The following is a 57,671-nucleotide window of genomic DNA, read 5'->3' as shown; positions in this document are numbered from 1 at the left end:
CAAACTTCTACGATATTCTTCTTCATAGTCGTAGAGAGGAGTTGGGTAGTCGCCGTCAAAGTAAGCGACACAGAGACCACCGTTTGGCGCATCTGTTTCAATCCCGATAGAGTTAATCAAGCCATCAATAGAAAGATAGGTCAGGCTATCCGCACCAATGATTTGGCAGGTTTCTTCAACGGTATGATTGGCAGCAATCAGCTCCTGCCGCGTCTGGATATCAATCCCGTAAAAACATGGATAAGCTAGCGCTGGACTGCCAATAGCAACGTGAACCTCAGACGCCCCTGCTTCTTTCAAGAGCTGAACGATACGGCGAGAGGTTGTCCCCCTAACAATGGAATCATCAATCATCACCACACGTTTGCCTTTGACAACGCCTGAAACAGCGGACAATTTCATCCGTACCCCTTGCTCCCGCAATTCTTGGGTTGGTTGGATAAAGGTACGTTGCGTGTATTGGTTTTTGATCAGCCCCATTTCGTTTGGCAGACCAGATTCTTCTGCAAAGCCCATGGCTGCGCTCAGTGAGGAATTTGGCACACCAACCACGATATCCGCCTCATGTTTGAATTCACGCGCCAATTGAGCCCCCATTCTCTTGCGGGCTGTATGGACGTTGACACCATGGATATTGGAGTCAGGACGCGCAAAATAGATATACTCCATAGAGCAAATCGCCAACTGGGTATCATTCGTATAACTATCGTACTGGATGCCACTGTCATCAATGATGACAATCTCCCCTGGCTTCACATCACGAATCCACTCAGCACCAATCACTTCAAAAGCACAAGTTTCAGAAGAAACCACAACTGCTCCATTGCTCATTTTCCCAATAGAAAGCGGACGGAATCCATTTGGGTCAAGCGCCGCAATCAACTTGTCTTCAAAAAGTAGAATATAAGCAAACCCACCTTTGACAAGACTGAGTGCCTCCTTGATTTTACCCATGAGACTAGGATTGTGACTACGGCGAATCAGGTGAGCCAAGATTTCAGAATCAGATGTTGAGCTGAAAATAGCGCCTCTTTGTTCCAATTCTTTCTTAAGAGATTCGGCATTAGTTAGGTTCCCATTATGAGCAAGTCCAAACTGCATATCATGAAAACGAAAAATGAAAGGCTGGATATTATCCGCAGAAGCTTCTCCTGCAGTCGCATAACGAACGTGCCCAATCGCACTCGTTCCAGTCAGTTTATCCAAATTAGCTGGATTTCTGAACACTTCTGATAGAAGTCCCATATCACGATGGCGCTTTAGTTGTCCTTGGTCATTGGAGAGGATTCCTGCCCCCTCCTGACCGCGGTGCTGAAGACTATGGAGCCCAAAATAGGTCAATTTAGCCGCATCCGGATGTCCCCAAATACCGAAAACACCACATTCTTCATTAAGTGACTTTACTTCGTATGTCATTTTTTTACCTAAATTCTTTTATCCTGAAAAGGGAGAAAACCTGGCCTTTCAGACCAAGTAGACTCCTTTTTGATTACTTTCTATTACAAGCCAGTGTTATCTTGACCCGCTTGGAAATAACGAACAGCACTTTCAAATAATTTCTGGTCTTTCTGGCCTGGAATATTTTGGAAAAGACCGTCTTCATAACGTTCTGAGTGACCCATTTTACCAATGATTTGGCCGTTTTTACTTGTAATCCCTTCGATAGCGTAGAGGGAGCCATTTGGATTATACTTACTATCCATGCTTGGCTGACCATCAAAGTCTACGTACTGGCTCCAAATCTGACCATTGTCACGCAGTTCAGCAAACTCTTCAGCTGTCACGACAAATTTCCCTTCACCATGTGAAACCGGAATGGCATGAATATCTCCTACTTGCACACCAGCCAGCCAAGGCGAGTTAGTATTGGCAATACGGGTTTCAACCATCTTAGCCACGTGCTGATTAGCATCATTGTAAAAGAGAGTTGGGCTACTATCCTCTACTTCTTCAAAGTTTCCATATGGAAGAAGACCAGATTTGACTAAAGCCTGGAATCCATTACAGATACCAATGATAAGACCGCCACGAGCGATGAAAGCATCAATGGCTTTCTTGACCTTCTCGTTGAGAAGAATGTTGATGATAAATTTAGCTGACCCATCTGGCTCGTCTGCAGCAGAGAAACCACCTGCAAAGAAGATGATATTCGCCTTGTCAATATTGTCAACCATTGTGTCAACGGACTTGACAATAGTCGCTTCGTCTAAAGTAACAAATGGAACTAGATTGACCTTGGCTCCAGCTGCTTCAAAGGCTTTAGCTGAGTCGTATTCTGAGTTGGTCCCAGGAAAGACTGGGATGTAAACCAGTGGCTCAGCTACTGTATCCTTGGCTTTTATCACTGTATCAGAGACTAGTGCAGGGACATCCTCTAAAACTTTAGATTGTTCAAATTCAGTTGGGTAAACTGCTTCTAATTTTCCTTCAAAAGCATTGAGCAGATTTAAACCATTTATGTCAATATCGTTTACGGTCAATGTAAACAATTGGGTTGTTTGTCCAATCTTAGCTACATTTGGAATATCCTCTTTAGATGTAAAGACAAAGCCACCTAGCTGACCAGTTAAACAAGTTGACAGATCTGTTAAGTTCACTTTTGCTCCTATACGATTCCCCAGACTCATAAGAGCTAAGCTTTCAAGTACTCCACCATATTTAACTGCTGATGCCGCACTGATTTTATGTTCTTTTTGAAGACTTGCAAACTGTGTAAAGTTTGCCTTTACAGTATCGAAATCAATTTCTTGAGATAGGGCTGGTCCTGGAATATAGTAAATCCACTCTCCCACTGCCTTAAACTCTGGAGATAGGACTTTTCTGCTGTCTGCAGTTGTTACACCAAATGCAACTAGAGTTGGAGGCACTGTCAATTCTTCGAAGGTACCTGACATAGAGTCCTTACCACCAATAGACGGGAGTCCTAGCTGAATCTGTGCTTCAATAGAACCTAGAAGGGCAGATACAGGCTGACCAAAACGTTCAGCTTTCTTATCCATTCTCTCAAAGTACTCTTGGTATGAGAAACGAGCCTTAGACCATTCTCCACCAGCGGCAACCAATCGAGCAGTTGCTTCGATCACTGCATATGCTGCCCCATGGTAAGGTGACCACTCAGCCAAATACGGATGGAAGCCCTGAGCTATCACAGATGCAGTATTCGTAAAACCAGACTGAACAGGTAATTTTTGAACAGAAGCTTCTGTTGGAGTTATTTGATAACGGCCTCCCAGTGGATGATTTACGGTTGAACGTCCTACAGAACTGTCAAAAATCGTTTGTAAACCTTTTTGGCTAGCATGATTCAGATCAGATAGAAGAGCTAACAGGTCTGTTTCAAGACTTTCAGCTGATGTTGTCCTTTCTTCAGGTAGCTTGACATTCTTGTCAACCACCTTGGCATCAACTACAACACGAACGCCATTTGTATCAAGGAAAGAACGCTCCAAGTCGACAATTGTTTCACCATTCCAGTGCATAACCAGATTTGGTTTTTCAGTCACTGTCGCAACGACAACAGCGTCAATATTTTCTTTGTTACATTCCGAAATAAAGGTATCTACATCCTCAGGACGAACAACAACAGCCATTCGTTCCTGAGACTCAGAGATAGCAATTTCTGTACCATTAAGTCCTTGGTATTTAAGAGGTACCTTGTCAAGGTCAATTTCCAATCCGTCTGCCAATTCACCAATGGCCACACAGACACCACCAGCTCCAAAGTCATTAGATTTTTTAATAAGTCGAGTCACATTTCCATTACGGAAAAGGCGTTGAATCTTGCGTTCTTCAATGGCATTCCCTTTTTGAACTTCAGCACCAGCAGTCTCTACAGATTCGACAGTTTGTACTTTTGAAGAGCCTGTTGCTCCACCAACTCCGTCACGCCCTGTCTTTCCACCTAATAAGATAACCACATCACCTGCAACTGGCTTTTCACGAACAACATTTTCTTTAGGAGCCGCTCCGACAACCGCTCCAAGCTCCATCCTCTTAGCTACAAAACCTGGGTGGAAGTACTCACGAACATAAGTCGTTGCCAAACCAATTTGATTCCCGTAAGAAGAATAGCCATGAGCTGCGGTTTTAGAAATGATCTGCTGAGGAAGCTTGCCAGCTCGCGTTTCAGCAATCGGCTGGGTAATATCGCCCGCACCAGAAATCCGCATTGCTTGATAAACATAAGAACGACCAGAGAGTGGATCACGAATAGCTCCACCAATACAAGTCGCAGCGCCACCAAAAGGCTCAATTTCTGTTGGATGGTTGTGGGTTTCATTTTTAAACATCAGCAACCAAGGCTCTTTAACTCCATCCACATCCACTTCAATCTCAACTGAACAAGCATTAATTTCGTCAGACACTTCCATATCATCTAGACGCCCATTGGCTCTTTCGTAACGACCAAAAATAGTCGCCATATCCATGAGAGTCTGCGGTTTTTCCCCACGTCCCAACTCATTGCGCATAGCCAAGTATTTATCATAAGTAGCCTGCAATTGTTTTTCAAACTTAGAAGCTGAAAAATCAATCGTTTTTAACTCAGTCTCAAAGGTTGTATGGCGACAATGATCAGACCAATAAGTATCTAGGACCTTTAGCTCTGTCTCTGTTGGCACGCGCCCAATGGATTTGAAATAATCTTGAATAAATAAGAGGTCATCGACTTCCATAGCTAAGCCTTGTTCAGACTTGTAGAGCAAAAAATCTTCTGCCGTATAGTTTTCAAAGAAATCTAGATTTGGAATTTCCTTGTCAGAACTTGAAAATTCCTGAGGACGGAGGCCTGAGAGAATATCTTTAAAGCGGGAATCCACTGGATTTAAAAGATAATGCTTAATCGCCTCCAGTTCATTGCCATCAATATTTTTGTTGACCAAATAAAGTTGAGCTGTATTCACAATTATATTGCTATCACTGCCCAAGAGCAATAAAGCCTCCTGAGCGCTAGCTGAGCGTTGGTCAAACTGACCTGGCAGAGCTTCGATAGCAAAAAACGCTGTTTCTGCAAGTGCAACCTCTACTTCCTCTTCAGTCAGCAATCTATCTGTTACTTGCTCAGAAAAAATATGTTTTTCAGCCCGAGTATACAAGTCTTCTGCCAGATGAAAAACATCGTAAACCTGAATTATACGAAGATCTGATAATGTTTTTAACTGGAGATTATATATCAGCTCTTTCATTAAACTCTGTGACTTGATACCAAAGTTATTTTTCTTCTCTACAAAAATACGCTTGTCCATGACTTTTTACACCCGTCCTTACTTAATCGCCTGCAACTTCTCCCAAACAACTTGGTAAACATCCGTCAATTCACCAAGACCGCGCCGGAAAACATCCTTGTCCATGTGGTGTCCTTCTGCATCCCAGAGACGGCAGTTATCAGGTGAAAATTCATCTGCTAGAATAATTTTTCCTTCTTTGTCAAAGCCGAATTCTAACTTGAAATCAATCAATTTCAGTCCGATTTGGTGGAACCAATCTGACAAAAGCTTATTGATCCGACGAGTCTCCTCTTTCAAAAAGGCAATTTCTTCGTCGTTAGCAATCTTCAAGAATTTTACATGCTCATCATTGATGAAAGGATCGTCCAAATCATCATTTTTGTAATAAAATTCCACAATCGGGGTCTCAAGTGCAATCCCTTCTTCTACTCCAAAACGCTTAGAGAAAGATCCTGCTGTATAGTTCCGAAGCACTACTTCTAATGGAATGATCTTTACTTTTTTGTTGAGTTGATCTGTATCTGAAATCTTTTCAATAAAATGCGTGGCTACACCCGCAGCATTCAGTTTTTCAAAAATAAATGATGAAATCTGATTATTGAGTACTCCCTTACCAACAATCTGTTCTTTCTTAACCCCATTAAAAGCGGTAGCTTGATCCTTATAATGTGCTACAATCACATCCTCATCATCTGTAGCAAGAATATCTTTGGCTTTTCCCGAATATATCAATTTATTTGACATTTTAATGTTCGCCTTTCGTAATTTTTATGCCTTCATTTTATCATATGAACTAGATATTTACAAGCTGTATCCGTATTTTTCAACCTGACTTCTTTTGATTATTTTATTTAAACTACTTTCCTTATCAAAATATAGAAAAAAGTAGGTCAAGGCCTACTTTATTTTTTTCTCAATATATGCTACTACATCTGCAACACTGCATAGACGATCAATATCTTCATCTAAAATATCAATTCCAAATTCGTCTTCTAAAGTCAGAATAAACTCCATCATATCAACAGAATCTGCCCCAAGATTATCCTTAAAGCTTAATTCCGGAGTTACCTCAAAACTTTTACCTTGGCGTTCTTGAATAATAGATACGATCTTTTGGTAGATTGTTTCCTGCGTCATTGTGTTTCCTCCTTTGAGAATTCTGTAACTGATTTACCAACCACATCTGTGTGTAGCATTGTTCGAATTTGACGAATCGTACTGCAAACTGTTTTTGCATCACTTGAGCCGTGAGTCTTAACAACTGGCGCTTTTAGACCAAATAATACGGCTCCTCCAGCATCAGAATAATCTAGTCTAGACTTTAGTTCCTTCAGACTATCTTTTAGAAGTAAGGCACCCAACTTGGCCTTGAGACCACCACCTAAAATACTCTTCTTAAGCTCCCCCATAATACTGAGCGCTGTTCCTTCAATAGACTTTAAGACTGCGTTTCCTGTGAATCCATCTGTCACTACAACATCAGCTACACCATTCATCAACTCACGCGCTTCCACATTCCCAATAAAATTAAGAGAAGAATCTGCAGCGAGTAGTTCATAGGTCTCCTTGCGTAAAGGATCACCCTTGCTACTTTCTGTCCCGTTGTTCAAAAGACCTACACGTGGTCTCTTAATCTCTCTCACACTCTCAGCATAAAAAGATCCTAACTTGGCGTACTGATACAAATGATGAGAGGTATTTTCTGCATTTGCTCCTAAATCCAGCATATCAAATCCCTGACCATCAACGGTTGGTAGAGTTGACAACAGACCTGGTCGATCAATGTTTTTAATACGGCCTACAATAAAGAAGCCTGCTGCTAAAAGTGCACCTGTATTCCCGGCAGAAAGAACAGCATCTGCTTCTCCTGCTTTAACTGCCTTAGCAGCTAAGACCATACTGGAATTCTTCTTTTGACGAATGGCCTTGGTTGGCTCATCATCAGAATTAATCTTTTCATCTGTGTGGACAATGCTAACTCGCTCACTTGCAGTCAGATACTGCTTGATTTTAGCCTCATCTCCATATAAAATCAGCTCGATATCTGAAAACTCTTGAAGAGCTTGATTGGCTCCCTCTACCAAGGCTTGGGGGGCAAAGTCGCCTCCCATAGCATCAATGGCAATTTTTTTCATATTGACTCCTTATTTTCTTTATCTTTTAAAATACTTCCCCAGTCTCCTAGAGAATCAATGAATTTCTTTGATTTCAAATGAATTCCAACATAATCGTCGTAAATTTGATCTATAAATTCGCGCAGTTGTTGCTTAATTTCTGCTTTTAGTGAAATAGTTTCCAGAGTGCTATATTCCACTGCCTGAAATTGATCAAGTAAAAATGGGATATTAGGATGAAGATGACAACGACGATCGTCTTCATGGTAGTGGTCTGGACAGAGGACACCATTGAATTTAAAGGAAAAATCAAAAGGTAATCCAGTTCGGTGACAAAAGATACATTCGTGGAAATTTAGAGAAACACCAAAACGTGACAAAATCTGAACTTCAAAAATATTTGTCAAAATCTCATGGTCTAAACCGTCTTCCATTAGCTCCAAGGTTTTTGTCAGAAAAGCAAAAAGAGCAGCATCTGGTTGACTGTCCGGAATACTAGCGTCTGCCAAGGCAGCTACATAGGTAGCATAGGCCATGATGAATAAATCACTATTAATCCGAGTAAAAGGCTGGACATCCTGGTAATCCTGAATATAACTCAGACCATCATCATTCACCTTCATAAGCAGATTTGCCAAGGTAAGGGGCTGAATAACAGGACTCAGCTTAGAGTTGGTGGCATGTTTCACGAAAAACATACGCTTGCCAGCCTGTTCTGTAAAGATTTTTACTAATTTGTCGTCTTCACGAAAGTTTCGATTATAGAGGACCAGCGCCTTACTCGTGATGGACTGCATCATATTCTTCCATGTACTCCTTGAGTCGCTTCATAGCCTCTTGAATGACCTCCATACTAGCTGCATAAGAAAGCCGAATATAGCCTTCCCCATACTGGCCAAAAGCTGCACCTGGAATAAAAGCAACTGCTTTTTTCTCAGCAAAATCTTTTAGAAAAGCGAACGAATCCTGCGTAAACCCATCCGGAATCTTAGCAAAGATATAAAAAGCACCGTCTGGTTTTATAATTTTAAAGCCTAAGTCCCTCATCTTTTCTAAGATATAATCTCGCCTTATGATGTATTCCTTCTTCATAGGAAGAGCGTCGTCTTTTCCAGCCGATAAGGCTTCTACCCCTGCAAATTGTGCCATAGTATTTGCAGCAGTTACCAAATATTGGTGGCTCTTGATGATCTGAGCGGTAAACTCAGCAGGCGCAAGGATAAAGCCTAATCGCCAACCAGTCATAGCATGAGATTTGGAGAGACCGTTGATAACAATGGCTTGCTTAGGTAGGTACTGACCAATGGAAACATGAGCCTCTTCTCTGTAAGTCAACTCCGAATAAACTTCATCACAGACAACAAAGACTGGATATTTACTCAACACTGCTGCCAATTCCTGGATTTGCTCCCTAGAATAGGTCACACCAGTTGGATTGGCTGGATAGTTCAGGATGACAGCCTTGACTTTTTCACCTTGCTCCAAAATAGCCTTTTCTAGCATTTCAGGAGTCAAGACAAAATCATTTTCTGTTGTATCAATCTCGACAATTTTAGCTCCTGCAAGATTAACAATCGGCTCATATCCTGGATAAGCAGGTGCAGGAAGTAAAACAACATCATCTTCTTCTAAGATAGCTGTCAAGGTTGCAGACAAAGCTTCTGTTGCACCAATAGTCACCAACACTTCGCTTTCTGGTTTATAGTCTAAATTATATTTTTCTTTAACAAACTCGCTGGCTGCCTGTCTTAGCTCGAGCAAGCCACTCATACCGGTATAATGACTCTGATCGGCATCAATGGCAGCCTTAGCAGCTTCTTTTACATGGTTCGGAGTTGTAAAATCTGGCTCACCTAAAGTTAGGCGTAAAACCCCGGGAATACTTGATATGGACTGATCAAACTGACGAATCATCGATACTTCAATTTTATCTAAATTCTTATTAAAACGTTTCGTTAAATCCATACATTGCCTCCATATCTTTATCTTTTCAAATATTATACTACAAATAAAAGACCGTCGCAAAAACTGACTGTAATCACACAAAAGGAAAAAGATTGCAGCTCAAGCCCAATCTTGTATCCTTTCTTTATTGTTCTTCGCTTTCATCATCAAAATAGCGAATCAAGTTCTTTTCTGTCAAAATATCTGAGTAAGTATAAGATTCTACATAAGTACTTGCAGAGTCTCCAGCTGGAACATTGTCATTTGTATATTCTACTATAAATAAAGAAGGATAAACCTCAATCAAACGTCCTTTTTTATCCTTTTGACGCTTCCGTCCATTTTCCAGAGTCATCTCGACAATCTGCCCCTCATGTGCCTTGATGTCTTCTTTAATTTTTTTCATTTTTGCTACATCTGTAAATGCATCACTCATTTTATACTTCCTCCCTTTTAGAAATACTTGAGAACTTGTTGTATTCTTTTTGGAAAATCAATTCTACCGTACCACGCGCACCGCTACGGTTTTTCTCGATAATGACTTCCACCTTGTTATTTGGAATACCTTCTTCTTCCTCGCCAGCACGATCATAATAATCATCCCGATAGAGAAAGGCTACGATATCCGCATCCTGCTCGATAGATCCAGATTCCCGGATATCAGACAGCACTGGCCGTTTATCTTGTCGTTGCTCTACTCCACGAGAGAGCTGACTCAAGGCGATTACCGGTACTTTTAACTCTTTTGCTAAAATCTTCAGCTGACGAGAAATTTCTGATACCTCTTGCTGACGATTTTCGCGTCCGGTTCCTGTGATCAACTGCAGGTAGTCAATCAAAATTAGGCCTAAATTGCCTGTTTCTTGAGCCAACTTTCTTGCCCGCGAGCGAATTTCTGTAATCCGAATCCCTGGTGTATCATCAATATAAATGCTGGCTTGTGCCAGATTTGCTTGAGCGATGGTTACTTTCTGCCATTCTTCATCGCTTAGTTGTCCTGTACGGATAGAATGCGAATTAATAACTCCTTCAGAAGCCAACATCCGGTCTACCAAGCTCTCTGCCCCCATTTCCAAAGAGAAAATAGCGACAGTCTTATCTAGTTTCGTCCCAATATTCTGAGCAATGTTAAGGGCAAAAGCAGTTTTTCCGACCGCAGGACGTGCTGCCAAAATGATCAATTCTTCCTCATGTAGACCTGTGGTCATCTTATCCAACTCAGGATAGCCAGTCGCAATCCCTGTGATATGAGAAGTTTGTTGAGAACGAACCTCCAAGTTTTCAAAGTTGATATTCAAGATATCTTTGATGTTTTTAAAACCACTACGGTTAGCATTCTCACTGACATCAATGAGCGCCTTCTCCGCACCAGCAATAATTTCATCTGCCGGGCTTGCTCCATCGTAAGCTTGATTGATAGATTCTGTCAACCGAGCAATTAAGCGACGCAAAATAGCTTTTTCAGCTACGATTTTAGCATAATATTCTGCATTGGCAGAGGTCGGAACTGAGTTAACCACTTCAACCAAATAGCTGAGTCCACCAATGTTTTGTAAATCATCCTGGCTATCCAGAATATTTCGAACGGTAGTGGCATCAATTGCATCACCACGATCAGCCAAATCAATCATGGCCTTAAAAATCAAGCGATTGGCATACTTAAAGAAGTCAGCTGGCTCGATATATTCACGAACGAAAACGAGCTTGCTCTCATCAAGAAAAATAGCTCCCAGAACAGACTGCTCAGCTAAAATATCTTGAGGCTGTGCTCGTAATTCATCAATCTCTGCCATAAAGAACTCCTCTCTCCTCTACTTACTTATCCTTCCTTGACACGCAGATTGATGACACCTGTGATGTCTTGGTAAATCTTCACTGGAACATCGATCAGACCTACTGAACGAATCGGTGAATCCACTTTGATATTGCGTTTATCCAACTTAATACCAAATTGTTTTTCTAACTCTTCTGCAATTTTTTTGCTGGTAATAGAGCCAAACGTCCGACCATCTGGACCAACTTTTTCAGTAAATTCAACCAAAGTTGCTTCTTCTGCTAATTTGGCCTGAATCGCTTGAGCTTCAGCAACTAATTCCGCATGGGCTTTTTCTTCAGATTTCTGTTTCCCTCGTAACTCACCAATAGCCTGAGCAGTTGCTTCTTTCGCTAAATTTTTCTTAATCAAAAAGTTTTGAGCATATCCTGTAGGAACTTCCTTTACTTCCCCTTTTTTGCCCTTACCTTTTACATCTGCTAAAAAGATTACTTTCATTCTACTATCTCCTCTTCTTTTTTGATCACTTCATCAATGATTTCTTGGTTTAATTTTCGGGTAACCTCTGCAACCGTAAGGTCTTTAATCTGAGCAGCTGCTAGATTAAAGTGGCCGCCACCACCCATATTTTCCATAATACGTTGGACATTAACCTTACTACGACTTCTAGCTGAAATCGAAACATAACCTTGCGTATTTTTACTTACCACAAAGGTTGCTTCGATCCCCGACATAGCAAGCATAGTGTCCGCTGCCTTACTGATTGCGACCGTCTGATAACTCTTATCTTCTGGCCCACTAGCTACGATAACGTTTGGTAATATCTTATTACCTCGTAGGATCAGCTCGTTAACTGCCCGATATTCATCAAAATCTGTTGCAGAAATATCTTGAATTGTCACACTATCACTGCCCCGTGTCCGTAAATAACTAGCCACATCAAATGTCCGACTAGTAACGCGAGAGGTGAAATTCTTAGTATCCAACATCATTCCAGCCATCAAAACACTGGCCTGCATCTTACTTAATCGATTTTTCTTAGAATTTTGGAACTGAAGCAATTCCGTCACAAGCTCACTAGCACTGCTGGCTCCACTTTCAATATAAGTAATGACAGCATTTTCTGGGAAGTCATCATCCCGTCGATGATGATCAATTACAATAGTCTGATAAAACTGTTTATAAAAATCCTTAGATAGAGTCAAGCTAAGCTTAGAATGGTCAACCATAATGAGTAAAGAGTTTCCTGTGACCATCGTCATAGCTTCTGCAACAGTTACCAAATTAGTCTGTCCTTCGTCTTGGAGTTTATTGACAGCTCTCTCAATATCTGCAGCCATTTGATACTGATCATAGACAACATATGTCTTATCAATTAAGTTACTTGCAAAAAGTTGCATTCCAACTGCCGAACCCAAAGCATCCATATCCAAATTCTTATGACCCACAACAAAAATTTGATCAACACTACGGATTTTATCCGAAATAGCGGTCATCATGGCCCGAGTACGTGTACGTGTGCGCTTCACTGCAGCAGCAGAGCCACCTCCAAAGAAGATTGGATTCTTGCCATCAGCATTTTCTTTTACGACAGCCTGATCTCCTCCACGAACCTCAGCTAGGTTTAGATTTAACAAAGCCGTTTTACCGATTTGATCGTGGTCTCCATCTCCATAAGCGAAGCCCATACTGAGAGTCAGAGGTATTTCACGATTCTTAGCTTCAATCCTAAATTGATCAATAACTGAAAATTTATCCTGCATTAATTGATCTAGTACTGTAAAATCTGTAAACAGATAAAAACGGTCCATACCTACACGACGATAAAACATCCGATGGCGATCAGAGAATTCTGCAATGTAATTGGCAACAAAACTATTAATCTGGCTGATATCGGAATCTGATACAACATCTTCTAAATCATCATAGTTATCAACAGATATGATACCAATAACAGGTCGTGTAGTTGCTAATTCTGCAGTTGCATCATACTCATTAGAAGCATCAAAAAAGTAGAAAACATTAGAGGAACGATCCAGATAAATCGAATATTTCTTGTCACCAATTGTCATGTAGCGACCAGAACCTTCTAAACCTGTCTCCATCATCTGCTGTAGCATTTGTGTATCAAAATCCCCATCTTCTGTTGTACAAAGCAACTCAGCATAGGGATTGAACCACTCAACTTCACCAGTTTCTTCTTTAATTTTAATGACTCCAACAGGCATTTTATCTAGTAAAGATGCCAAACTATTTTCTGCATGGTGATTAACATACTGAATTTGTTCAAATTCTGCTGTTTCAAAAAACTTTTGTTGATAAATTAGAAGGGAAACCAAAAAGGCCACTACCAAGAAGGTAGCAAGCAAAACAAGCGTTCCTTCACCAAACGCTCTCAGTAAAACTGCTAAGATTCCAAAAGAAATAACGCCCAGCATTACAAAGTGAATTGGGGCAAAATGAAATTTTTTCATCACAAACCTCTTATCCGCCATTTTACCATAAATTCAAGAAAAAAGCGAGTTTCTACTGGTTCTAAGCTTATTTGTGATGTTTAAACTTTTTGTAAACTTAGTAATTATTTCTCGATGGATTGCATCATCCTCTAGTTAATTGTTTGTTGTCATAGTTGTAAAAAAAAATTTACAGCAAAGTAAACATATTGGTGAATCCACTCAAAAATGCTAGTTATTCAGTCATGTTTAATAATTAAAAGTTCTTTTTCACAAGCTTTTAAACTCAATCCATATCAGGTGAATGTTATTTACACTATGTTTACAATATTGTAAATATAGTGTAAAAACCACGTTGTTTTATCAAACGTGGTTTTGTTTTTCTTTATTTTTTGAAATACTGCGTGCTTTTCCTTCCAAATAAACCATCAAAATAGAAATATCTGCTGGATTGACACCAGAAATACGACTCGCCTGACCAATTGTTTCTGGATTGATTTTCTTAAACTTCTGTCTTGCTTCTGTCGCAATCGAATCAATATCATCCCAGTCAATATTAGCTGGAATGCGCTTCTCTTCCATGCGCTTCATCTTTTCAACCTGATCAAGAGCTTTGGAAATATAGCCTTCATACTTAATCTCTGTTTCAATTAGCTCGATAATCTTTTCATCAAGCTCCTCTGCTGCCGGACCAATGAATTGAACCACATCTTGATAAGACACTTCTGGACGCCGCATAAATTCTTTGGCAGTTACTGCATCCGTCAGAGGCTTAAAGCCAAGCTCTTCTACTTTAGCGTTTGTTTCCTTGACAGGTTTTAGTTTGATAGATTCCAAACGCTTCATTTCATTGTCAAATTGATTCTTTTTAATCTCGAAACGAGCCCAGCGCTCATCATCTACCAGACCAATTTCCCGTCCCATCTCTGTCAAACGCATATCAGCATTGTCATGACGGAGAATCAAACGGTATTCAGCTCGGCTGGTTAAAAGTCGATAGGGTTCTACGGTCCCCTTGGTCACCAAATCATCAATCATGACTCCAATGTAACCATCACTGCGCTTCAAGATCAACTCTGGCTTACCTTGGATTTTCAAGGCCGCATTAATCCCAGCGATAATCCCTTGACCTGCAGCTTCTTCATAACCGGAAGTTCCATTGGTCTGCCCTGCTGTAAAGAGCCCTGAAATTTTCTTGGTTTCTAAGGTTGCCCGCAACTGATGAGGCATAATCATATCGTACTCAATGGCATAGCCTGTCCGCATCATCTCAGCATTTTCTAGACCTTTGATAGAGTGAACCAAGTCCTTCTGTACATCTTCTGGCAAACTAGTTGACAACCCCTGCACATAAACTTCTTCCGTATCACGACCCTCAGGTTCTAAGAAAAGCTGGTGGCGTTCCTTATCCGCAAAACGGACAATCTTATCCTCGATTGACGGGCAATAGCGAGGGCCCACACCCTTAACGATACCTGAAAACATAGGAGCACGATGCAGGTTATTTTGGATAATTTCATGACTTTCTGCATTGGTATAAGTCAACCAGCAAGGCACTTGATCTTTCACATAGTCCTCATCACGAGACGTATAGGAGAAATGATTGGCCTTTTCATCACCTGGCTGAATCTCGGTCACATCATAATTGATAGATGACGCCTTAACACGCGGTGGCGTTCCAGTTTTAAAACGACCAATTTCAAAACCTAGATCACGCAGATTATCTGCCAAAGGAATTGCTGCTAAGCTATGGTTTGGACCAGATGAATACTTGAGATCACCAATAATAATTTCTCCCCGCAAAGCTGTTCCAGTCGTAACAATGACGGCTTTAGCTGCATACTCCTGATGAGTTGCCGTTTTAACCCCAATGACCTTACCATCTTCTACCAAGATTTCATTAATCATGGTTTGCCGCAAGGTCAGATTTTCTTGATTTTCAACAGTCTTCCGCATTTCTTTGGAATAAAGCTCTTTATCTGCCTGCGCCCGAAGAGCCCGAACAGCGGGTCCTTTACCAGTATTGAGCATTTTCATCTGGATATAGCTCTTGTCAATATTCTTGGCCATTTCTCCACCCAATGCATCTACTTCACGGACAACAATCCCTTTAGCAGACCCTCCAATAGAGGGATTACAGGGCATGAAAGCCAGCATCTCAATATTGATGGTTGCCAAAAGAACCTTACAACCCATTCGACTAGCAGCTAAAGAAGCCTCAACTCCAGCGTGCCCCGCTCCAACCACGATAATATCATAACTTTCAGTAAAATTGTGTGACATTTCTTTTTCCTTCGTTTTTTTCACCAAAAAAGGCCAAGTCTCCAGAAGTGCAGGACAAAAAAGCCTGCAACATCCATGAGCTTTGACCATCATAGGTATTGCTTATCTTATTGTAGCAAATTAAGCTGAATTGTCAATCTAAATGTACTGCAAGACTTGACCATTCTTATAAGCTCTGTCAATTAAGCCTCCACCTAAGCACTCATCCCCATCATAGAAGACGACTGCTTGACCTGGTGTAACTGCCCTTTGAGGCTGATCAAAGTTGACAACCGCCTTGTCACCCTTTACAGTAACTGTCACCTTAGAATCTGGCTGACGGTAGCGAAACTTAGCTGTACATTCCATTGTAAATTCTTCTGGCATTTCTTTTGTGAAATGAACCTGACTAGCGTCAAGGCTGGTTGACATTAAGTTGTCATGATAAAAACCTTGACCTACATAAAGAATATTTTGGCTGAGATCTTTTCCGACCACAAACCAAGGTTCATTATCACCACCATGCTGACCACCAATTCCAAGACCACCCCGCTGGCCAATGGTATAATACATCAACCCAGCATGCTGGCCCATATCTCGACCTTCCAAGGTCATCATGCGACCTGGCTGAGCGGGTAAATATTGACTCAGAAATTCTTTAAAATTCTTCTCACCAATGAAGCAAATACCTGTCGAATCTTTTTTCTTGGCCGTAGCTAAACCAGCTCTTTCAGCAATTGCTCGAACTTCTGGCTTTTCTAAATGGCCCAGAGGAAACATGGTCTTTTGCAGTTGTTCCTGTGACAGTTGACTCAAAAAGTAAGTCTGATCCTTATTGTTATCCTTGCCACGTAACATATGTACTAAACCATCTTGGTCTCTCTTCACCTGAGCATAGTGACCCGTTGCAACGTAATCAGCGCCCAGTGTCAAGGCATAGTCAAGGAAGGCTTTAAACTTAATTTCCTTGTTACACATGACATCTGGATTTGGAGTCCTACCAGCTCGGTATTCCGCCAAGAAGTATTCAAAAACACGTTCCCAGTACTCTTTCTCAAAGTTGACAGAGTAGTAAGGAATGCCAATCTGGGCTGCAACAGCTGCTACATCCTTGTAGTCTTCTGTGGCTGTGCAGACACCAAATTCATCTGTGTCGTCCCAGTTTTTCATGAAGATGCCAATTACATCGTAACCTTGCTCTTTCAAGAGCAAGGCAGTTACTGATGAATCAACACCTCCGCTCATACCAACAACGACACGAATCTTAGAGTTATCACTCATTGTGTTCTCCCATCTTTTCGTTATTTCACGATTGAAGGTCGTGCTGTGCTTTCAACGATTGAAGGTCGCTTGAGCAAGCTCTATTATAGCACGAAATTTTTATAAGAACAAACAAATAGAAAATGCTCCCTTTTACTAGTCCAGTTAACTTTTTGTCAAGAATGTTTACAATAGTGTAAAGAAAAAACTCTCAAAATTGAGAGTTTTCTTTTAATACCAGCCATTTGCTAGCCAAAAGTTTTTAGCAGCAGACCATGAACCATATCGACTTGTTACATATTCATTTGCCACTTTCTCTTGATTTTCAGGCGAGAGATCTCCATTCAAGTATGTAATGGTTAATTGATATCGACCATAATATTGACCATTTTGAGCAGTGTAACTACCACTTGATTCCTTTTGAGCGATAAATTCTTTAGCTTCTGCATCTTCTGCACTTAAACCTGAAGAAGCATTTGCTGTGTTTGTACTCGTATTATTAGTCTCAGGCGTTGTTGTAGTTGGTGTAGTTTCTGTCTTGTTTTCCTTCTGTTCTCCTACTTCTAGGACTTGTCCAACATGGATAAGATTTACATCAGAAATTTTATTCAGTTCAGCTAGCTTTTCAACACTTGTATTATTAGCTGTCGCAATAGCAGAAAGTGTATCTCCTGACTTCACGGTATAACTATCAGCGTTTGCTATTACTGGTAGGAATAAAGCTAAAGCTGCTAAGCTTACTACACCTGTCTTTACTGTATTTGTTTTATTTTTTAAAAATGTCTGTACTTGCATTTTATTCTCCTTTTCTTGTAACTAGCAAAACGAGATACAAAATATTCATGATTTTTTCTTGGTCTCATATCTATCATTTTGCTATACTCCTATCATACAGATTCTATGTTACCTCTATTTTTAAAGTATATGATAAATGTTACAAAATTGTTTAAATTAGAAAAAGAAAGCTTATAAAAGGCTTAAAATAAGAAATTTTATTTTGTTTTTCAAATGATTTTCCTAATTTATAGGATTTGTTATTTTATAATTTTTTATTTAAAAATGAAGCAGATACCCCCTAACTTTGTTATAATGAAGATAGAACTTTACACGAGGAGAAATCATGACATCATTAAGATTTCAATCTGTTTTTGATATTATTGGCCCTGTAATGATTGGACCATCTAGTAGCCATACAGCAGGAGCCGTTCGTATTGGAAAAATAGTCTATTCTATATTTAACGATGAACCTACTGAAGTGGAATTTCAGCTTTTTAATTCTTTTGCTAAAACATATCGAGGACACGGAACTGATTTAGCTCTTGTAGCAGGAATCTTAGGAATGGATACGGATGATCCAGAGATTCCCAATAGTCTAGAAATAGCCCATAAACGAGGTATCAAAGTTGTCTGGTCTATTCAAAAAGATAGTAATGCTCCACATCCCAATACAACAAAAATTACAATAAAAAACGATCATAAAACAATCAGTGTTACTGGAGTATCTATTGGTGGGGGCAATATTCAAGTAACGGAGCTGAATGGTTTTTCAGTTTCACTCAGTATGAATACACCTACTATCATCATTGTTCATCAAGATGTCCCTGGTATGATTGCTCACGTTACAGATGCCCTCTCACGTTACAATATCAACATTGCTCAAATGAATGTCACACGTGAAAAAGCTGGCGAGAAAGCCATAATGATTATTGAGGTTGACAGCCGTAGCTGTGAAGAAGCTGTCGAAGAAATTCGAAATATTCCTCATCTACATAATGTAAATTTCTTTAAGTAGGAGAAAATATGTTTTATTCCATCAAAGAATTAGTAGAGCAAGCTGACTTGGATTACCAAGGAAATGTTGCAGAACTAATGATTGCTACTGAGTATGAATTGACTGGTCGTGAAAGAGATGAAGTTTTGAGACTGATGGGTCGCAATCTGGAAGTCATGAAAGCCTCTGTCCTTCTTGGACTTGATGAGAGCAAGTCTCGTAGCGGATTGACTGGCGGAGACGCAGCAAAACTTGACCACTATATCCGGTCTGGAAAAACATTGTCCGACCACACTGTACTGACTGCAGCAAAAAATGCTATTGCTGTCAATGAGCATAATGCTAAAATGGGCTTGGTTTGTGCAACACCAACTGCCGGTAGTGCTGGCTGTCTACCTGCTGTCCTTACATCTGCTACTGAAAAATTAGGACTCTCAGAAGAAGAACAGCTGAACTTTCTGTTAGCTGCAGGTGCTTTCGGCCTAGTCATTGCCAATAACGCCTCAATTTCAGGCGCTGAAGGTGGCTGTCAAGCTGAGGTTGGCTCTGCTTCTGCTATGAGTGCAGCTGCTTTAGTTCTGGCTGCTGGAGGTTCACCTTTTCAAGCCAGTCAAGCTATTTGTTTTGTCATCAAAAACATGCTGGGGTTAATTTGTGACCCTGTGGCTGGCCTAGTAGAAGTGCCATGTGTCAAGCGAAATGCTATGGGAGCCAGTTACGCTTTTATTGCAGCTGATATGGCTCTTGCTGGAATCGAATCTAAAATTCCTGTTGACGAAGTCATTGACGCCATGTATCAAGTTGGGTCAAGTCTGCCAACTGCATTCCGAGAAACGGCCGAAGGTGGCTTAGCTACAACACCTACAGGTCGCAGACTTTCAAAAGAGATATTTGGAGAATAAAATAGATTGACAAATGTGTCAACCTATTGATATTTATAATATAAAAAACGGCTCAAAGCCGTTTTTAATTTTATATTAATAATTCCAAGCTGATAAACCTTGAGCATTATAGGCATTGTATGCAGATTGGATTTGATCTTCAACAGTTGCTGTAGAACCCCATCCTGGCATTGTTTGGAACAGGCCACTAGCACCTGAAGCATTATAGGCGTTTACTTGACCATTTGATTCACGAGCAATAATTGCTTCCCAAGTTGAAGCAGAAACTCCTGTCAACTCAGCCATACGAGCCGCTGCATAAGTACCTGTCTCACCTGCTGTATTACCATTAGCAAGAACAGGTGTAGAATTATAGGTAGAATAGTTAGCTGATGCTGCAGGAACTGTAATAGTTGCTACTGGTGCAGGTGCCGCTTGATTATCCTGTGTCGCTGGTCCTGGTGCTGCAGCAACAGCTGGAGCCTTTTTATTAGCTTTTGTATCACCAAGTTCTAGCACTTGATTTTCAAAAATTAAATCTGGATTTTCAAGCTTGTTTAATTTAATTAAGCTTTCAACAGTTGTGGATTTTTCTTTTGCAATTTTTGACAAAGTGTCGCCAGCTTTTACTGTATATGTGTCTGCCTTAGCTACAACTCCTGTCAAAAATAGGGTAGCTGCTGTAGCAACAAATGCGAAGGCACCTTTCATTGGTTGTAATTTCATTATAATTCTGGTTCTCCTTTTCACTGATAGTACCATCATACACTTTAAATATTACAGGTCATTTAAAATAGGATTACAAAAATTACAAATGTATTTTATTTAAACACCAACATTGCCTTGTCCATCGTATTTCTACATATTATTTTAAAATAATATGTGAAATTAACACAAAAATCAGACTTGACATTAATTTTTTAGCAGATATAATATAGCTCCTAAAATTATCAAGACAAGAATCGCATAGGAATCTTTATTTTGCCACTTTAACTGTCTATAACGACTTCTCTGATTTCCTCCTTGATAACCACGCGCCTCCATTGCAATAGCTAAAGCATCCGCTCTTTTAAAGCTAGAAGCAAATAAAGGAATCAAAATCGGTATAATGGATTTCACTTTTTGTACAATGTTTCCCTCACCAAAATCCACTCCTCGAGCTCGCTGAGCGTTCATAATTCGAACAGTATCATCCATTAGAGTTGGTACAAATCGCAAACTCATTGATAACATCAATCCTACCTCATGCACTGGGAATTTAAAAACAGTCAGAGGTTTTAAGAGAGCTTCTACCGCATCCGCCAAACTTAAAGGCATTGTAGTCAAACTGAGCAATGTTGAGAAAAAAATGATCAAAACGAATCGACTAAAAATAATGCCTGCTTGTGCTAAGCCTATATCTGTAATGCGAATAAAGGAAAATTGGACAAGAGTATTTCCCGTTGTAGTAAATAAGAGCTGAAAAACAGTCGTAAAGGCAACCAAGAAAAGCATAGATTGGAGACCTTTTACAAAAAATCCAATAGGGACTCTAGAAAGAAAAACTAAAAAAAATGTAAAAACAAAAAGCAAAAGGTTTGTTGCTAAATTATTTGCCCAAAAAATAATTAAAACAAACAAGAACATAGATAATAGTTTACTTCTAGGATCCAGACGGTGGATCAGAGAATTACCTGGAATATACCGCCCTAAAATCATCTTATCCATGCAGTATCTCCTTAAATTCAGTGATTGTAATTGGCAAATTAGGTAAATTTAATCCTTTTTCCACCAGACCTTGAGCAAATTTTGTAATCTTAGGGACTCCCAGTTGGATTTTTTCCATAAATTCCACATCTTGAAAGATATACTTGGGAGAACCACTTTTCACTAAATGTCCTTTCTCCAGCACATACGCAGTATCAGCAAAATTTGCCACGTCATCCATTAAATGAGTTACCAGCACAATAGTCATACCATCCTCATGTAAGCCTTGGAAGATTTCCATTAGTTCCTTACGACCTGCTGGGTCTAACCCAGCTGTCGGCTCATCAAGAACTAAAACTTCTGGTTCCATTGCTAGAATTCCAGCAATAGCTACTCGTCTCATTTGTCCTCCTGAAAGCTCAAAAGGACTACGTGAGAATAAGTCCTCAGAAATTCCCACCAAAAGAAGTTTTTCACGCGCCAAACGTTCCGCTTCTTCTTTAGAAATTCCGAAATTTTGAGGACCAAAAGCCACATCATCTAAGACTGTTTCTGCAAACACCTGGCTTTCTGCAAATTGAAACACCAAACCGACTTTTTTTCTTACTTGCTTTATATCTTTATTAACAGAAGTAGCTGTGATTTCTATATCATTAACAGTGACACTTCCTACAGAAGGTGTCAATAAACCATTTAAAAGCTGTAAAATAGTAGATTTTCCACTACCAGTATGACCGATTAAAGCAGTGTAAGAGCCATCTTTAATTTCCAAATCCACATCAAAAAGGGCAGGCCCTTCAAACGGTGTGCCTGCTTGATAAGTATAGCTAACATTCTTTAAAGTAATTCCCATAAAGATTCCTGCAATTCTTTTTCTGTTAGATAATCAGCTGGCAAATCAAAATCTTCATTCAAGGTTGCCTTGACTTGATTTGAAAAGGGTTCATCAAGTCCTAATTCCTGTAAATCTGATCTTGAAAACAGCTCTCTAGCTGTACTGCTTGATTCTACTTTTCCTTTTTTCATGACCAAAACACGGTCACTAAGTGCAACTTCATCCAAGTCATGTGTAATCGAAATGACCGTCATTTGATTCTCATCTTTGATGCGTTTCACTGTTTGAATCAAGTCTAAACGTCCTTCTGGATCCAACATACTAGTCGCTTCATCCAAAATAATAATATCCGGACGGAGAGCCACTATTCCTGCGATAGCCACCCTCTGCTTTTGCCCTCCAGAAAGACGAGCTGGTTCACGATTTTTAAAGTCTTGCATCCCTACGATCTCAAGCGCTTCATTTACTCGCTCAACCATAGTCTCATGGTCCATTCCCTGATTTTCCAAACCAAAAGCCACATCGTCTTCTACAGTTGCTCCAACAAATTGATTGTCTGGATTTTGAAAAACCATTCCAATATGACGACGTTTTTCCCAAACATTTTCTGGAGTCAGTTGATCACCTAAGATAAAAATTTCTCCACTTTCAGCTTCTAAAAGGCCATCAATCAAACGAATCGTGGTCGATTTACCACTCCCATTATGACCAACAATGGACAACCATTCACCATGTTTCACGTGAAACGTTACATCATTTAAAATGTATTCTTCAGTATCGTTGTCGTATTTATATTTGAGGTTGTGTACTTCGATAATATTTTTCATCATTTATTTAAAGGTATCTTTAAAGAGATAGGCACTCCCTTTGAAATAGTCATAACCAGAATATATTGTAAAGATTAAAGCGATATACAGACAGATTTGTCCCAAAAGCGTCCAATGGATCAGCAAGAAGATAATTGCAAACATCTGTGTAAATGTTTTAATCTTACCGGGCATCGCTGCAGCTAAGACCGTTCCTCCCGTTTCTACCAACAAAAGACGCAATCCGGTCACAGCTAATTCTCGACAAATTATCACAGCTACCACCCAGGCAGGAGCCATTTTCATTTCAATCAGCATGATAAACGCTGACATAACTAAAAGTTTGTCTGCCATCGGATCAGCAAACTTCCCAAAATTGGTGACAACTTTCCATTTACGAGCTAAATATCCATCCAAATAATCAGTAATGCTGGCCACCGCAAAGATAATCGCAGCAATGACATGAATAGTCTTAGATGAACCAACGGTCAGTAATAAGATAAAAATTGGGATTAACGCCACTCTCAAGAGCGTTAAAGCATTTGGAATATTTTCTTTTTTCATAAGCATTCTCAATTATTGATTGTTAAAGTAATCGTTCCCGATTGGGTATTGATTGCAGAAGTATTAATGATCTGGTCGTTTACAGAGACCGTTACACCCTCTACAACACCTAAAGTGATAACTGTAGATGAACCAGGAGACACAGTAGTTGTTACACTTGGATTTTCTGGAGATAAAACAGCCCCATTGTCTAAATCTGTTCCCGACACACTGACCCAACTAGTTGCAGTTGTGACGGATAATTTGATAGTTACAGGATCTTTTGCCCCAGAATAAGTCGCTGTCAGATTTTGCCCGCTACCAGAAACTTTTAAAGCATTGCTGCTAGACGATGTGGTTGAAGAAGAACTCGTCAGATTAGAGCTAGTTGAAGTGGCCTCTGAAGACCCTTCGCTTTTAACCACACTGTAACTAGAAGAAGCTGAATTCTCCGTTTCCGTTTCCATCTGATTAACATATTGCCAGACATAATAAGTTACAAAGGCAATGATTGCCAACGATATGACAGAAAAATAGAAAAGTGGCAAATAAGATGTTTTTTGTCTATTGCTTCTTCTTCTCCCCATATTTTCTTCATCAACATCTACTTCATCATAAGTAACCATACTACCTGATTCGTAGGCGTCTAAAATGATTTTTTCGTCTAAGTCTACTGCCCAAGCATACTTACGGAGAAAAGATTTGGCATAAAAACTACTAGGTAGTTTATCAAAATCATCTGCTTCTAAAGCCTCTAATAAATCTAACTGAATATCTGTTTTTTGTTGTAAATCTTCTAGGCTTAGTCCCTGATTAATTCGAGCTAACCTTAATACCTCACCTATCGTTTTTTTTCTCATACGTTCAAATTCCTCTAAAAAATACTAGAAAAAGCTGTGCCCAAGCCAGATGTCACAAGCTTTAAAGTTTATCATATTTATAAAATCTAGATTTCATAGCCAATAACATGAATCAGCCTTACAAAGATAATACTAGGGACTAGATCTTTGTTTCATTTTTTATGTTTTATATCCTCTTTTCTGAAAACATCTTCTATCATTTTTTTACAGACTATTGTACCAAATTTTTCTCTTCTTTTGTTAGGATTATTTTGGAAAAATTGTAAAATCTATCATGTCACAGTGATCAATAAACTCATGACCAACTTCTAAAATATCTTCTAAGTGAATATCCTGTAAAATTTTTGGCAAGTCAAAAAGATTTTCTCCATCTATAAGGGTTTCATACTGCGTTGCCATATATTCTAACGAATTTAGACCATGCATCAAATCACCATACATTTCACTTTTAACAATATCTAAATGCTCTTCTGTTACATCCATATCTTGAGCGAATTCTTTAATTGCTGTACGGATTTGATGAGATAGGGCTACTGGCTCCTGGGTATCCATCGTCAGCATAACAAAGTGGAAGCGTTCTTCTACTTCAACTTCTAGAGTCAAGGAAGCATCAATTTTCCCATTTTCATACATTTTTTGATAACGTTTAGAAGTCCAACCAAACATCATATCAAATAATAATTTTAAAATAAGTTTATAGCGAAATAATTTTCTCTTTGAAATTTTGTCATTTCCTCGCATAGCAACAGCTAATTTAGGTCGGCTAACTTCCATCCTCATACTAGCAGTTGGAACTACAGGAGATAATTTTAATGTTCGCCTCTTAATGGCTGACTTCTCATCATCTATTTCATACGAATTTTGTTTTTCACTAATAGTAGCTACTGTTTTTTCCAGATCAAAATTTCCAACTAAAAATAAACTCATATTAGACGGATGGTAAAAAGTTTCAAAGTTTTCATCCAAATCTTCCACTGTGATTTCGGCAATCGATTCGCGATTTCCAGCTATATCTTGTGCAAGAGCTGTTCCTGGGTAGAGATTTGCTAAAGCGCTAAAAAACAAACGATAATCTGGATTATCCTGGTACATTTCTATTTCTTGCTGGATAATTCCTTGTTCTCTCTGGACAGATTCTTCTGTAAAATAAGCTTCCCCAATCAAGTCCTGTAGCAATTCCAAACATTCTTCTACATTCTCAGTTGTCGAAAAAAGATAACTTGTCTTTGTAAAACTAGTAAAGGCGTTACTTTCTGCTCCTAAGTCTACAAATTCCTGTAATAAGTCATTGCCATTTTCATCTTCAAATAATTTATGTTCTAAAAAATGAGCAATTCCAGCTGGATAATGGATAGCTTGCTTGGTACCTCTCGGAACAAAATAAGTATCTACCGAACCAAAATTCACCGTCATAATACCATATGTCTCATGAAAATTTGTTTTAGGAAGTAAAAAAAGTCGCAATCTATTTGGTAAAATTACCCGATAAAGACTTTCTCCAATAGCTGTATATTCTATTTTTTTCAGCGCTAAATTCTGCATTATTTCCCTTCCATAAAGTACATCGCTTGAAGTTTCAAGGTATTCGCTGCTAAAACAATATCTTCCTTCTTAACATTTTCCATAACTTCTAACCACTCATCGACTCTTAAAAATTTCTTGCCTAAAACAGCCGACAAATAAGTTGTTTCCAGTAAAGCATTTTGACGATCTTGAGATAAGAGAGCACTGTTTTTAAGCATATTTTTCGTCTGTTGAAGCTCTTCTTCAGAAAATTTTCCTCTTTTTAGATCAGCTACTTGTCGATTAATTAAAGTCATAGCTTTATTACGATTTTTTCTATCAATACCAGCATATACTCGTAACATTCCTGAAAAAATGTCCATAGTGCTAGAAACAGTATAGGCCAGACTAGCTTTCTCACGAACTTCTACAAATAATTTAGAGTGTGCATAACCACCCAGAAGACCATTCATTACAATCAAAGGGATATGACTAGTATCTCCATATTGAATAGGGAAATGATAGCCCATTTCTAAAATGGATTGATTAGCTTCCTTTTGTTCAATCCCTTCTCGTAAAATTTTTGAAAAAGGTTGCTGATAGTCCAATAGTAAATCCTGTTCACGATCTGTGAAGCCAAATTGAGAAAATTGTTCCTGCATAGCCACTTCATTAAAATCACCGATAAAAAAGATATCAATCTTATCTTCCTTCAGCATTTTCTGAAAGACTGAAAAGCTAGTCTCAGGTGTCACTTGTTTCATTAAGTCAAGACTTGAAACTCGAGGAAGTTGCATTTCTTCACTTAAATAAAATAATTTATTCAATTCCAAATGCGTGTGATAAAAATGGTTTTCTATTTCAGATTCCAACTCATGAATAATATTTTTCTTTTCAATTTCAAAGATAGAGGACTCAAAACCTTTCTGGTCAACTAAAGGAGATAAGAGACTTGCTTTGATAAATTCAACCATCTCTGTTGTTAGGGCGTTTTTCCTACTTAAAAAAGAATCCCTAACAAAGGACACATTAATATCTACATAATGAACCAAACCTCTCTTTGAAACACTGGTTGAATAATTTGATCCATATAAACTAGCTAAACGCTCACGAAATAGCTGAGAAGTTGGATAAACAGCATTTGCCGTTTCTAAAATACTAGAAACCAAAACTCGCTCAGCAACAGTAGCCGGACTCATTGGTGCAGAAAAACGAAGTTTTATTTTATTTGTTTTGAATTTAGTTGATTTAATAAAATGGAGATTGACTCCTCTTGCTAATTCCATAAGGTTCCTCTTGCTTCCTAATATGAATTCTATTATATCACGAAATGATGTGAAATTGGTGTTCCTTATAACAGATTAAAACGTTTTCTTTCCTGGATATTTTATACACTTTCAGTCTTAAAATATGGTATAATGACAAGGATTGAGGTGAAATATGGATTATAAATTATTTGATGAATATATCACACTGCAAGCTCTCCTGAAAGAGGTTGGAGTAATCCAAAGTGGCGGTGCTATTAAGGCGTTTTTAGCTGAAAATGATGTTTTTTTCAATGGTGAATTAGAAACAAGACGAGGAAAAAAAATTCGAGTTGGAGACCAAATAACGATTCCTAGAGAAAACCTAACTCTATCTATTCTTGAACCAAGTCCAGACGAAAAAGTTCGGCATACAGAAGAAACAGCTGAAAAACAACGCATTGCTAACATGGTTAAAGAAATGAATAAAAATCTTAAAAAAAATACTACTGCTCCCAAAAAGAATAACAGAAAGCAAACAGGTATAAGGCAAGAGAAAAAAGCCCCTGTACGCTTCCCAGGAACATAATATGTGGCTAAAATCACTCACTCTTAAACATTTTCGTAATTATCAAGATGCAGAAATCAACTTTCACTCTGGTCTAAACGTTTTTCTTGGCCAAAATGCACAAGGAAAAACAAATATTCTAGAATCTATTTACTTCTTAGCTTTGACTCGTAGTCACCGAACTAGATCAGATAAAGATTTTATTCATTTTCAAGAAAAAGATCTCAAAGTATCAGGTATCCTTGAAAAAAAGACAGGAACAATTCCTCTTGACATCGAGTTGACAGCTAAGGGACGTATTACTAAAATCAATCATCTCAAGCAAAATAGACTTTCCGACTATATTGGGACAATGAATGTTGTTCTGTTTGCGCCAGAAGATTTACAACTTATTAAAGGTTCGCCTACATTAAGACGAAAATTTATAGACATTGAATTGGGGCAAATCAAGCCTCTTTATCTAGCAGATCTTTCCAATTACAATCATGTTCTTAAACAAAGAAATTCTTATCTAAAGAACAGTCAAAAAATTGATGAGAATTTTCTATCTGTTTTAGATGAACAGCTTATTGAATATGGTTGTCGTGTGGTCAAACATCGCTTAGACTTCTTAAAAAAACTCGAAATATTCGCCCAGGAAAAACACCTTGATATCTCACAAAAAAAAGAAACTCTAACTATTGACTATCTATCCTCTGTACCTTTACAAGATATTGACAGTATTGAAGAAAGTTTTAGACAAAGCCTAAGTAAAAATCGAAAAAGAGATTTATTTAAACAAAATACTGGTGTAGGTCCTCATCGAGATGATATAGCTTTCTTTATCAATCAAATGGATGCTAATTATGGAAGTCAGGGGCAACACAGAAGTGTGGTACTCTCTCTTAAATTAGCAGAAATAAAATTGATTGAAAATATAACAAAAGAATCTCCCATCCTCCTGCTTGACGATGTGATGAGTGAACTTGACAATAATCGTCAACTTAAATTGCTAGAAACAATTTCTCAAGAAATACAAACTTTTATTACCACAACTACTTTGGAACACCTAAAAAACCTACCTAAAGATATAAAAATATTTGAAATTTTAAATGGGCACATAAAATAGAGTTTACAAAATTGTAAACTCTATTTTTACAACCTTTACATATATTGTAAAGATCAACTATATCTATTGTAAAATAAAAATGCACCAATATATGGCGCATTTTTTTATTGTACTGAATAGTTAGGAGCTTCGTTTGTAATTTGAACATCATGAGGATGACTTTCCTTCAATCCAGCACCACTCATTTCAATAAATTGAGCATTTTCGTGTAGTTCTTGTAGATTTGCAGCTCCAACATAACCCATACCAGAGCGAATCCCTCCAAGCATTTGGAAGACAATATCAGCTGCAGCACCCTTGTATGCTACACGACCTTCAATTCCTTCTGGAACTAACTTATTAGCTTCGTTGACAGAACCTTGGAAGTAACGGTCACTTGAACCTTTCTTCATTGCAGCGATTGATCCCATACCTCGATATGTTTTGAACTTACGTCCTTGGAAAATTTCGGTTTCCCCAGGAGCTTCATCAGTTCCTGCAAACATAGAACCTAACATAACAGCATTTCCACCTGCTGCTAGAGCTTTGACAATATCACCTGAGTATTTAATACCACCATCAGCAATGATTGTTTTACCATATTCGCGCGCAACAGCTGCTGCATCATAAATAGCAGTCACTTGAGGGACACCAACACCAGCAATCACACGAGTGGTACAGATAGAACCTGGGCCAATACCAACCTTGACAACGTCTACACCTGCTTCATAAAGGGCACGCGCACCTTCAGCAGTTGCAATATTTCCTGCGATTAAAGTACGATCTGGGAAATGAGCACGAATTTCAGCAATCTTACGCAGAACTCCTGCAGAATGTCCATGAGCAGTATCAATAACAATCGCATCAGCTCCTGCCTCAAAAAGGGCTTCGGCACGTTCAAATGTATCTGAAGTAACACCAACTGCACCTGCAACTAGGAGACGACCGAACTCATCTTTAGCAGCATTTGGAAATTCAATTACTTTTTCAATATCCTTAATCGTGATTAAACCTGAAAGACGACCATCTTCATCAACTAGAGGAAGTTTTTCAATACGGTGTTCCTGAAGAATACGCTCAGCAGTTTCTAAATCTGTTCCAACCGGAGCTGTAACCAAATTTTCGCTAGTCATATGATTAGAAATAGGTTGATTAAAATCAGAAATGAAACGCAAATCTCGATTGGTCAATATACCAACCAACTTGCGGTTTTCTAATGTTTCAACAACTGGAACACCGCTAATACGATAACGTCCCATCAATTCATCTGCTTCAGCAATTGTATGTTCTGGTGTTAAGAAGAAGGGATCAATAATGACACCATTTTCAGAACGTTTTACCTTACGGACTTCGTCTGCTTGTTGCGCAATAGACATATTTTTATGGATTACTCCAAGACCACCTGCACGCGCGATAGCAATGGCCATTTGACTTTCTGTTACGGTATCCATTGCTGCTGTAATAATTGGGATATTTAAAGTCAAATTATCTGCCAATTTCGTAGTTAAATCAGCATCGTTAGGCAACACATGACTTTCAGCTGGAATCAACAATACATCATCAAAGGTAAAACCTTTTTTCAAAAATTTAGTGTCCCAATTAGACATTCGAAGTTTCCTCTTTTCTATTTTCATCTATATAGTAGAACCATGTTCTAGACCAACTTAATTTATAATATAATACCACTCTGTTATGATTTGTCAATCATCTATTAAAAATAATTAATCCCCATCGCTGATTTCACTTCAGAAAGAGTCTGGCTAGCTTTTTGACGTGCTTTTTCGCTTCCTTTTTTAAGCATATCATAGACTTGTCCCATATCCTTAGCAAACTCTATCCGACGCTCACGAATAGGGCCCAACTCTCTTTCTAAAATCTCCAATAAATAACGTTTTGTCTTTACATCACCCAAGCCGCCTTTTTGATAATGTTCCTTCATAGCAGCAATTTCTGCTTGATCTTCTGGTCTTCCAAAAACATCCAGATAATGAAAAACCATATTACCTTCGATTTTTCCCGGATCTTCTACTCTAATATGATTAGGGTCTGTGTACATTCCCATCACTTTTTTCTTAAGTGTGTCCATATCATCAGCAAGGTAGATTCCATTATTTAATGATTTAGACATTTTAGCATTTCCATCCAACCCTGGTAATCGTCCTGCAGCTTCATTCTCAGGATAAATCCCCTCCGGTTCAACTAAGACATCTTTTTGATAAGCATTGTTAAAAGAACGAACTATTTCTCTAGTTTGCTCAATCATTGGCTTTTGATCAGTCCCAACTGGTACATAATTCGCCTTAAAAGCTGTAATATCAGCCGCCTGAGAAATTGGATAAACCAAAAATCCTGTAGGAATGCTTTGACCAAAGCCCTTTTGAGCTATTTCTGTCTTGACAGTTGGATTTCTTTCCAACCGAGCTAAAGAGACTAGATTCATGTAGTACATTGTTAATTCAGCAAGTTCAGGAATTTGACTCTGAATAAAAATAGTAACCTTTTCTGGATCCAATCCTGCAGCTAAATAATCCAAAGCTACGTTCCCTATTGATTCAATAATTGTTTGTGGGTCCTTGGCATGATCTGTCAAGGCTTGTTGATCAGCTAAAAAAACAAATAAATCATATTTTCCTTCATTTTGTAAAAGAACTCGATTCCGTAAACTTCCTACATAATGGCCAATATGTAATTTTCCAGTTGGCCGATCTCCTGTTAAAATAATAGGCTTTGTCATCTATTTCTCCTCAATTAATGTTGAATTCATTATAACATTTTCAATAAAAATGAGAAAGGAGATTGGATAAATTTCTATATAAAAATAACTTTTACACCTTTGTCAATTTAATTGACAATAAGTTGACAAAGATTTTACAATTAAAAACAAGAGTTTCTTCTTGAATCATTTGAAATATGGTGATTTTTCTAGTAAAATAGTACTAGTTATATTAAAGAGGAGAATTATATTGCTTACAGTATCAGATGTTTCATTACGTTTCAGCGACCGCAAATTATTTGATGAAGTCAATATCAAATTTACAGCTGGTAATACCTATGGTTTAATTGGTGCCAATGGCGCTGGAAAATCAACATTTTTAAAAATATTAGCTGGAGATATTGAACCAACAACTGGTCATATTTCATTAGGTCCTAATGAACGTCTTTCAGTTCTTCGTCAAAATCACTTTGACTACGAAGATGAAAGAGTCATTGATGTTGTTATTATGGGAAATGACCTACTTTACAGTATCATGAAGGAAAAAGATGCTATCTACATGAAGCCAGATTTTTCAGATGAAGATGGTGTTCGTGCGGCTGAGCTTGAGGGAGAGTTTGCTGAACTAGGTGGCTGGGAAGCAGAAAGTGAAGCATCTCAACTCTTGCAAAACCTAAATATTCCAGAAGATCTTCACTACCAAAATATGAGTGAACTCTCTAATGGGGACAAGGTTAAAGTACTCTTGGCAAAAGCCCTTTTTGGTAAACCTGATGTCTTACTTCTGGACGAGCCAACTAATGGTCTGGATATTCAGTCGATTACTTGGCTGGAAGACTTTCTTATCGATTTTGACAATACAGTTATTGTTGTATCCCACGATCGCCACTTTTTGAATAAAGTCTGCACTCATATGGCCGACCTTGACTTTGGAAAAATTAAGCTCTATGTCGGAAACTATGATTTCTGGAAAGAATCAAGCGAACTAGCGGCTAAGCTACTCGCTGACCGAAATGCCAAAGCAGAAGAAAAAATCAAACAACTTCAAGAGTTTGTTGCTCGTTTCTCTGCCAATGCGTCCAAATCAAAACAAGCAACTTCCCGTAAAAAGATGCTTGACAAGATAGAGTTAGAAGAAATTGTTCCATCTAGCCGTAAATACCCATTTATCAGCTTTAAAGCTGAACGTGAAATTGGTAATGACCTCTTGACAGTTGAAAATCTTTCTGTCAAGATTGACGGAGAAACTATTCTTGATAATATTAGTTTTATCTTGCGTCCAGGTGACAAGACAGCTTTGATTGGTCAAAACGATATTCAAACAACAGCCTTAATTCGTGCTTTAATGGGAGATATTGAATACGAAGGAACTGTCAAGTGGGGTGTGACAACTAGTCAATCTTATTTACCTAAAGATAATTCTCGTGATTTTGCTGGTGGTGAGTCAATCCTTGATTGGTTGCGTCAATTTGCAAGTAAAGAAGAAGATGACAATACTTTCCTCCGAGGTTTTCTTGGGCGTATGCTTTTCTCTGGAGATGAGGTTAACAAGTCTGTAAACGTCTTGTCAGGTGGAGAAAAAGTTCGGGTCATGCTTTCTAAATTGATGTTACTTAAATCTAATGTCTTGGTATTGGATGATCCAACAAATCACTTAGATTTGGAATCAATTTCCAGCTTAAATGATGGATTGAAAAACTTCAAAGAGTCCATTATTTTTGCTAGCCATGACCATGAATTTATTCAAACATTAGCAAATCATATTATTGTGTTATCTAAAAATGGTGTGATTGATCGTATTGATGAAACTTATGATGAATTCTTAGAAAATCAAGAAGTTCAGCAAAAAGTAAAAGAATTATGGAAAGATTAAAAAGCGAATGAATATTCGCTTTTTAGCTATATATAGTTTATGAAAAAAATAAAGAATTATTTTAAAAATTATTGGGTTTACTTTGCAGCATTTTTAATTCCTTTTTTAATTATGTTCATTGTATATCTTTCCCAAGGAATTTATTGGAATAGTGATACATCTCCTTTACTAGGAGATGGGTTTCATCAGTATGTTATCTTTGATACTACGCTCAGAAATATTCTTCATGGCAGTGATAGTCTTTTTTATACCTTTACAAGTGGATTAGGTTTAAACTTTTATGCTTTGACTAGTTACTATTTAGGAAGTTTTTTATCTCCTTTTGTTTATTTCTTCAATCTAGAAAATATGCCAGATGCTGTCTATCTCTTTACCTTGATTAAATTTGGATTAATTGGGTTAACAGCTGCTATCAGTTTAAAAGGAATATTTAAAAAAATACCAAACTTTCTTATTTTAATGCTGTCAACCTGCTATTCTCTTATGAGTTTTGCAACTAGTCAAATTGAAATCAAAACTTGGCTAGATGTCTTTATCCTTGCTCCTCTAATTCTCTATGGTTTACACCTTTTACTCCTCAAAAAAAATCGAGTATTATACTTTACGAGTTTGTCAATTCTCTTTATCCAGAATTACTATTTTGGATATATGATGGCACTATTTTTAATTTTTTGGTTTTTTGTTCAAACAACATGGGATTTTAAAAATAGAATTAAAACTTTTTTAGACTTTACAATTGTGTCAATATTATCTGGCGTCACAAGTCTAATTATGATTTTGCCAACATTTTTGGATTTAAAAACTCATGGAGAAAAATTAACTTCAGTTGATAGACTGTTTACAGAAAAAACTTGGTTTTTAGATATTTTTGCTAAAAATTTTATTGGAAGCTTTGATACAACTAAATACGGATCCATTCCAATGATTTATGTTGGAATAGTTCCACTCTTGCTAGCTATCTTGTTTTTTACATTAAAATCGATTAAGTTTCACGTGAAACTTTCCTATTTTTTTCTAATTATAATATTTGTTGCTAGTTTTTCTCTTGAAAGATTAGATTTATTTTGGCAAGGGATGCACGCACCTAATATGTTTTTACATCGCTATTCTTGGCTATTCTCCCTTCTCGTTATCTTTTTAGCAGCAGAAAGCTTACAACGTCTTAAACAAATCAAATTTAAAAATCTAATTATATCTTTCACTATTTTATCCATTGGATTTATTCTAGTTTTTATTTTTAGAAAACATTATGATTTTTTAGGACCTGTAAACTTTATTTTAACTTTAGAGTTTCTCTTAGCCTACTTATTAATATTTGGTACTTTTACTAAATCTTTTATTTCAAAGAAAGTGTTTTTTGTTACAACATTAGCTTTTGTTTGTTTTGAAGTTTCTTTAAACGCTTTTTACCAAGTTGATGGCATTGCTAAAGAATGGGTATTTGCTAGCCGTTCTTCCTATGCTAAAAATTTAAAAGAAATTGACAAGCTTGTAAAGTATTCAAAAGATAAAAATACAGAATTTTTTCGCACAGAGACATTGGATCCTCAAACAGGAAATGATAGTATGAAATATAACTACAATGGTATTTCACAATTTTCTTCTGTTCGGAATACAATGACAAGTTCAACTCTAGATAAACTTGGTTTTAAATCAACTGGAACTAATCTTAATTTACGCTATCAAAACAATAGCATTTTAATGGATGCTATCTTCTCGCTTGCTTATAATATTTCTGAAGTAAATCCTCAAAAGTATGGATTCACTCCAATTAAAACAGAAAAGAATCTAACCCTATATCAAAATAAAAATGCAACTACCTTAGCTTTTTTAACTAATAAAGTTTACAAAGATGTAAAGTTTAATAATTTAACTCTTGATAATCAAACAAAATTTCTAAATCAATTATCAGGCTTAAACTATAAATACTTTCAAAAAATTTATCCAATAAACTCTCATAACATTATTGAAAATAATGATCATATCACTGTAAATGTTGACAAAGAGAATAATTCAAGCTTTGCTAGTATGACTTATACACTAGATGTTCCTGAGAATAGTCAAGTTTATGTCAGTCTTCCAAATATACATTTTTCTAATGATGATCAGACAGTTGTTGATATTTCGATAGGAAACGAAACAAGACGCTTTACAACAAATAATGTCTTTACATTTTTTAATCTTGGTCATTTTACGGATAAACAAACTGTAACTGTTCGCTTTACATTTCCTGATAATTCTCAAGTTTCTTTTGATAAACCTGAATTTTACAAAGTAAATATCAATCACTTTCAAGAAGCAATTGATAAAATTCATTCTCAAAAAGTTGAAGTTACTACAAAAAATAGCCAAATAACTGTAGATTATCAAGCTCAAAAAGATTCCTCTCTCTTTTTAACTTTACCTTACGACAAGGGGTGGAGTGCAACACAAAATGGTCACCTAGTTACTATCTACAAGGCTCAAGATGGTTTCATGAAGGTTGATGTAAAAAAAGGAACAGGAAGAGTTATCCTAAAATTTATTCCTAAAGGTTTTAAGGAAGGAATAGGATGCTTTATTTTAGGAATTACTCTTTTCACTCTTTATAATTACAAAAAAAGATTATAATTCAAAAAATGATTTGAATTTTTAAAAATTTATTTTATAATATTTGTATATGAAGGAGGTTTCCATGATGAAAAAAAATCATTTATTAAAATTGTCCCTTACTATACTTACAGTATGTTTTGCTTTTCTTTTAGTAGCTTGTGGTCAAAAAGAAGATGTTACTTATTACCAAAGAATTGATCAATCAAATCAATTTGATATGCGTCTGACCTATTATCATAAAGGTGACGTAGTTACCAAACAAACTACTGAAAATTTCATTTCTTATAAGTCTTTAGGAATCGATGAAAGCCAAGAAGAGCAAAAAAATGCTGCTAAAGCTAAAATAGAAGAGCTTTCAAAACAATATCAAACAGTCAAAGGAATTAAAGAAAAAGTCTCCTTTGATAAAAACGGTATTAAAGAAAATATAGAAATTGATTACGACAAAGCTGATTTAAAAGAATTAGCCTCTCTTCCAGGTATGATGATTTCTAACGAAAAAAATGCGAAAAAAATTAGTATGAAAGCTAGTGGAGAAGCGCTTGAAAAAAGTGGCTTCAAAAAAGTCGAAAATGGTAAATTTGAAGAACTAAAAAAATAATAAAAATAATAAAAAGTCTTAAGTTTCATCACTTAAGACTTTTTTCATTTTTCTCTCAAAGTCATAACGACTCATCATGACAACATGATCACAATTAGTGCAACGAATTTTGATATCTGCTCCAACTCTCGTGATTTCCCAACGATTTGCCTTTTTACCTGTTGACTTAATCGTACAGGCATGTGGCTTTTTCATTTCAACATAACTTCCTTTATCGTACATTAGTTTGTTCTCACTGGAGTAATTAATTGAATGAAATCTTCTTCTTGATCACTAGGAACAAGAGTAAATGGACGAACAGCTGAAATAAAGCTAATAGTTACTTTTTCACTATTCACAGCTTTTAAAGCTTCAATAAGGTAAGTCGGGTTAAAGCTAATAGTTAGATTCTCTCCTGAAACATTTTCAGCATCAATTTCTTCATTCACTCGGCCAACTTCTGGAGAGTTTACATGAGCACTTACAACGCCACCTTCAATTTCGAGTTTTACAGTTCCATTCTGTGTGGCATTAGATAATAGGCGAGCACGTTCCATTGCAGCACGTAGAGCAGATGTTGCAAAAGTAACAACTGTTGAAAATTCTGTTGGAATAAGACGATCCGTATCTGGGTAATTTCCTTCTAATAGACGTGTATAGAAGCTAATATTTTCGCTTCTAAAAAGAATTTGATGATTAGCAAAGAAAACCTCAACTGTCTCAATTTCATCGCTAAAAACAGCTGTAAATTCGCGTAGAGAACGACTTGGAATAACAACGTCAAAGTTATCCCCATTTTTTTCTAGAATAATTTTCTTTTGACTGAGTCGATGGGAATCTGTAGCAACTGTTTTAAGATTCTTATGATCCGTTAAAACAAAGTGTACACCAGTTAAAATAGGACGACTTTCTTGTAGACTAGCTGCAAATGCTGTTTCATTAATTAAATCCTTCAAAATCTTTGTTTCAAGAACCAATGGATTAGAAGTTGGTACATCTTGAATACGTGGATATTGATCAGCATCTTTTCCTTTTAGAGTAATTTCTGATTTTCCACTAGTCAGTACGATTTGCTTTTGCTCAATTTCTTTAAAATCAAGAGTCACATCTGGAAGACTAGAAACAACATTAATAAAGAAAGTAGCTTCAAGAAGGATTGAACCTAAGGAAGTAACTAAGAGGCCTGCATTTTCATTATTTACAGAAATAAAATTTTCAATTGAAATTTGTCCATTAGAACCAATTAAGGTAATTCCCTCGTTAGTAACATCAATTTTAATCGTTGAAAGAATAGGAATGGCATTTTTATGACTAATAGCTCGTTTGGTTGTGTTCAAGGCTTGTAAAAATAAATTTTTATTAATAGAAAAGTTAATCATGAAAACTCCTTTTATTATTTATGATTATAAGGTTAATAGTAATAGTAGGCTATGTGGATAATGTGGAAAAATAGTTCAATCATAGTTACAGCAAGTATTTTTACTTGTGCACAATTTGTGGATTAATTTCCATATTTTTGAAAACTTATCCACAACTATTTTATTTTATTTTTTATCGATTCAATTTCTAAACGTAGATTATCGTCTTCTTCTAGCATACTTTTTATTTTTCCATGGGCATGAATTACAGTTGTATGGTCTTTTCCTCCAAATTCACGTCCAATCTTTGGTAAGCTATTATCTGTTAATTCTCTGGTCAAGTACATGGCAACCTGACGAGCTAATACAATATTTTGAACTCGCCTAGTCCCTTTCATTTCTTTGACACTAACTCCGTAAAAATTCCCAACTTCAGTTTGGATACGATCAATTGGGATGACTAATAGTTGACTTCCTGCTTGTTTACGAGAGCGAATAGCTTCAGCTGCAATATCTATAGTAATCTCTTTAATCTGCTTCATGCTAGCAAGTAAATTGATGTCTTTTAGAGCACCTTCAAGATCACGTACATTTGAATCAAATTGTCCAGCTAAATATTCAATTGTCTCATTTGGGAAAATAAGATCAAATTCTTCGATTTTATTTCGCAAAATAGCAATTCTAGTTTCAAAATTTGGAGGAGTGATATCACTAGTTAATCCCCATTTGAAGCGCGTGACTAGTCTTTCTTCCAAATTTTCTAAGTAGTCTGGACTACGGTCACTGGTCAAAACAATTTGTTTATTTTCTCCATGCAAGGCATTAAAAGTGTTAAAGAATTCTTCTTGAGTAGATACTTTTTTACTAAGTGCCTGAATATCATCGATTAATAATAAATCAAGACTGCGATAGATTTTTTTAAAACTATCCATTTCTCCTAAACGAAGATGTTCTAGAAAATCATTAATAAAGGTCTCAGCAGGAACATATTTTATCCGAGCATCAGGTGTATTTTCTAATACTTCGTTTCCAATAGCATTTAATAAATGTGTCTTTCCTAAACCTGGTCCACCATAAATGAATAAGGGATTATAGATACCTCCCAGATTATCTGCGACAGCTAGGGCCGCTGCTTTTGCCCACTGATTGCCATCTCCTTGTACGAAGTTTTCAAAAGTATATTTTGCTTTTAAGCCAGTAGCTAGTGGAGGAGATTTTTTCTTTTCAGTTAAATCGGGCTGCTGTGAAGTTAAATAAACTGGTTCTTCTTTAACTCTGTCTTCTGTTTCAAATACGTATAAGGCAGTAATTTGATCATTGTAGATTTCGAAACCAGCCGTTAGGATAATATCTGCTAAATTTTGCTCCCAGAAAAGCTTTTTAACAGGACTATCTAAGTGAATTGTCGCCTGATTATTTTCAATTTTAATCAATTTGGCTTCTGCTACAAAAAAGTCAAAGGTTGTTTTTTTTAGCTGAGTGTGAGCTAACTCTAATACACGCGCCCAAAATTCTTGTTCCTGAGCCATTATTTCTCCCTTCTACTTATAATATTCTTCAATATTTTAACATAAACTTAAAAAGTTTTCCACAACTGTGAATAGAAATCCACAATGTTTATCAAAGTTTTCCACAAGTTGTGGAAAGTTAAGATTTTTCTTGCTATATAAAGTTTTCTGGATACTATATTTTGTGGAAATGCTTGTGAAATGATAAAAGAAAAATAACAGTACTATTTAAGACTGTTAATAATTCTTTCATATTCTTCCTGACTAGAAAAAGAAATTGAGATTTTGCCAGTTTGTTTCTTAGAGAGACTAATCTTTACATCAACTCCCAATAATTTCTTTAGATTTTCTTCTTCTTCTTCGATAAAAATTTTTTGGACATTTTCAGACTTAGGCTTAGTAGGAGAAGTTTGTAATAATTTCTCTAATTTTCTAACAGAAATATCTGAAGAAATAATTTTTTCAAGCCATTTTTTCTGGTCTTTTTCCTTAAGTTTTATTAGTAATCGAGCATGAGCCTGAGAAATATGACCTTCTTTTACCGCTTTTAAGACAAAATCAGGTAACTGTAGCAAGCGAACAAGATTTGTAATATAAGGCCTTGATTTCCCCATAATCTGAGCGATTTCATCATGCGTTAATCCCTTATAAATAAGATGTTGATAAGATTCAGCTTCTTCTATTGGATTGAGATCCTCTCTTTGAAGATTTTCAATAATAGCCTGCTTCATCATTTCATCATCGCTTAGTGATTTGACTAAGGCAGGAATTTCAGTTAATCCTGCTATTTTAGCTGCCCTAAATCTTCTTTCCCCAGCTAAAAGTTCGTATCCAATGATAGATGATTTCCTGACGATAATAGGCTGGATTAATCCGTTTTCTTTAATAGAATTTGCTAACTCGTTTAATTTCTCTATTGAAAAATCTTTTCTTGGTTGATAGGGATTGGTGTGAATATCTTTAATTAAAATATATTGATAATTTTCCATTTGTATATAGCATAACACACCTTTACGAAAGAGTAAAGGTGTGTTGACAGTCTTGTAAATGGTATTTATTCAGAACTTAAATCATCAGTTGATTTAGTTAGTTTAATAGTTGTTGTTTGCTCTTTTCCATCACGATAATAAGTAACTTTAATTTCTTCATTAATTGAATGTTTATAAAGAGCTGATTGGATATCGCTAGCAGATGATATTTCTGTATCATCAATTTTTGTAATCACATCATATTTTTGTAACTTACCATCAGCAGGCATTCCAGTTTGTGTGGAACGAACAACGACACCACTTTTTACATTATCTGGAAGTTTTAATCGATCAGAGCTTGAAGAAGATAAACTACTTAAGTTGACCATTTGAATTCCTAGAGCTGGTCGAATGACTTTTCCATTCTTTTCTAATTGTTCAATGATATTTACAACATCATTGGATGGTATTGCAAATCCCATACCTTCAACAGAAGTACTACCATTATTGGTGTTAGCAATTTTACTAGAGGTAATACCAATAACTTGACCTTGAATGTTTACAAGAGGACCACCAGAGTTACCAGGATTAATTGCGGCATCAGTTTGAATGGCTTGAGTAGCAATTGTTTGACCATCTTCTGATCGTGAAGAAACATTACGGCTTAGGCTGGAAACAATTCCCTGAGTCACTGTATTAGCATAATCAGAACCAAGAGGACTTCCGATTGCAATGGCAGTTTCTCCAACGGTTAATTTACTAGAATCTCCAAATTCTGCTACATTTTTAACCTTATCAGCAGGAATTCTGACTACAGAAATATCAGAATATGTATCAGTCCCGACTATTTCACCAGGAACCTTATTCCCATCAGCAAGACGGATATCAACTTTTTTTGCACCATTGATAACGTGTGTATTGGTAACTAAGTAAGCATAGTCTTTATCTTTTCTATAGATAACACCAGATCCTTCGCTAGCTACCTGATCATTTTCATTTCCTGAATTATTGTTGTCAAAAATAGCATCTGAATTAGATTCAGAATATGTAATGACAGAGACAACCGCGTCTTTTACTTTATCAACAGCCTTTGTTGTAGAATTACTATTTTTATAGGATGTTGTTATTGTAGTCGCTGTTTTCTGATTATTATTTGTGGCTGAATGAGGTGTTGAAAAATAAGAAAATCCCCATGTTCCAGCAACACCACCTATAAAACCAACTAACAAAACAATGAAAACTTGCAATGTTTTTTTGAAGAAATTTGAAGAGTTTTTCATATCTTCCTCCTAATATTTCAAATTGCTGTAAGTATAGAACCGATAACTTAATTATATCTTAAAAATAATCACTTTTCCACAGTTTGTGGAAAACTTAGAAAAAACGTTAATTTTTATTAGAAAATCTATAGATGAGGTAAAAATTTCTCATTGAAATGGTGTGAATAAAGTGTGAATATGATAAAATAAAATTATGAAAATAAAGCTTGTAACAGTTGGAAAACTAAAAGAGAAATACCTTAAAGAAGGGATTGCAGAATACTCAAAACGACTGAGTCGTTTTACGAAAGTAGAGATAATTGAATTAGCTGATGAAAAAACACCAGATAAAGCAAGTCCATTAGAGAACCAACAAATTCTGTCGAAAGAAGGGGAACGAATTTTATCTAAAGTATTAGATCGTGAGTTTGTTATTGTTTTAGCTATTGAAGGTCAGCAATTTCCTTCTGAAAAATTTAGTAAAGTTATTGAAGATGCTTCAGTTCGAGGTTTTTCAGATATCACTTTTATTATTGGTGGTAGCTTAGGCTTGTCTCCTAAAGTAAAAGAAAGAGCCAATCTTTTGATGAGTTTTGGTCAATTAACCCTACCTCATCAATTAATGCGTTTAGTTTTAATGGAGCAAATTTATCGCGCTTTTATGATTCAGCAAGGCAGTCCTTATCATAAATGAATCTTGACGCTATACGGTCTTTTTGTTACAATAATAAAGTATGGTCCCATAGCTCAGCTGGATAGAGCATTCGCCTTCTAAGCGAACGGTCGCAAGTTCGAATCTTGCTGGGATCAGATAAGATTGAGGGTGCGCTCAAGCGCACTCTTTTTTTAATAAAATTTTTAAAAATGACATTTCAGTTATATTTACTTGCATATGAAGCTGATTTTCTATATTTGGGAAATCTCCCTGTATAATAATCTTGTAAGTTAACTTTACAAAAAATTATTAGGAGATATTTTTATGAAAAAGAAAAACAAACAAAATTTATTGCCAAAAGAGTTACAACAATTTGAAATTTTGACAGAAAGAAAATTAGAGCAAGTTACTGGTGGAGATGTTCGCTCAAACAAAATTAGATTATGGTGGGAAAATATATTCTTTAATAAAAAATAATTTTAGGAGATTGAAATGATATTTACAATAATACTGTCTTTATTTCCAGTTATAATACAAGTTTTTTCCTATGATTTTTTTTACAATAAAATTAATAGAAAAAAGAAAATTAATATTAAACTCATTATTCTATTTTGGGGTTTAATAATGGTAATATCATTTCTTTATTCTCTATTCTTATTATTACCAGATTATTGGAAAATTTTTCGAGATATTTTTCATTATTTATTTTTACTTATTCAGCCTCTTATTTTCTACAAATATTTTCTTATTAAAAGAAAAGAGTATGATAATTACTTGAATTTGTTTTTATCGTTTGTTATCTATTTATCTGTGGAGACTTCTGAAACTTTTTTATCTGTCATTATTTCTTCAATAACAGGAGATTATTTTGTAAAACAACATTACGATATTTTTTACATTATAATTAATCTTTTAGCTTTGTTTATTATTTTAAAGGTTGTTGATTTTTTTGACTTTTATTTTGAATATTATAAAGAACCAATTTATAAAAATGATCTATATAATGTTAATAAGTCATATATAGTAATTCATATCTTATTAAATATTTCTCATTGGTTTAGCGAAAACGCACATCTTAATAGTTTTGCTAGTATGATTGCCACTATAGGATTTATTATGTTTTTGTCGACTTTATTTTATCTAAAGTCTGCTCGTGAACAACATGAAAAAGCAAAAGAAATTCAGCAAAAAAAGGAAGAACAAAGACAACTACAGCTTTATACAGATGAAATTGTAGGTCTTTATAACGAAATTCGAGGTTTTCGTCACGATTATGCTGGTATGTTAACAAGTTTGCAAACCGGAATTAACTCAGGTGATATGAAAGAAGTAGAGCGAATCTTTCATAATGTTTTAAGTCAAGCTAATATTTCCCTTCGATCAGATGACTATACTTTTTTTGAATTAAATAATGTTCAAGACACTGCCTTGAGAAGTGTGTTAATTCAAACTATATTTAAGGCTCGAGAGTGTGGAGTAGAGATCGTATTTGAAATGAAGGATGTTATTGAGACATTACCTATGAAACTTTTAGATTTAGTTCGAGTAGCTAGTGTATTGCTCAATAATGCAGTTGAAGGGGCAGCTGAAAGTCCCTCAAAAACAATGAACGTGTCTTTAGTAAAGCTAGATAAAGAAATTGTTTTTGTAATTCAGAATTCTCGTCAAAGCCGTTACATTAATTTAGAAGAAATTTATGAAGTAGGCTTCTCAACAAAAGGAGAAAATCGAGGATTAGGTTTAAATAATGTCAAAGAAATTATTGACAAATATGATGAAGTTATTCTGGAAACAGATATAGAAACAAATTATTTTATACAAGTTGTAAGATTTAAAAGAAAGGAAAAAATATGAAAGTATTAGTGCTAGAAGATACTATTGAACATCAAGTGAGAATTGAAAATGTCTTCGAAGAAATTTCTCGCGAACTTAATCTTGAAATTAAAGCAAAAGTAACAGGAAAAATTCATGAATTTAAAGAATATGTTGAGTCAGACGAGGTAAATCAACTCTATTTTTTAGATATAGATATCAAAGGAGAAGAACAAAAAGGTCTAGAAATGGCGCAATTTATACGCCAACATAATCCCTATGCTATCATTGTTTTTGTCACGAGTCATTCAGAATTTGCGACTTTAACTTTTAAGTATAAAGTATCAGCGTTAGATTTTATAGATAAAGACATAAATGATAATTCTTTTAAGAAAAGAGTTAAAGATTGCATCGTTTATACACGAAATAATTTAATTGAAAATACAGATATTGTTGACTTTTTTGAGTATAGTTTTAGAGGAAACGAAATTCGAATTCCTTTTAGAGATATTTTATATATTGAGACGACAGGAAGTCCTTATAAATTAAGAGTTGTTGGAAAAAATTTCTTTAAGGAATTCTATGGGACAATAGCAGAAATTCAAGAACAAGATAAAGAACTTGGATATTTTTTCTCACCACATAAGTCATACCTATCGAATATTAGCAACATTAGTGGATACGACAAAAAGACAAAAGATGTTTTATATTATGATGGTCATCGTTCACCAATTTCTCGATTACGTGTCAGATACTTGAAAGAAATACTGAAATCCAAAAGTAAAAAAGAAGAAAATAAAAAATAAAACTGTTGACAAAGCGAGATAAACTGGTATAATAAAATATGTCTTCTTGCAAGACATATATGGTCCGTTGGTCAAGGGGTTAAGACACCGCCTTTTCACGGCGGTAACACGGGTTCGAATCCCGTACGGACTATATTATCCGGCATAGCTCAGTTGGTAGTAGCGCATGACTGTTAATCATGATGTCGTAGGTTCGAGTCCTACTGCCGGAGTCGGTAACACTCAATTAATTGAGTGTTTTTTTGTTTATATTTTCCTCTACAGACTTAACCTGTTTTATGGTATAATAATTTGAATTGAAAAGATGAAAGGAAGAGCTAAATGGCTTTAACAGCAGGAATTGTCGGATTACCTAATGTCGGCAAATCAACTTTATTTAATGCAATTACAAAAGCGGGGGCAGAAGCAGCAAACTATCCTTTTGCAACCATTGACCCTAATGTTGGGAGGGTAGAAGTTCCGGATGCACGTCTTGATAAGTTGACAGAGCTCATCAAACCACAGAAAAAAGTTCCAACAACTTTTGAATTTACAGATATTGCAGGAATTGTTAAAGGGGCTTCAAAAGGGGAAGGTCTTGGAAATAAATTCTTAGCTAATATCCGTGAAGTAGATGCTATCGTCCACGTTGTACGTGCTTTTGATGATGAAAATGTCATGAGGGAACAGGGTCGCGAGTCTGATTTTGTTGATCCAATGGCAGATATTGAAACAATCAATTTAGAATTGATTTTAGCAGACTTAGAAAGTATCAACAAACGTTATGCGCGTGTAGAGAAGATGGCGAGAACTCAAAAAGATAAGGATTCTGTGGCGGAATTTAATGTATTACAGAAAATTAAGCCAGTTCTCGAAGATGGTATCTCAGCCCGGACAATTGAGTTTACAGAAGAAGAACAGAAGATCGTTAAAGGGCTCTTTCTCTTAACGACTAAACCTGTGCTTTATGTGGCCAATGTCAGTGAAGATGAAGTGGCTGATCCAGATAATATTGACTATGTAAAGCAAATTCGCGAATTCGCAGCTACAGAAAATGCAGAAGTTGTAGTCATTTCAGCGCGTGCTGAAGAGGAAATTTCTGAATTAGATGATGAAGATAAATCAGAATTTTTAGAAGCAATAGGTCTGACAGAATCAGGTGTGGATAAACTGACCAGAGCAGCTTACCACCTGTTGGGACTTGGAACATACTTTACAGCTGGTGAAAAGGAAGTACGTGCTTGGACCTTCAAACGTGGAATGAAAGCACCTCAAGCAGCAGGTATCATCCACTCAGATTTTGAGAAAGGTTTCATCCGAGCGGTAACCATGTCTTATGATGACTTATTGCATTATGGAAGTGAAAAAGCAGTGAAAGAAGCTGGACGTTTGCGTGAAGAAGGAAAAGAATATATCGTTCAAGATGGCGATATTATGGAATTCCGGTTTAATGTGTAAAAGAAAGTATAAATGGAATAAAGAATAGGTTGGAAAAATTTTTCCAACCCTTTTAAGCTTTGAAAGGATAATAATGACAAAATTAATTGTTGGATTAGGAAATCCAGGAGATAAATATGTTGAAACAAAACACAATGTTGGATTTATGTTAGTTGACAAGTTGTGTAAAGATTTAAATTTAAAGTTTACAGCCGATAAAATTTTTCAATCAGAAATTGCTTCAACATTCTTAAATGGTGAAAAGGTATATTTTATCAAACCAACAACTTTTATGAATGAAAGTGGAAAAGCAGTCCATGCTTTGTTAACATATTACGGTTTAGAAGTTGAAGATTTACTTGTAATATATGATGATTTAGATATGGAAGTTGGTAAGATTCGTTTACGCGCAAAAGGTTCAGCAGGCGGCCATAATGGGATTAAATCGATTATTAAACATATAGGTACTCAAGATTTTAAACGAGTTAAAATAGGTATTGGTCGTCCCAAAGGAGGTATAACAGTGGTTCATCATGTTTTAGGAAAATTCGATAGAGATGATTACATAACTATTTTGAATACTCTTGACAAAGTTGACAATGCTGTAAATTATTATTTACAATCAGGCAATTTTGAACAAGCAATGCAGAAGTATAATGGATAATAAAATGAACTTGATTGATTTATTTTGTCAAAACCAGCAAATTTTAGATTGGAAAAAAAATCTAAATCAAAAGACTAGACAGTTACTAATGGGGTTGTCTGGTTCCACTAAGGCACTTGCAATAGCCTCCGCTCTTGATGAACATCAAAAAATTCTCGTTATGACATCAGGTTATAGTGAAGCAGAAAAGTTATCTAGTGACTTGATTTCTTTGTTAGGTGAGGAAAAAGTATATAATTTTTTAGCTGACGATGCACCTATGGCTGAATTTATCTTCTCGTCTCAAGAGAAAATATATGCTCGGATTGGAGCATTAAATTTTTTATTAGATGACAATGAGTCAGGTATTCTAGTCACAAATCTTTCAGCTAGTCGCCTTTTTTTGCCAAATCCAAATGAATTAAAATCTTCAATTATAGAACTAAAAGTTGGTCAAGAATATAACCTTGATACCCTTGTAAACTTTTTGATTAAGATTGGTTATAGAAAAGAATCACAAGTTTTTAATCAGGGTGAGTTCAGTTTAAGAGGTGATATCCTAGATATTTTTGATAAAGATAGTATTTCTCCTTACCGCTTAGAATTTTTCGGAGATGAGATTGATGGAATACGTATTTTTGATTCAGAAAGCCAAACTTCTATTGAAAATTTAAATCAAGTTTTAATTCATCCTGCAAACGATATATTGTTATCGGATGAAGATTATCTAAGAGCTCAGAAAAAAATAGAAGAGGCAGTAAAAGCAAGTCAAGATAACCATCTAAAATCTTATCTTGAAGAGATCTTACAGGATGTTAAAAAACGTCAACTTCATCCAGATTCTCGAAAATTTTTATCCTATTTTTATGAGAAAGAATGGACTATTCTAGATTATCTTCCAAAACATACTCCTATTTTCTTTGATGATTTTCAAAAAATCATGGAGCGAAATGCACAATTTGAAATGGAAGCTGCAACTATTTTGACAGAAGGTTTACAATCTAGTAAAGCTGTTTCAAATCAGAAATATTTTGTGAATTCTTATCCAGATTTTAGAAATTACAAACCTTCTACTTTTCTTTCAAATTTTCACAAAGGCTTAGGTAACTTAAAATTTGATTTTCTTTATCAATTTAATCAATACCCTATGCAGGAATTTTTTAGTCAATTTCCTTTATTGAAAGATGAAATTGATCGCTATAAAAAGGCAGGTTCTACAGTAATCCTGCAAGCATCTTCATTAGCTGCTTTACAATCTTTACATAAAACTTTACAAGAATACGACATTCAAGTAGAGTATATAAATGATAAAGAAATCCATAAAAATTCAGTGCAACTTATACAAGGAAATTTAAACCAAGGGTTTAATTTTGTAGACCAAAAACTTGTATTAATTACAGAATATGAAATTTTCCAAAAGAAAGTTAAAAGACGTGTAAGACGGCAAAATATATCTAATGCAGAGCGATTAAAGGATTATAATGAGTTAGAAAAAGGAGATTATGTTGTCCATAACATACATGGTATTGGGCGATATCTAGGAATTGAAACCATTGAAATTTCTGGTATTCACCGAGATTATGTAACCATTCAATACCAAAATGCCGATCGAGTATCGATTCCAGTTGACCAAATCCAACTCTTATCAAAATATGTAGCTAGTGATGGAAAGACACCAAAAGTCAATAAGTTAAATGACGGTCGTTTTCAAAAGACAAAACAAAAAGTTCAGCATCAAGTGGAAGATATTGCAGATGATTTAATTAAATTGTATGCAGAGAGGAGCCAGCTAGAAGGTTTTTCCTTTTCTAGTGATGACGAAAATCAGATTGAATTTGATAATGATTTTCCTTATGTTGAAACAGAGGATCAATTACGAAGTATTCAAGAAATAAAGAAGGATATGGAAAGCAAGCAACCAATGGATCGCCTATTGGTAGGAGATGTTGGTTTTGGTAAAACTGAAGTAGCAATGCGGGCGGCTTTTAAGGCTGTTAATGATCATAAGCAGGTTGCAATTTTGGTGCCAACAACTGTACTTGCTCAGCAACATTATACAAATTTTAAAGAACGTTTTAATGACTTTGCTGTTAATGTTGATGTTCTAAGTCGCTTTAGGACAAAGGCAGAGCAGAATGAGACTTTAGAAGGTTTGAAAAAAGGTCAAGTGGATATCATTATTGGGACTCACAGACTCTTATCACAGGATGTTGAATTTGCAGATTTAGGTCTGATAGTTATTGATGAGGAACAGCGTTTTGGAGTTAAGCATAAGGAGAAACTAAAAGAATTAAAAACAAAAGTTGATGTCTTAACTTTAACTGCTACTCCTATTCCTCGTACCTTACACATGTCAATGTTAGGTATTCGAGACTTATCAGTCATTGAAACTCCTCCGACCAATCGTTATCCAGTTCAAACTTATGTTTTAGAAACTAATCCAACTATTATTCGAGATGCAATTGTAAGAGAAATAGATCGTGGAGGACAAGTTTACTATCTTTACAATAAAGTTGACACAATTGAGCAAAAAGTAGCTGAATTAAAAGAGTTAGTCCCAGAAGCAAGCATTGGTTTTGTTCATGGTCAAATGAGTGAAATTAGATTGGAGAATACTCTAATTGACTTTATAAATGGAGAATATGATGTCTTGGTTACAACTACCATTATTGAAACAGGAGTTGATATTCCAAATGCAAATACTTTATTTATAGAAAATGCTGATCATATGGGTCTGTCAACCTTGTATCAACTTAGGGGACGAGTAGGTCGGAGTAATCGTATCGCCTATGCTTATTTTATGTATCGTCCAGATAAAACTTTGACTGAGGTGGCTGAAAAACGTTTAGAAGCAATTAAAGGTTTTACAGAGCTAGGTTCAGGATTTAAAATTGCAATGCGAGATTTATCAATTAGAGGAGCAGGAAACATTCTTGGAGCTTCTCAATCAGGATTTATTGATTCAGTAGGGTTTGAAATGTATTCTCAACTTTTAGAAGAGGCAATTGCCAAGAAACAAGGTAAGGAGCAAAAAAGACAAAAAAGTAATGCAGAAATTAATCTCCAAATTGATGCCTATTTACCAAGTGACTATATATCAGATGAACGTCAAAAAATTGAGATTTACAAACGTATTCGTGAAATTGACAACAGTGTAAATTATGAAGATTTACAGGAAGAATTGATAGATCGTTTTGGAGAGTATCCAGATGTTGTCGCCTATTTATTAGAAATTGGTCTGTTGAAATCATATTTGGATAAATCCTTTGTTTCTTTAGTAGAACGCAGACAGCAGACCGTAGTTGTTAGATTTGAAAAGATGTCACAGCAAATATTCTTGACCCAGGATTATTTTGAAGCTTTGGCTGCAACAACTTTAAAAGCTCGTATAGGAGAAAGCGACAAACTAATTGAAGTTATTTTTGATGTTCGTCAGAAAAAGGATTATGAAATCTTAGAAAATTTAATTCAGTTTGGTCAAAAGTTGGTGGAGATAAAACAAAGAAAAAAGGATTGAGGGGATTTTGTTTTTTCATTTTCTTTAAAACATGATAGAATATTAAGAGAATTGAGGTAAGGAATATGAGATTAGACAAGTATTTAAAAGTATCAAGAATTATTAAGAGGCGAACTGTTGCAAAAGAAGTTGCTGATAAAGGGCGAATAAAAGTAAATGGAATTCTAGCCAAGAGTTCAACAGACTTAAAAACAGATGATATTGTTGAGATTCGTTTTGGTAATAAACTACTTACTGTGAAAGTATTAGAAATGAAAGATAGTACCAAAAAAGAAGATGCAGCAAGTATGTATGAAATTGTTAGTGAAACAAGGGTAGAAGAAGATGTCTAAAAATATTGTTCAATTAAATAATCAGTACATTCAGGATGAAAATCAGCGTCGACGCTACTTAGAAGAAGAACGTCGCAAAAAAAATCGTTTTATGGGCTGGGTTTTAATTTTAGTTATGCTTTTGTTCATTTTACCAACTTATAATTTAGTACAATCCTATCAAACCCTTCTAGAACGCCGGCAAAAGCTTGTTGAGTTACAAGAAAAATATGATGAGTTGAATAGGGAAAAAGAATATCAGGAAAACTTATCTAAGCGTTTAAAGGATGATGACTATGCCGCTAAATACGCTCGAGCAAAATATTTCTATGCTAAAGAAGGAGAGACAATCTATAATATACCAGATTTGTTACCACAGTAATCATGGATAATATTGTTAAAACAGTGGAGAAATTTTTAACTTTCTCAGAGGAAAAATTAGAAGAACTTTCACAAAAGAATCAAGAATTGAGAGAAGAAAAAAATACAGAAAGGAAGGATTGATGAGGAAATACTTAGCTTTATTGTTGTTACCGGCTTTCTTTTGCAGTAATATAGTCATTAGCACAGAAAAAGATATTCCATTGACAACAAGTCAACAGTATGAATTGACCAATACAAGCTACAGCAATTATTATCAAACACTTCCTACCAATCCAAATGTTTATGAAGAAGTTTTAACTTTTTCTTCTGCAGAACTAGATAAGATTTCTGGGAAGCTATCTCCAAATCAGCCTTTCAAGTTGACTGAATTAGTAGTCAATTCTCAAGGGTTACCTCTCTTTAAGTTATCCAATGGTCAGTTTGTAGTTGCTGATAAACGTTCCATTTATGATGATACTGTCTTGGCTTTGGAAGATACAAATCAAACAGTGTGGCTTAAACCAGGTTTTACAGTTTATGAAAAAGCTTATGTAAATGGTGTCAAAAAAATTAATAGTAATAAATCAGCCTATACTTCTGTAAAAATCACTCAACTAGCTACAACACCAACAGCCCAATATGCAAAAATTGAAAATAGTGGTTGGGTAAGAGCGGATTATCTTTCAGATACAGATAATCGCATCGAAAAAGTTCAAGAAATCTTAACTAGTCGATATAATCAGGCGGACTTTTCTATTTATGTCAAACAGTTGAATACAGGAAAAACGGCAGGAATTAATCAAGATACAGAGATGTATTCTGCCAGTGTAACTAAATTGCCAATTCTTTATTATGCTCAAGAAGAATTAAATAAAGGGAAATTTACACTTGCACAAGGACTAAAATATATTCAGGATGTCAATGATTATTCGGGAGCTTATGATACTGAAGGAAGTGGTAGTTTACCAAAAGAAGCAGATAATAAAGAATACAGTGTACAGGATCTTATTAATCATATTGCCAAAGAATCTGATAACGCCGCAACCAATATTTTAGGTTACTATGTTACAGATAAATCAAGCTCGACCTACCGTTCCACTATTGAAAACATTGCAGGTAGAAAATGGGATGTGGAAGAAAGAAATGCCTCTGCTAAAATGGCAGGAAATGTAATGGAAGCTATTTATTATCAAAATGGTTCTATTATTGACACTCTTTCGCAGACCAACTTTGATAATCAGAGGATTTCTAAGGATATTCCAGTGAAGGTTGCTCATAAGATTGGTGATGCTTATGATTTCAAACATGACGTTGCCATTGTTTACAGTGAATCACCTTTTATCATATCGGTTTTCACTAATCATTCAAACTATGACACTATTTCAAAAATAGCCAATGATGTCTATGAGGTGCTGAAATGATTGAGCAGCAATTTTTGAAACAGTGTAAAGAAAAAGCTTATTTTATTGAACATCAAAGAGTTTTGTTGGCCATTTCTGGTGGCCTTGATTCTATGACCTTATTGAACCTTTTATATAAGTATCAAAAAGAGTTGGATATAGAACTTATCTTAGCTCATATCAACCATAAACAACGAATTGAAGCTGATCAAGAAGAAAAACAATTAAAAGAAATTGCTCAAAAACTTGGTGTAAAGATTCTTACATCAAGTTTTTCTGGAGTTTTTTCAGAAAAATCAGCTAGAGATTTTCGTTATAATTTTTTCAAAAAAGTCATGCAAGAAGAAGATTGTACTGCCTTGGTGACAGCCCATCATGCAGACGATCAAGCAGAAACGATTTTTATGCGGATTCTACGTGGAAGTCGCTTACGTTATTTGTCTGGTATGAAAGATAGGCAGCCTTTTGGTGGTGGCGAGTTAATTAGACCCTTGTTGGAATTTTCTAAAACTGATTTTCCAACGGTTTTTCATTTTGAAGATGCCTCAAATTTTGAAAATACTTATTTTAGAAATCGTGTAAGAAACCAATATTTCCCGCTTTTAGAAACAGAAAACCCCAGAATCAAACAAGCTATTATAGGTTTAGGTTTAGAAATTGCTCAATTACAAAAAGCTCTTTCCGGCTTAACAAAAGACTTAAATATGACGGATTTACAGACGTTTAGGAAGCAAAAAAGAGAAGTTCAAGTTTTTTTATTGCAGGAATATCTTGAAAAATTTCCTGATTTACAACTAAGTAAAGCACAGTTTGATGATATTTTACATATTGTAAATACTAAAACCAACTATCACCATTATCTTAAAAATCAATATGAGCTCATCCAAGACTATCAAACCTTTAAAATTCAGAAAATCGGTCCTAAGTCTGATTCAAAAAAGGGAGCTATTTTGCTACAATTTGAAGATATTATTGAACTAGGTGGTTATTGTTTCTCTTTTGGGAAAGAATTAATTGGTGGAGAGGTTCAGATGATTCCTGTTTCACGTAAAACTTCTATTGTGCTCCGTCACCGACAGTCTGGAGATAGAATTTTATTAAATGGTCACCATAAAAAACTAGCTCGCTATTTTATAGATAAAAAATACTCTCTTAAAGAAAGAGATGAAGCTGTCATTGTGGAACAATTTAATGAAATTTTAGGGATTGCTGGAATCGTAACAGGTGATTTGAGTAAGAACTCGAAACGTGATATAATGAAAGATGTTCTTTATATTAAAAAAATAGATAGGTAAGATTATGTTAGAAAAAGACATTAAAAAAGTACTGATTTCGCACGATGAGATAGTTGCTGCTGCTAAAAAACTAGGAGCCCAATTAACAGAAGATTATCATGGGAAGAATCCTATTCTAGTTGGTGTTTTAAAAGGTTCGGTTCCTTTTATGGCTGAGTTGATCAAGCATATTGATACTCATATTGAATTGGATTTCATGATTGTATCTAGCTATCATGGTGGAACTTCTAGCAGTGGTGTAATTAACATTAAAAAAGATGTTGACCAAGATGTTGCTGGCCGCGATATTCTTTTTATTGAAGATATCATTGATACTGGAAAGACCTTAAAAAGCCTTTGCGAAATGTTCAAAGATAGAAATGCAGCGTCAGTTAAAATTGCTACACTCTTGGATAAGCCAGAAGGACGCCTTGTTGAAATAGAGGCAGATTACACTTGTTTCACAATTCCAAATGAATTTGTAGTTGGCTATGGATTGGACTATGTTGAAAACTATCGCAATTTACCTTATGTAGGTATCTTGAAGGAAGAAGTATATACAAAATAAAAGGTTTACTATATATAAATGAAAAATAAGCAAAATAATGGATTAGTAAAAAATCCACTTCTGTACATTCTAGTTGTGATTGCCTTAGTAACAGGGTTTCAGTATTTGATGGCTGGAAATTCTGTCAATCGCAGTCAACAGATTAATTACACAGAATTAGTTAAAGAAATTGAAAAAGGTAACGTGAAAGATATTAGTTACCAACCTAATGGAAGTGTTGTTGAAATTTCCGGAACCTATAAAAAATCTAAGGAAGTGAAAGATACAACAGGTATCCAATTTTTCCCATCGCCTTCATTATCGGTTAAAAAATTCACCAGCATCATATTGCCGGCAGATTCAACTATTTCTGAATTACAAAAGTTAGCAGCTAAAAACAAGACAGAGATTAGCATCAAACGTGAAAGCTCAAGTGGAATGTGGCTTAATATCTTAATTTCTGTCTTTCCACTTGTTATTGTTGGATTCTTCTTCTTTTCAATGATGAATCAAAGTGGTGGAGGTGGTGCCCGTGGTGCGATGAATTTTGGTCGCAATAAAGCGCGTGCTGCTAGCAAAGAATCAATCAAAGTGCGGTTTTCCGATGTTGCTGGTGCTGAAGAAGAAAAGCAAGAATTGGTTGAAGTAGTTGAGTTTCTTAAAGATCCTAAACGTTATACCAAGCTTGGAGCTCGTATTCCTGCTGGAGTTCTCCTCGAAGGCCCTCCAGGAACAGGGAAAACTCTTCTTGCTAAAGCAGTAGCTGGAGAAGCTGGTGTTCCTTTCTTCAGTATTTCTGGTTCAGATTTTGTCGAAATGTTTGTTGGTGTTGGTGCTAGTCGTGTTCGCTCATTATTTGAAGATGCTAAAAAAGCAGCTCCAGCAATCATCTTCATTGATGAAATTGATGCAGTCGGTCGTCAGCGTGGTGTTGGCCTTGGCGGTGGTAATGATGAGAGAGAACAAACTTTAAACCAACTTCTTATTGAGATGGATGGTTTTGAAGGAAACGAAGGTATTATCGTTATCGCTGCAACAAACCGTTCAGATGTGCTGGATCCTGCACTTCTTCGTCCTGGACGTTTTGACAGAAAAGTTTTAGTTGGTCGTCCAGATGTCAAAGGTCGTGAGGCTATCTTACGTGTTCATGCTAAAAATAAACCTTTGGCTACAGATGTTGATTTAAAATTAGTTGCTCAGCAGACCCCAGGATTTGTTGGTGCAGATCTTGAAAATGTCCTAAATGAAGCAGCTTTGGTAGCGGCTCGTCGCAATAAGAAAGTAATTGATGCTTCTGATATTGATGAAGCTGAAGATAGAGTTATTGCTGGACCATCTAAAAAAGATAAGACTGTTTCAGAGCGTGATCGTCAAATCGTGGCTTATCATGAAGCAGGTCATACAATTGTTGGTTTAGTTCTTTCGAATGCCCGTGTCGTACATAAGGTAACCATCGTACCTCGTGGTCGTGCAGGAGGATATATGATCGCCTTACCTAAAGAAGACCAAATGCTTCTATCTAAAGAGGATATGAAAGAGCAATTGGCAGGTCTCATGGGTGGACGAGTAGCAGAAGAAATTATCTTTAATGTTCAAACAACAGGGGCTTCTAATGACTTCGAACAGGCAACACAAATGGCTCGAAGCATGGTTACAGAATATGGTATGAGCGACAAACTTGGTCCCGTACAATATGAAGGAAATCATGCTATGATTCCAGGTGCTTATAATCCACCAAAATCTATCTCTGAGCAGACTGCCTATGAAATTGATGCTGAAGTACGTGACCTCTTAAATGAAGCTCGTAACAAAGCAGCAGAAATCATTCAATCAAATCGTGAAACTCATAAATTGATAGCTGAAGCGCTTCTGAAATATGAAACGTTGGATAGTAATCAAATTAAATCTATTTATGAAACCGGGAAAATATCTGAAGATCAATTGGATGAAGATAAAGAGTCACACGCTCTTTCATATGATGAAATTAAATCAAAAATGGAAGAAAACAAATCAGCTGAATAAAATCAAAAAGAATCTCATTTTGGGATTCTTTTTTTGAGAAGTTAGCCATAAATCAAACTCATTTGATACATATAACTCAATTACTAGATTACCAATAAAAGATGATTAAAAAAATAAATAGAAAAGTATTGACAAAACGAAAGGAACTGATATAATGTTCTATGTTGTGTGTTTATGGTCCGTTGGTCAAGGGGTTAAGACACCGCCTTTTCACGGCGGTAACACGGGTTCGAATCCCGTACGGACTATATTATCCGGCATAGCTCAGTTGGTAGTAGCGCATGACTGTTAATCATGATGTCGTAGGTTCGAGTCCTACTGCCGGAGTTAAGTATAAAAAAACAGGAAGAATCTTCTTCCTGTTTTTTTATGTTTTAAAACGAGAACAAAATGCATAAAGTATTATCAATAGATACATGACAATAATTTTAAATAAACAAATACACCCCAATGTCCGCAACAGTCTGGATCTTTGATAGATTAATAGGTGAGGAGAAATCCTCTAAAACCAAAAGAAAGGACTAGTCAATGAAGTTTGAGGACGTATACAAACAAGTTGAAGGGATAGTCAAGCGCTGTTATAAAGATTATTATCTGCACTTATGGGAGTATGCAGATTGGAGGCAGGAAGGAATGTTGGTGTTGTACGAATTATTAAAAAGTCATCCCAACCTACTGGAAGATCATCCACGCCTGTACCGTTACTTCAAGACCAAGTTTCGGAACAGAATTCATGATTTGATTCGTCGCCAAGAGAGTCAAAAGCGGAAATTGGACAGGCAACCCTATGAAGAGGTCAGCGAGATAGGTCATCGTTTAAGAATGAAAGAGCTGTATCTGGATGAATTGGTAGCCTTTAGAAGTGCAATGGCAGAGTATAGAAGTCAGCTCAGTCCAGAAGAATCAAAACAATATGAGCGCCTGATGGCAGATGAAAGATTCAAAGGACGTAAGGCAATGCTCAAAGATCTGTCCTATCACTTAAGGGATTTCAATCCCCGTTTAGATTAAAAAGAAGGGAGAGGCAATCTCCCTTTCAGTCTGTTTTCCAATTTCATGCTCAAGAAAAAAGCCAAAGAAAAAGAAGAATAATAAAAAAATATAAAAAAATTTCAAAAAAGTAGTTGACAGTTTAGCGAGTAGATGATATACTAAGATAGTTGTCTCCGAGGGAGGCAAAGACCTTTGAAAACTGAACAAGACGAACCAAGTGCAGGGTGACATAGAGATATGTGACC

Annotated in this window: 51 protein-coding genes and 5 tRNA genes (1 of these 56 running past the window's edge); 27 read left to right on the top strand and 29 right to left on the bottom strand. The window is 36.1% G+C overall.

What is annotated here, in order from left to right:
- From purF to PCY09_RS04100, 14 genes are all read right to left on the bottom strand, one after another.
- Nucleotides 1–1,416: the 5' portion of an amidophosphoribosyltransferase gene (purF, locus tag PCY09_RS04165; protein WP_048777304.1), read on the bottom strand. 27 nt of this gene lie to the left of the window's left edge; only the first 1,416 of its 1,443 coding nucleotides appear in the window; it begins with the start codon at nucleotides 1,414–1,416; its stop codon lies off the left edge, out of view.
- An 83-nt stretch (nucleotides 1,417–1,499) separates the two neighbouring features.
- Complete coding sequence (locus PCY09_RS04160; protein WP_125396753.1) at nucleotides 1,500–5,243, bottom strand: phosphoribosylformylglycinamidine synthase; 3,744 nt, start codon at nucleotides 5,241–5,243, stop codon at nucleotides 1,500–1,502.
- 18 nt (nucleotides 5,244–5,261) lie between these two features.
- A complete protein-coding gene (gene purC, locus PCY09_RS04155; protein ID WP_011999586.1) occupies nucleotides 5,262–5,969 on the bottom strand; it encodes a phosphoribosylaminoimidazolesuccinocarboxamide synthase in 708 nt (235 codons plus the stop codon).
- A gap of 153 nt (nucleotides 5,970–6,122) precedes the next feature.
- On the bottom strand, nucleotides 6,123–6,362 hold the full coding sequence (locus PCY09_RS04150; RefSeq protein WP_061602227.1) for an acyl carrier protein: 240 nt from the start codon (nucleotides 6,360–6,362) through the stop codon (nucleotides 6,123–6,125).
- Nucleotides 6,359–7,360, bottom strand: coding sequence for a phosphate acyltransferase PlsX (plsX, locus tag PCY09_RS04145; RefSeq protein WP_125396752.1), 1,002 nt, complete (start codon nucleotides 7,358–7,360; stop codon nucleotides 6,359–6,361). Before plsX ends, PCY09_RS04150 begins: the two co-directional genes overlap by 4 nt.
- Complete coding sequence (gene recO, locus PCY09_RS04140; RefSeq protein ID WP_061602225.1) at nucleotides 7,357–8,139, bottom strand: DNA repair protein RecO; 783 nt, start codon at nucleotides 8,137–8,139, stop codon at nucleotides 7,357–7,359. The genes plsX and recO overlap by 4 nt, the downstream gene beginning before the upstream one ends.
- Nucleotides 8,117–9,304 (bottom strand): pyridoxal phosphate-dependent aminotransferase, encoded by a 1,188-nt coding sequence (locus tag PCY09_RS04135; RefSeq protein WP_125396751.1) that lies wholly within the window; start codon nucleotides 9,302–9,304, stop codon nucleotides 8,117–8,119. The genes recO and PCY09_RS04135 overlap by 23 nt, the downstream gene beginning before the upstream one ends.
- 124 nt (nucleotides 9,305–9,428) lie before the next feature.
- The gene (locus PCY09_RS04130; protein ID WP_011999582.1) at nucleotides 9,429–9,719 is read right to left on the bottom strand and encodes a Veg family protein; all 291 of its coding nucleotides are present in this window, start codon (nucleotides 9,717–9,719) and stop codon (nucleotides 9,429–9,431) included.
- 1 nt (nucleotide 9,720) lies between these two features.
- Nucleotides 9,721–11,076, bottom strand: a complete 1,356-nt coding sequence (dnaB, locus tag PCY09_RS04125) for a replicative DNA helicase (RefSeq protein WP_125396750.1) — start codon at nucleotides 11,074–11,076, stop codon at nucleotides 9,721–9,723.
- A 26-nt stretch (nucleotides 11,077–11,102) separates the two neighbouring features.
- Nucleotides 11,103–11,555 (bottom strand): 50S ribosomal protein L9, encoded by a 453-nt coding sequence (gene rplI, locus PCY09_RS04120; RefSeq protein WP_011999581.1) that lies wholly within the window; start codon nucleotides 11,553–11,555, stop codon nucleotides 11,103–11,105.
- Complete coding sequence (locus PCY09_RS04115; RefSeq protein ID WP_185760605.1) at nucleotides 11,552–13,531, bottom strand: DHH family phosphoesterase; 1,980 nt, start codon at nucleotides 13,529–13,531, stop codon at nucleotides 11,552–11,554. Before PCY09_RS04115 ends, rplI begins: the two co-directional genes overlap by 4 nt.
- 342 nt (nucleotides 13,532–13,873) lie before the next feature.
- Complete coding sequence (gene mnmG / locus PCY09_RS04110; protein WP_125396748.1) at nucleotides 13,874–15,793, bottom strand: tRNA uridine-5-carboxymethylaminomethyl(34) synthesis enzyme MnmG; 1,920 nt, start codon at nucleotides 15,791–15,793, stop codon at nucleotides 13,874–13,876.
- Nucleotides 15,794–15,931: 138 nt separating this feature from the next.
- Nucleotides 15,932–17,053 carry a tRNA 2-thiouridine(34) synthase MnmA gene (gene mnmA / locus PCY09_RS04105; RefSeq protein ID WP_125396747.1) on the bottom strand — a complete coding sequence of 374 codons (1,122 nt, stop codon included), beginning with the start codon at nucleotides 17,051–17,053 and terminating at the stop codon, nucleotides 15,932–15,934.
- Between the two features lie 210 nt (nucleotides 17,054–17,263).
- Nucleotides 17,264–17,827 (bottom strand): LysM peptidoglycan-binding domain-containing protein, encoded by a 564-nt coding sequence (locus tag PCY09_RS04100; RefSeq protein ID WP_045634542.1) that lies wholly within the window; start codon nucleotides 17,825–17,827, stop codon nucleotides 17,264–17,266.
- Between the two features lie 325 nt (nucleotides 17,828–18,152).
- Here PCY09_RS04100 and sdaAB point away from each other — a divergent pair, with 325 nt between their 5' ends.
- Together sdaAB and sdaAA are read left to right on the top strand one after the other, a co-directional pair.
- Complete coding sequence (gene sdaAB / locus PCY09_RS04095; RefSeq protein ID WP_008808056.1) at nucleotides 18,153–18,824, top strand: L-serine ammonia-lyase, iron-sulfur-dependent subunit beta; 672 nt, start codon at nucleotides 18,153–18,155, stop codon at nucleotides 18,822–18,824.
- A gap of 8 nt (nucleotides 18,825–18,832) precedes the next feature.
- Nucleotides 18,833–19,705: an L-serine ammonia-lyase, iron-sulfur-dependent, subunit alpha gene (sdaAA, locus tag PCY09_RS04090; protein WP_008808055.1), complete on the top strand. Its 873-nt coding sequence runs from the start codon at nucleotides 18,833–18,835 to the stop codon at nucleotides 19,703–19,705.
- A 75-nt stretch (nucleotides 19,706–19,780) separates the two neighbouring features.
- On the opposite strand, the gene PCY09_RS04085 is transcribed toward sdaAA, so the two are convergent.
- The 8 genes from PCY09_RS04085 to PCY09_RS04050 all read right to left on the bottom strand — a co-directional run bounded on the left by PCY09_RS04085 (nucleotide 19,781) and on the right by PCY09_RS04050 (nucleotide 27,203).
- Entirely contained in the window at nucleotides 19,781–20,395 is a 615-nt protein-coding gene (locus tag PCY09_RS04085; RefSeq protein ID WP_125396932.1) for a LysM peptidoglycan-binding domain-containing protein, read from the bottom strand.
- A 201-nt stretch (nucleotides 20,396–20,596) separates the two neighbouring features.
- Nucleotides 20,597–21,391, bottom strand: a complete 795-nt coding sequence (locus PCY09_RS04080) for an energy-coupling factor transporter transmembrane protein EcfT (RefSeq protein ID WP_061602220.1) — start codon at nucleotides 21,389–21,391, stop codon at nucleotides 20,597–20,599.
- On the bottom strand, nucleotides 21,384–22,223 hold the full coding sequence (locus PCY09_RS04075; RefSeq protein WP_125396746.1) for an energy-coupling factor transporter ATPase: 840 nt from the start codon (nucleotides 22,221–22,223) through the stop codon (nucleotides 21,384–21,386). Before PCY09_RS04075 ends, PCY09_RS04080 begins: the two co-directional genes overlap by 8 nt.
- Nucleotides 22,208–23,032, bottom strand: a complete 825-nt coding sequence (locus tag PCY09_RS04070) for an energy-coupling factor ABC transporter ATP-binding protein (RefSeq protein WP_125396931.1) — start codon at nucleotides 23,030–23,032, stop codon at nucleotides 22,208–22,210. Before PCY09_RS04070 ends, PCY09_RS04075 begins: the two co-directional genes overlap by 16 nt.
- Before the next feature lie 3 nt (nucleotides 23,033–23,035).
- On the bottom strand, nucleotides 23,036–23,575 hold the full coding sequence (gene pgsA, locus PCY09_RS04065; RefSeq protein WP_045505006.1) for a CDP-diacylglycerol--glycerol-3-phosphate 3-phosphatidyltransferase: 540 nt from the start codon (nucleotides 23,573–23,575) through the stop codon (nucleotides 23,036–23,038).
- Between the two features lie 8 nt (nucleotides 23,576–23,583).
- Entirely contained in the window at nucleotides 23,584–24,414 is an 831-nt protein-coding gene (gene rodZ, locus PCY09_RS04060) for a cytoskeleton protein RodZ (RefSeq protein ID WP_301556694.1), read from the bottom strand.
- 246 nt (nucleotides 24,415–24,660) lie between these two features.
- Nucleotides 24,661–25,956, bottom strand: coding sequence for a pitrilysin family protein (locus PCY09_RS04055; protein WP_061597366.1), 1,296 nt, complete (start codon nucleotides 25,954–25,956; stop codon nucleotides 24,661–24,663).
- Entirely contained in the window at nucleotides 25,956–27,203 is a 1,248-nt protein-coding gene (locus PCY09_RS04050; protein WP_125396745.1) for a pitrilysin family protein, read from the bottom strand. The genes PCY09_RS04055 and PCY09_RS04050 overlap by 1 nt, the downstream gene beginning before the upstream one ends.
- A 154-nt stretch (nucleotides 27,204–27,357) precedes the next feature.
- On the opposite strand from PCY09_RS04050, the gene yaaA reads away from it, so the two are divergent.
- Together yaaA and recF are read left to right on the top strand one after the other, a co-directional pair.
- Entirely contained in the window at nucleotides 27,358–27,750 is a 393-nt protein-coding gene (yaaA, locus tag PCY09_RS04045; RefSeq protein ID WP_227250366.1) for a S4 domain-containing protein YaaA, read from the top strand.
- 1 nt (nucleotide 27,751) lies between these two features.
- Nucleotides 27,752–28,837 (top strand): DNA replication/repair protein RecF, encoded by a 1,086-nt coding sequence (gene recF / locus PCY09_RS04040; protein ID WP_125396743.1) that lies wholly within the window; start codon nucleotides 27,752–27,754, stop codon nucleotides 28,835–28,837.
- A gap of 104 nt (nucleotides 28,838–28,941) precedes the next feature.
- Here recF and guaB read toward each other — a convergent pair whose 3' ends face one another.
- A complete protein-coding gene (gene guaB / locus PCY09_RS04035) occupies nucleotides 28,942–30,423 on the bottom strand; it encodes an IMP dehydrogenase (RefSeq protein WP_008808044.1) in 1,482 nt (493 codons plus the stop codon).
- Nucleotides 30,424–30,527: 104 nt separating this feature from the next.
- Nucleotides 30,528–31,550, bottom strand: coding sequence for a tryptophan--tRNA ligase (trpS, locus tag PCY09_RS04030; protein WP_046164776.1), 1,023 nt, complete (start codon nucleotides 31,548–31,550; stop codon nucleotides 30,528–30,530).
- Between the two features lie 229 nt (nucleotides 31,551–31,779).
- Here trpS and PCY09_RS04025 point away from each other — a divergent pair, with 229 nt between their 5' ends.
- From PCY09_RS04025 to PCY09_RS04015, 3 genes are all read left to right on the top strand, one after another.
- Nucleotides 31,780–33,402 (top strand): ATP-binding cassette domain-containing protein, encoded by a 1,623-nt coding sequence (locus PCY09_RS04025; RefSeq protein WP_045772587.1) that lies wholly within the window; start codon nucleotides 31,780–31,782, stop codon nucleotides 33,400–33,402.
- 39 nt (nucleotides 33,403–33,441) lie between these two features.
- Complete coding sequence (locus PCY09_RS04020) at nucleotides 33,442–36,012, top strand: YfhO family protein (protein WP_125396742.1); 2,571 nt, start codon at nucleotides 33,442–33,444, stop codon at nucleotides 36,010–36,012.
- A 64-nt stretch (nucleotides 36,013–36,076) separates the two neighbouring features.
- Complete coding sequence (locus PCY09_RS04015) at nucleotides 36,077–36,595, top strand: YehR family protein (protein WP_045504988.1); 519 nt, start codon at nucleotides 36,077–36,079, stop codon at nucleotides 36,593–36,595.
- 18 nt (nucleotides 36,596–36,613) lie between these two features.
- Here the strand turns inward: PCY09_RS04015 and PCY09_RS04010 are convergent, their stop codons facing one another.
- The 5 genes from PCY09_RS04010 to PCY09_RS03990 form a co-directional block, all read right to left on the bottom strand.
- Complete coding sequence (locus PCY09_RS04010; RefSeq protein ID WP_008808039.1) at nucleotides 36,614–36,817, bottom strand: DUF951 domain-containing protein; 204 nt, start codon at nucleotides 36,815–36,817, stop codon at nucleotides 36,614–36,616.
- A complete protein-coding gene (dnaN, locus tag PCY09_RS04005; RefSeq protein ID WP_011999559.1) occupies nucleotides 36,817–37,953 on the bottom strand; it encodes a DNA polymerase III subunit beta in 1,137 nt (378 codons plus the stop codon). The genes PCY09_RS04010 and dnaN overlap by 1 nt, the downstream gene beginning before the upstream one ends.
- Nucleotides 37,954–38,108: 155 nt before the next feature.
- Nucleotides 38,109–39,461: a chromosomal replication initiator protein DnaA gene (gene dnaA / locus PCY09_RS04000; RefSeq protein ID WP_008808037.1), complete on the bottom strand. Its 1,353-nt coding sequence runs from the start codon at nucleotides 39,459–39,461 to the stop codon at nucleotides 38,109–38,111.
- A 203-nt stretch (nucleotides 39,462–39,664) separates the two neighbouring features.
- Nucleotides 39,665–40,429 (bottom strand): ParB/RepB/Spo0J family partition protein, encoded by a 765-nt coding sequence (locus tag PCY09_RS03995; RefSeq protein ID WP_061602214.1) that lies wholly within the window; start codon nucleotides 40,427–40,429, stop codon nucleotides 39,665–39,667.
- A 65-nt stretch (nucleotides 40,430–40,494) separates the two neighbouring features.
- Nucleotides 40,495–41,688 (bottom strand): S1C family serine protease, encoded by a 1,194-nt coding sequence (locus PCY09_RS03990; protein ID WP_061602213.1) that lies wholly within the window; start codon nucleotides 41,686–41,688, stop codon nucleotides 40,495–40,497.
- Between the two features lie 193 nt (nucleotides 41,689–41,881).
- Between PCY09_RS03990 and rlmH the strand changes: the two genes are divergently transcribed.
- From rlmH to PCY09_RS03890, 20 genes are all read left to right on the top strand, one after another.
- The gene (rlmH, locus tag PCY09_RS03985) at nucleotides 41,882–42,361 is read left to right on the top strand and encodes a 23S rRNA (pseudouridine(1915)-N(3))-methyltransferase RlmH (RefSeq protein ID WP_008808034.1); all 480 of its coding nucleotides are present in this window, start codon (nucleotides 41,882–41,884) and stop codon (nucleotides 42,359–42,361) included.
- A 42-nt stretch (nucleotides 42,362–42,403) separates the two neighbouring features.
- Nucleotides 42,404–42,477: transfer RNA gene (locus PCY09_RS03980), tRNA-Arg, on the top strand.
- A gap of 169 nt (nucleotides 42,478–42,646) precedes the next feature.
- A complete protein-coding gene (locus PCY09_RS03975; RefSeq protein WP_012131079.1) occupies nucleotides 42,647–42,799 on the top strand; it encodes a bacteriocin in 153 nt (50 codons plus the stop codon).
- A gap of 15 nt (nucleotides 42,800–42,814) precedes the next feature.
- Nucleotides 42,815–44,176 carry a competence system sensor histidine kinase ComD gene (gene comD / locus PCY09_RS03970; protein ID WP_061602212.1) on the top strand — a complete coding sequence of 454 codons (1,362 nt, stop codon included), beginning with the start codon at nucleotides 42,815–42,817 and terminating at the stop codon, nucleotides 44,174–44,176.
- Nucleotides 44,173–44,940 carry a competence system response regulator transcription factor ComE gene (gene comE, locus PCY09_RS03965; protein WP_061602211.1) on the top strand — a complete coding sequence of 256 codons (768 nt, stop codon included), beginning with the start codon at nucleotides 44,173–44,175 and terminating at the stop codon, nucleotides 44,938–44,940. The genes comD and comE overlap by 4 nt, the downstream gene beginning before the upstream one ends.
- Nucleotides 44,941–45,001: 61 nt before the next feature.
- A tRNA-Glu gene (locus PCY09_RS03960) sits at nucleotides 45,002–45,073 on the top strand.
- 5 nt (nucleotides 45,074–45,078) lie between these two features.
- Nucleotides 45,079–45,152, top strand: a tRNA-Asn gene (locus PCY09_RS03955).
- A 109-nt stretch (nucleotides 45,153–45,261) separates the two neighbouring features.
- Nucleotides 45,262–46,377 carry a redox-regulated ATPase YchF gene (gene ychF / locus PCY09_RS03950; RefSeq protein ID WP_008808030.1) on the top strand — a complete coding sequence of 372 codons (1,116 nt, stop codon included), beginning with the start codon at nucleotides 45,262–45,264 and terminating at the stop codon, nucleotides 46,375–46,377.
- Nucleotides 46,378–46,450: 73 nt separating this feature from the next.
- Nucleotides 46,451–47,020 carry an aminoacyl-tRNA hydrolase gene (gene pth / locus PCY09_RS03945; protein ID WP_061602210.1) on the top strand — a complete coding sequence of 190 codons (570 nt, stop codon included), beginning with the start codon at nucleotides 46,451–46,453 and terminating at the stop codon, nucleotides 47,018–47,020.
- The gene (mfd, locus tag PCY09_RS03940; protein ID WP_125397475.1) at nucleotides 47,013–50,516 is read left to right on the top strand and encodes a transcription-repair coupling factor; all 3,504 of its coding nucleotides are present in this window, start codon (nucleotides 47,013–47,015) and stop codon (nucleotides 50,514–50,516) included. The genes pth and mfd overlap by 8 nt, the downstream gene beginning before the upstream one ends.
- Before the next feature lie 65 nt (nucleotides 50,517–50,581).
- The gene (locus PCY09_RS03935) at nucleotides 50,582–50,848 is read left to right on the top strand and encodes an RNA-binding S4 domain-containing protein (RefSeq protein ID WP_012131074.1); all 267 of its coding nucleotides are present in this window, start codon (nucleotides 50,582–50,584) and stop codon (nucleotides 50,846–50,848) included.
- Nucleotides 50,841–51,209, top strand: coding sequence for a septum formation initiator family protein (locus PCY09_RS03930; RefSeq protein ID WP_061602209.1), 369 nt, complete (start codon nucleotides 50,841–50,843; stop codon nucleotides 51,207–51,209). The genes PCY09_RS03935 and PCY09_RS03930 overlap by 8 nt, the downstream gene beginning before the upstream one ends.
- Nucleotides 51,210–51,211: 2 nt before the next feature.
- On the top strand, nucleotides 51,212–51,331 hold the full coding sequence (locus tag PCY09_RS03925) for an SP_0009 family protein (RefSeq protein ID WP_037622626.1): 120 nt from the start codon (nucleotides 51,212–51,214) through the stop codon (nucleotides 51,329–51,331).
- Nucleotides 51,331–52,611 (top strand): serine hydrolase, encoded by a 1,281-nt coding sequence (locus PCY09_RS03920; protein WP_045772579.1) that lies wholly within the window; start codon nucleotides 51,331–51,333, stop codon nucleotides 52,609–52,611. The genes PCY09_RS03925 and PCY09_RS03920 overlap by 1 nt, the downstream gene beginning before the upstream one ends.
- Nucleotides 52,608–53,885 carry a tRNA lysidine(34) synthetase TilS gene (gene tilS, locus PCY09_RS03915; RefSeq protein WP_061602208.1) on the top strand — a complete coding sequence of 426 codons (1,278 nt, stop codon included), beginning with the start codon at nucleotides 52,608–52,610 and terminating at the stop codon, nucleotides 53,883–53,885. The genes PCY09_RS03920 and tilS overlap by 4 nt, the downstream gene beginning before the upstream one ends.
- Before the next feature lie 4 nt (nucleotides 53,886–53,889).
- A complete protein-coding gene (hpt, locus tag PCY09_RS03910; RefSeq protein WP_008808023.1) occupies nucleotides 53,890–54,432 on the top strand; it encodes a hypoxanthine phosphoribosyltransferase in 543 nt (180 codons plus the stop codon).
- A gap of 18 nt (nucleotides 54,433–54,450) precedes the next feature.
- Nucleotides 54,451–56,433, top strand: coding sequence for an ATP-dependent zinc metalloprotease FtsH (gene ftsH, locus PCY09_RS03905; RefSeq protein ID WP_046164766.1), 1,983 nt, complete (start codon nucleotides 54,451–54,453; stop codon nucleotides 56,431–56,433).
- A 176-nt stretch (nucleotides 56,434–56,609) separates the two neighbouring features.
- A tRNA-Glu gene (locus tag PCY09_RS03900) sits at nucleotides 56,610–56,681 on the top strand.
- A 5-nt stretch (nucleotides 56,682–56,686) separates the two neighbouring features.
- Nucleotides 56,687–56,760 (top strand) — tRNA-Asn (locus tag PCY09_RS03895).
- 201 nt (nucleotides 56,761–56,961) lie between these two features.
- Complete coding sequence (locus PCY09_RS03890; protein ID WP_045772576.1) at nucleotides 56,962–57,444, top strand: sigma-70 family RNA polymerase sigma factor; 483 nt, start codon at nucleotides 56,962–56,964, stop codon at nucleotides 57,442–57,444.
- The last annotated feature ends 227 nt before the right edge of the window (nucleotides 57,445–57,671 follow it).

This window comes from Streptococcus sp. SG2 (genome assembly GCF_030439925.1).
In the GTDB taxonomy this organism is placed as follows: Bacteria; Bacillota; Bacilli; order Lactobacillales; family Streptococcaceae; genus Streptococcus; species Streptococcus gordonii.
This window is presented reverse-complemented; position numbering and strand designations above follow the sequence as displayed.

Excerpts from the sequence above, each read along its gene's own strand:
- PCY09_RS04160 (WP_125396753.1), bottom strand. The coding sequence starts at position 5,243 with ATGGACAAGCGTATTTTTGTAGAGAAGAAAAATAACTTTGGTATCAAG.
- purC (WP_011999586.1), bottom strand. The coding sequence starts at position 5,969 with ATGTCAAATAAATTGATATATTCGGGAAAAGCCAAAGATATTCTTGCT.
- PCY09_RS04150 (WP_061602227.1), bottom strand. The coding sequence starts at position 6,362 with ATGACGCAGGAAACAATCTACCAAAAGATCGTATCTATTATTCAAGAA.
- plsX (WP_125396752.1), bottom strand. The coding sequence starts at position 7,360 with ATGAAAAAAATTGCCATTGATGCTATGGGAGGCGACTTTGCCCCCCAA.
- recO (WP_061602225.1), bottom strand. The coding sequence starts at position 8,139 with ATGATGCAGTCCATCACGAGTAAGGCGCTGGTCCTCTATAATCGAAAC.
- PCY09_RS04135 (WP_125396751.1), bottom strand. The coding sequence starts at position 9,304 with ATGGATTTAACGAAACGTTTTAATAAGAATTTAGATAAAATTGAAGTA.
- PCY09_RS04130 (WP_011999582.1), bottom strand. The coding sequence starts at position 9,719 with ATGAGTGATGCATTTACAGATGTAGCAAAAATGAAAAAAATTAAAGAA.
- dnaB (WP_125396750.1), bottom strand. The coding sequence starts at position 11,076 with ATGGCAGAGATTGATGAATTACGAGCACAGCCTCAAGATATTTTAGCT.
- rplI (WP_011999581.1), bottom strand. The coding sequence starts at position 11,555 with ATGAAAGTAATCTTTTTAGCAGATGTAAAAGGTAAGGGCAAAAAAGGG.
- PCY09_RS04115 (WP_185760605.1), bottom strand. The coding sequence starts at position 13,531 with ATGAAAAAATTTCATTTTGCCCCAATTCACTTTGTAATGCTGGGCGTT.
- mnmG (WP_125396748.1), bottom strand. The coding sequence starts at position 15,793 with ATGTCACACAATTTTACTGAAAGTTATGATATTATCGTGGTTGGAGCG.
- mnmA (WP_125396747.1), bottom strand. The coding sequence starts at position 17,053 with ATGAGTGATAACTCTAAGATTCGTGTCGTTGTTGGTATGAGCGGAGGT.
- PCY09_RS04100 (WP_045634542.1), bottom strand. The coding sequence starts at position 17,827 with ATGCAAGTACAGACATTTTTAAAAAATAAAACAAATACAGTAAAGACA.
- sdaAB (WP_008808056.1), top strand. The coding sequence starts at position 18,153 with ATGACATCATTAAGATTTCAATCTGTTTTTGATATTATTGGCCCTGTA.
- sdaAA (WP_008808055.1), top strand. The coding sequence starts at position 18,833 with ATGTTTTATTCCATCAAAGAATTAGTAGAGCAAGCTGACTTGGATTAC.
- PCY09_RS04085 (WP_125396932.1), bottom strand. The coding sequence starts at position 20,395 with ATGAAAGGTGCCTTCGCATTTGTTGCTACAGCAGCTACCCTATTTTTG.
- PCY09_RS04080 (WP_061602220.1), bottom strand. The coding sequence starts at position 21,391 with ATGGATAAGATGATTTTAGGGCGGTATATTCCAGGTAATTCTCTGATC.
- PCY09_RS04075 (WP_125396746.1), bottom strand. The coding sequence starts at position 22,223 with ATGGGAATTACTTTAAAGAATGTTAGCTATACTTATCAAGCAGGCACA.
- PCY09_RS04070 (WP_125396931.1), bottom strand. The coding sequence starts at position 23,032 with ATGAAAAATATTATCGAAGTACACAACCTCAAATATAAATACGACAAC.
- pgsA (WP_045505006.1), bottom strand. The coding sequence starts at position 23,575 with ATGAAAAAAGAAAATATTCCAAATGCTTTAACGCTCTTGAGAGTGGCG.
- rodZ (WP_301556694.1), bottom strand. The coding sequence starts at position 24,414 with ATGAGAAAAAAAACGATAGGTGAGGTATTAAGGTTAGCTCGAATTAAT.
- PCY09_RS04055 (WP_061597366.1), bottom strand. The coding sequence starts at position 25,956 with ATGCAGAATTTAGCGCTGAAAAAAATAGAATATACAGCTATTGGAGAA.
- PCY09_RS04050 (WP_125396745.1), bottom strand. The coding sequence starts at position 27,203 with ATGGAATTAGCAAGAGGAGTCAATCTCCATTTTATTAAATCAACTAAA.
- yaaA (WP_227250366.1), top strand. The coding sequence starts at position 27,358 with ATGGATTATAAATTATTTGATGAATATATCACACTGCAAGCTCTCCTG.
- recF (WP_125396743.1), top strand. The coding sequence starts at position 27,752 with ATGTGGCTAAAATCACTCACTCTTAAACATTTTCGTAATTATCAAGAT.
- guaB (WP_008808044.1), bottom strand. The coding sequence starts at position 30,423 with ATGTCTAATTGGGACACTAAATTTTTGAAAAAAGGTTTTACCTTTGAT.
- trpS (WP_046164776.1), bottom strand. The coding sequence starts at position 31,550 with ATGACAAAGCCTATTATTTTAACAGGAGATCGGCCAACTGGAAAATTA.
- PCY09_RS04020 (WP_125396742.1), top strand. The coding sequence starts at position 33,442 with ATGAAAAAAATAAAGAATTATTTTAAAAATTATTGGGTTTACTTTGCA.
- PCY09_RS04015 (WP_045504988.1), top strand. The coding sequence starts at position 36,077 with ATGATGAAAAAAAATCATTTATTAAAATTGTCCCTTACTATACTTACA.
- PCY09_RS04010 (WP_008808039.1), bottom strand. The coding sequence starts at position 36,817 with ATGTACGATAAAGGAAGTTATGTTGAAATGAAAAAGCCACATGCCTGT.
- dnaN (WP_011999559.1), bottom strand. The coding sequence starts at position 37,953 with ATGATTAACTTTTCTATTAATAAAAATTTATTTTTACAAGCCTTGAAC.
- dnaA (WP_008808037.1), bottom strand. The coding sequence starts at position 39,461 with ATGGCTCAGGAACAAGAATTTTGGGCGCGTGTATTAGAGTTAGCTCAC.
- PCY09_RS03995 (WP_061602214.1), bottom strand. The coding sequence starts at position 40,429 with ATGGAAAATTATCAATATATTTTAATTAAAGATATTCACACCAATCCC.
- PCY09_RS03990 (WP_061602213.1), bottom strand. The coding sequence starts at position 41,688 with ATGAAAAACTCTTCAAATTTCTTCAAAAAAACATTGCAAGTTTTCATT.
- rlmH (WP_008808034.1), top strand. The coding sequence starts at position 41,882 with ATGAAAATAAAGCTTGTAACAGTTGGAAAACTAAAAGAGAAATACCTT.
- PCY09_RS03975 (WP_012131079.1), top strand. The coding sequence starts at position 42,647 with ATGAAAAAGAAAAACAAACAAAATTTATTGCCAAAAGAGTTACAACAA.
- comD (WP_061602212.1), top strand. The coding sequence starts at position 42,815 with ATGATATTTACAATAATACTGTCTTTATTTCCAGTTATAATACAAGTT.
- comE (WP_061602211.1), top strand. The coding sequence starts at position 44,173 with ATGAAAGTATTAGTGCTAGAAGATACTATTGAACATCAAGTGAGAATT.
- ychF (WP_008808030.1), top strand. The coding sequence starts at position 45,262 with ATGGCTTTAACAGCAGGAATTGTCGGATTACCTAATGTCGGCAAATCA.
- pth (WP_061602210.1), top strand. The coding sequence starts at position 46,451 with ATGACAAAATTAATTGTTGGATTAGGAAATCCAGGAGATAAATATGTT.
- mfd (WP_125397475.1), top strand. The coding sequence starts at position 47,013 with ATGGATAATAAAATGAACTTGATTGATTTATTTTGTCAAAACCAGCAA.
- PCY09_RS03935 (WP_012131074.1), top strand. The coding sequence starts at position 50,582 with ATGAGATTAGACAAGTATTTAAAAGTATCAAGAATTATTAAGAGGCGA.
- PCY09_RS03930 (WP_061602209.1), top strand. The coding sequence starts at position 50,841 with ATGTCTAAAAATATTGTTCAATTAAATAATCAGTACATTCAGGATGAA.
- PCY09_RS03925 (WP_037622626.1), top strand. The coding sequence starts at position 51,212 with ATGGATAATATTGTTAAAACAGTGGAGAAATTTTTAACTTTCTCAGAG.
- PCY09_RS03920 (WP_045772579.1), top strand. The coding sequence starts at position 51,331 with ATGAGGAAATACTTAGCTTTATTGTTGTTACCGGCTTTCTTTTGCAGT.
- tilS (WP_061602208.1), top strand. The coding sequence starts at position 52,608 with ATGATTGAGCAGCAATTTTTGAAACAGTGTAAAGAAAAAGCTTATTTT.
- hpt (WP_008808023.1), top strand. The coding sequence starts at position 53,890 with ATGTTAGAAAAAGACATTAAAAAAGTACTGATTTCGCACGATGAGATA.
- ftsH (WP_046164766.1), top strand. The coding sequence starts at position 54,451 with ATGAAAAATAAGCAAAATAATGGATTAGTAAAAAATCCACTTCTGTAC.
- PCY09_RS03890 (WP_045772576.1), top strand. The coding sequence starts at position 56,962 with ATGAAGTTTGAGGACGTATACAAACAAGTTGAAGGGATAGTCAAGCGC.